Origin of the sequence: Spirillospora sp. NPDC047418 (assembly GCF_040643275.1) — a bacterium.
Taxonomy (GTDB): domain Bacteria; phylum Actinomycetota; class Actinomycetes; order Streptosporangiales; family Streptosporangiaceae; genus Spirillospora.
Genome location: NZ_JBEYTW010000002.1, coordinates 115,344 through 173,014 on the forward strand (window position 1 = coordinate 115,344; position 57,671 = coordinate 173,014).

Genomic DNA, 57,671 nt, shown 5'->3' on the forward strand with positions numbered 1-57,671 from the left:
CACGCCGACCAGCGGATGATGCGCGGCTCGGTCGCCGACTCCGTCGCCTGGTTCCGCGCCCACCTCCTGGACGACCCGTCCGGCCTGCGCGAGCAGCCCGTCCGGCTCTACGTCACCGGCGCGGACGAGTGGCGCGAGTTCCCCGACTGGCCGGTGCCCGGGATGCGCGAGGAGCGCTGGCACCTGCACCCGGCCGGCGCCCTGTCCCCCGGCGCGCCGCCCGAGTCCGAGCCCGACGCCTACCGCTACGACCCGAACCACCCGACCCCGTTCCTCGGCGGGCCGACGCTGCTCGGCGAGACCCGCCCGTCCACCGACCAGAAGCGCCTGGAACGCCGCCGGGACGTCCTCACCTACACCTCCGCCGTCCTGGACGAGGACGTGGAGATCATCGGCCCGGTCACCGCCGACCTGCACATCCGCTCGAACCGCGAGCACACCGACTTCGTCGTCCGGCTCTGCGACGTCACCCCGGACGGCGAGTCCCTCAACCTGTGCGAGGGCATGCGCCGCCTGGTCCCCGGCACCGCGGAACCCGACGCCGACGGCGTCCGCCCCGTCGCCGTCGAGCTGTGGCCCGCCGGGCACCGCTTCCGCCGCGGCCACCGCATCCGCGTCCAGGTGGCGAGCGGCGCCTACCCCCGCGTGGCGCGCAACCCCGGCACCGGCGCCCCCATGGGCACCGCCACCGAGATGCTCACCGCCGACCAGGAGATCTTCCACGACCCCGCCCGCCCCTCGACCATCAACCTCCCGATCGTCGCCTGACTCCGGCACCACGCGACGCCCTCGGCGGGCGGAGCAAGTGCGGCGGGCGGGGGCCGCCGTTACTTCCGGAGGGCCGCCAGGGCTTTGTCCGCGTGGGTGTTCATGCGGACTTCGCTCTTGATGACCGCCAGGACGCGTCGGTCGGTGCCGATCACGAACGTCTGGCGTCTGGTGGGGAGGAGGGCCAGGCCGCGTTTGACGCCGAAGCGGGCGCGGACCTCGCCGGACGGGTCGGACAGGAGCGGGTAGCCGAAGGCGTGCTTGTCGGCGAACTCCTTCTGCTTCTCGACGGGATCGGCGCTGATGCCGACCGGGTGGGCGCCCACCTCGGCGAGTTCGGCGACCAGGTCGCGGAAATGGCAGGCCTCGGCGGTGCAGCCGGGGGTCAGCGCCGCCGGGTAGAAGAACAGGACCACCGGGCCCTCCGCCAGGAGGGCGGTGAGGGTGCGGGCCTCGCCCGTCTCGTCGGGCAGTTCGAAGTCGTCCACGATGTCACCGACGTTCATGGGACGAACCTAACGGAGGGGTGCCGGGGGCCGCGATGCCCCTCCCGGATCGCCGATCGGTCCGAACCAGCATCAGTGCAGGTCGGCGGCGGTTTGGTGGGACCGAGCCGGGCCCGGTGGTGTTTCGCCAGGTTTGACGGAGAGCCAGGACGGATATGAAACTGGCCGAGCAGGTGTCTACGACGCAGATACCTCCGAGCTTCCCCTGTGTTGTCCCGGAGGATCCGTCATGCATCGCTCGCTCAATATCGCACTCGTGTCCGCCTCCGACCTCGACGGCGAACACCTGCAGTCAATCCACGTCCGGGATCTCGCTCGTTCGCTCACCCGTCCCCTTGCCTCGGACGGTGAGCCGAACCAGGTCACGGTCTACGCGCGGCGGCAGGACCGTGCCGCCCGCGGACGCGTCCGGCTCGCGCCGGGCGCCGCACTCGTGCATCTCGACGCCGGGCCCGCCCGTCCGCTGTCGGACGAGGAGCTGCTGCAGCACATCCGCGACTTCGCGGACGAGCTGCGCCGCCGCTGGTCGGGTGCCGGGCGTCCCGACATCGTGCACGCGCACGGCTGGATCGGCGGCCTGGCCGCCTGCGCCGTGGCGCGTGAGCTGGGCATTCCGTTCGCGCAGAGCTACCACGGCGTGGCGGCCGCGCAGCGCCGCGCCGGGCGCCGGGTGCACCCGCACCGCGACCGCCTGGAGAAGGCCATCGGACGCGACGCCGACGTGGTGATCGCCGGACACGCCGAGGAGGCCGGCCAGGTCGTGCGGATGGGCGTGCCGCGCCCGTCGGTCGCGGTCGTCCCCTACGGCGTGGACGGCGACCACTTCGCGCAGGTCGGCCCGGCGATGCCGCACGGCGACCGGCGCCGCCTCGTGCTGGTCTGCGACGACCTGGAGACCGGTGACGCCGCGACCGCGCTGCGCGCCCTCGTACACGTCCCGGACGCCGAGCTCGCCGTCGCCGGCGGCCCCGAGCGCGAGGACCTGGAGAGCGACCAGGGCGTGCACCGGCTGCGCCTGCTCGCCAAGGAGCTGCACGTCGCCGACCGGGTGATCTTCCTCGGCCGGCTGCCGCACAAGAACCTGCCCAAACTGCTGCGGACGGCGGACCTGGTGCTCTGCCTGGCCCCGGACGAGCCGTGCCCGTCGGTGCCGCTCGCCGCGATGGCCTGCGGCGTCCCGGTCGTCGCGACCCCGGCCGGCGGGAACGCCGACGAGGTCCTCGACCACATCACCGGGCTGCACGTCCCGGCGGGGCGGCCGGTAGTGATCGGCCGCACGGTCCGGCGGCTGCTGTCGGAGGACACCACGCTGCACGGCTACTCGATCGCCGCCGCCGACCGCGCCCGCTCCCGCTACTCGCTGGAGCGGATCGCCGCCGAGACGCTGCGCGCCTACCTGAAGGTGCTGCCCGTCCCCGAGCCCGAGCCCGAGCCGGCGGACGCGGCCGAGCACCAGCCCGACCGGACCCCGGCCCTGGTCGGCTGACGGCCGGAGGGCGTGCGCGCTCGGGACCGTCCGCCCGGCCCCACCCGCCACCGACCGCCCGCCACCGGCCACCGAGCTCGGCTCATGTCCGGCGGGCCCCGGTTCCTCCCCCCCGCGGAGCCGGGGCCCGTTCATGTCCGGGCCGGTGGGATACTCGGCGGAATGAGCGGGGTGCTGATCGGCCGGGCGGCCGAGCTCGCGGAGCTGACCGCCGCGCTGGGGCGGGCGGCCGAGGGCGCCGCGGGCGTCGTGCTGGTCAGCGGCGACGCGGGCGTCGGGAAATCGCACCTGGTGTCCGCGCTGACGCGGGCCGCGCGCGGCCGGGGGTGCGCGGTGCTCGTCGGGCAGTGCGCGGAGCTGGGCGAGAGCATGCCGTACCTGCCGCTCGCGGACGCGCTGTGGACGGCCGCGCAGGCCGGCACCGCCGAGGGAGACGAGGTCCGCGCCGCGCTCGACGGCCGTCCCGTGCTGCGCGGCCTGCTGCCGGACGGCGACGGCGGCCCCGGCGCGGCATCGGAGCTCGGCCAGCAGCGGCTGTTCGGCGCGGTGCTCGGGCTGCTCGGCGAGCTCGGGCGGGACCGGCCCGTCCTGCTCGTCCTCGAGGACCTGCACTGGGCCGACCGGTCGACCCGGCACCTGCTGACGTTCCTCAGCCGCGTCCTGCAGCGCGAGCGGGTCTGCCTCGTCGGCACCTACCGGTCCGACGACCTGCACCGGCGGCATCCGCTGCGGCCGGTGGTGGCGGAGCTGCTGCGGCTGCCGAACGTGACGGGCGTCGCGGTCCCGCCGTTCGGCCCCGGCGAGACCGCCGAGTACCTGGCGGAGCTGTCGCGCGGCGCCGCGCCCGTGACGGCGGAGGTCGTGGACCGGGTGCACCGGCGCTCGGAGGGCAACCCGTTCTACGCGGGCGAGCTGTACTCGGCCGACCCGCAGGTGCGGGACGGGCCGGCGGAGCTGCCGTCCGGGCTCGCCGACCTGCTGCTGTCGCGGGTGGAGCGGCTGTCGGACGGCGGGCAGCGGGTCGTGCGGGTCGCGGCGGTGGCGGGGCGCCGCATCGACGACGAGCTGGTGCGCCGCGTGTCCGGGCTGGATGAGGCGGCGGTCGGCGAGGCGCTGCGCGAGGTGGTGTCGCACCAGCTGCTCGTCCCGCACGGGACCGGGTACACCTTCCGGCACGCGCTGCTGCGCGAGGCCGTCTACGGCGACCTGCTGCCGGGCGAGCGGACCCGGCTGCACGCCGACTTCGCCCGCCGTCTCGCGGACCTGCCGCCCGGGACGCGGGGGTCGGCGGCGGAGCTGGCCCACCACAGCCTCGCCGCGCACGACCTGCCGGGCGCGTTCGCCGCGTCGGTCCGGGCGGGCCGGGAGGCCGACCGGCTCGGCGCGCCCGCCGAGGCGTTCGAGCACTACGAGCGGGCGCTGGAGCTGTGGGAGGCCGTCCCCGCCCCGCAGGAGGCCGCCGGGACGGGCCGGGCCCGGCTCGCGCTGACGGCGGCGCAGGCGTCCGCGCGGGCCGGTGAGGTGCGGCGGGCCGTGCACCGGCTGCGCCGGCTCGTGGACGTCACCGACCCGGCGGACACCTCCCTCGGCTCGGTGATCCGCGAGCACCTCGCGGCCTACATGCTCGACCTCGACGAGCTGGAGGAGGGCCGGGTCATGGCGCGGGAGGCGGTGACGATGCTGCCCGCGGGCCCGCCGACCGCCGACCTCGCCTGGGCCCGGGCCACCTACGCCCGGACGCTGCTCTACCTGGACCCGGACGGCGAGATGCCCGCGATGGCGGAGCAGGCCGTCGCGGACGCGCGCGCGACCGGGGCGCCCGGCGCCGAGGCGGCCGCGCTGGTCACGCTCGGCATCTACCGGGAGTCGCGCGAGGCCGACAGCGGCGTCGCCGAGCTGTTCGCGCGGGCCCGCGACCTGGCCGACGCCGCCGGCGACAGCTCGCAGGCGGCGCTGCGCGCCCGGTTCCAGTACGCCCGGACGAAGTTCGACCGCGGCGACCTCGCGGGCGCCGCGGCGGCGACCGACGAGGGCGTCCGGTTCGCGCTGGACAACGGCGTCGAATGGAGCATGTTCGGGACCGCGATCCGGACGCTGCGGTACCTCGTCCGCTACACCGACGGGGACTGGGCGGAGGCGGACCGGCTCGCGGCGGGCTTCCCGCTGCAGGTCGTCCGGCCGGCCGAGGCGCAGGTCTCGGCGTACGCGCTGTTCGTCGAGGTCGCCCGGGGGCTGCCGGTCGTCGCCGAGCGGCTGCGCTGGATCTCGCCGCTGTGGCACGAGGACCAGCTGGTCAACTACATCGCGCGGGGCCTGGCGGCCGAGCACGCCCTGTGGCGGGGCGAGCCGGAGGCCGTGCTCGAACACGTGGACAGCATCGCGAACACGCTCTACGGCGAGGACGTGAACGTCATCCGCATCGCCGCGACCGGGCTGTGGGCCCACGCGGAACTGGCGGCGCGGGCCCGCGCCGCCGGTGACGCCGGCGCCGTCCGGCGGGCGGCCGAGGCCGCCGACGAGCTGCTGGGGCGGGCGCGGCACGCCGTCGGCTTCACCTATGAAGGAGAGCCCCGGCGCTGGCTCGGGTACGAGGGGCAGGCGTGGCTGGCCCGCGCCGAGGCCGAGCGCCGCCGGGTGGACGGCGTCCACGACGCGGGGCTGTGGCGCAGGTCGGCCGAGCTGTTCACCTACGGCGACCCGGGCGGCGGGTTCGTCTACGAGGTGGCGCGCTCGCGCTGGCGCCTGGCGGAGGCGCTGGCCGAGAACGGCGACCGGGAGGCCGCCGGGCGGGAGTGGCGCAAGGCCGTCGAGACCGCCGAGCGGCTGGACGCGCGGCCGCTGCTCGCCGCGCTCCGCGACCTCGGCGCCCGCGCCCGCCTGGACGCGGGGCGCCGCGCGTCCGCGCCGTCCGGGCCCTTCGCCGCCCTGACCGCCCGGGAGCGCGAGGTCCTGAAGCTCGTCGCCGAGGGGCGCAACAACCGCGACATCGCCGCGGCCCTGTTCATCTCCCCGAAGACGGCGAGCGTCCACGTCTCCAACATCCTCGCCAAGCTGAACGTGACGAGCCGCACCCAGGCCGCCGCCGTCGCCCACCGCGAGGGAATATGAATGTTGCACCGCGCTGCCCGGTTCACTAATCTTCTCTTCGTGACTGCCGGGTCGGCCTTGGGCCATGAGCGAGTGAGGTTCCCGGCCTCCGAGTGAGGCCGGGGCGGGCACGCGGCCCGCCTTTTCCACTCGCGTTCCCTCTCTTCTCTCCACGCGCATCGCGTGACGTCATCGGGTATGCCCGTGCCTTCCGGCATGCCCTTCATCGCCATTTCCCAAGCCACGGCCGCGCGCCATTTCCGTGGCTTATTCGACATGCCCGAAAACAGCTCAGGAGACTTATGGATTTCAACCGTCAGATCATCGAGGAGTTCCGCGCCAACGGCGGGCGGGTCGGCGGCCCGTTCGAGGGCGGGCGGCTGCTCCTGCTGACCACGACCGGGGCGCGGACGGGCGCCCGGCACACGACGCCGCTCGGCTACCTGCCCGACGGTGAGGGCCGCGTCCTCGTCATCGCCTCGGCCGGGGGCGCGCCGAAGGACCCGGCGTGGTTCCACAACCTGGTCGCGAACCCGCGCGTCACGGTCGAGAGCGGCGACTTCACCTACGAGGCGGACGCCGTCGTCCTGGCGGGCGCCGAGCGCGACGCCGCGTTCGCGCGGGCCGCCGAGGCCGACCCGGGATGGGCCGAGTACGAGGCCGGGTCGGGGCGGACGCTGCCCGTCGTCGCGCTCGTGCAGGTGCTGGCAGGGCCGCCCGGCGGGCCGGGGTCGCCGGGCGCGATGCTCGTCGCGGTGCACGAGGCGTTCCGGCGGGAGCTGCGGCTGATCCGCGCGGAGGTCGCGGCGTCCGGGGCCGGGGTCGGCGCGCAGCTGCGGATCAACTGCCTGACGCTGTGCCAGGGGCTCGGCAACCACCACATGGGCGAGGACCAGCAGATGTTCCCGCTCGTGGAGCGCCGCCATCCGGAGCTCGCGCCGGTACTGGCGCGGCTGCGGGACGAGCACGAGACGGTGAAGCGGCTGCTGGACGAGCTGCGCCGCGTCCTCGGCACCGGTGATCCCGCGTCGCTCCTGGCCGAGGTCGACCGGCTCGCCACCGCGCTGGAAGCGCACCTGGACCGGGAGGAGGAGCAGCTCCTCCCGGTGCTGGACGCGGTCGGCCTCTAGAGCAGGCCGCGGCCGGGGATCAGCGGCAGGTCCAGGGCGGTGAGCAGGCCGGGCGGCGCCTGGACGACGGCGGGAACGGCGTTGACCAGGCGCATCGCGGTGGCCTTCAGCCCGGCCGTGTTGTGGTCGCCGTCCGTGCCGAGGAGCCGCAGGTCGACGGTGTAGTCCGGCTCGCCGCGGACCTCCACCCGGTAGCAGCCGGCGCCGGCGGGCTGCGGCCAGTCGGGGGCGAGGTCGTCGCGGAGCCGGGTGACGTGCTCCAGGACGACGACGGCCTCGCCGCCGCGCATGCCGCGGACCTCGAAGCGCAGCGCGGCGGCGGTGCCCTTCTCGATCGTCCCGGCGGAGACGCCGAACGTGTCGGGGGCGGGCAGCCGCGTGTGCGACTCGGCGATCCCGTCCAGCTCGACGCCGAGGCCGGCGGCGAGCTGCCGGACGACGCTCCCCCACGCCATCGTGAGGACACCGGGCTGCAGCAGCATCGGCGTCTCGTCCATGGGGCGGCCGAAGCCCATGATGTCGAACAGGACCGTGCCCTGGTCGTAGGTCGCGTAGTTGAGGATCTCCATGCAGCGGACCTGGTCGATGCGCTCGCTGATGCCGGTGACGGCGAGCGGCAGCACGTCGTTGGCGAAGCCGGGGTCGATCCCGTTGACGAAGATCGACGCTCCGCCCCGGGCGGCGGCCTCCCGGACGGGGTCCGACATCTCGGGCGGGACGACGCCGTCCGGGAACTGCAGGAACACCGGGCTGCTGGAGACGACGTTCACGCCGGCGCGCAGGATGCGGCACAGGTCGTCGATCGCCTCCATCAGCCGGACGTCCGCCATCGAGGTGTAGACGACGCAGTCGGGGCGGAGCGCGAGCAGCGCGTCGGCGTCGCCGGTGGCGGCGACGCCGAGGTCGCGGCCGAGGCCCGCGAGGTCGCCCGCGTCCCGGCCGGCCTTGGCGGGCGTGGACGTCCAGACGCCGGCGAGTTCCAGGTCGGGGCGGGCGTCGATGCCGGCGATGGCGTGGCGGCCGACGTTGCCGGTGCTCCAGGCGACGACGCGGTAGGTCACAGGTCCTCCAGGTGGAGGTCGAGGTTGGGGGTCTCGATGCCGCCGTCCACCCGCAGCAGGCTGCCGGTGACGTAGGCGGAGGCGGGCGAGGCGAGGTAGAGGACGGCGGCCGCGACGTCCTCGGGGTCGCCGACCCGGCGCAGCGGCGTGCCGGCCTCGATCTCGGCGCGCAGTTCGTCGCTGCTCATGACGATGTCGAGCGCGGACGTCGCGATGGAGCCGACGGCGATCGCGTTGACGCGGATCCGCGGCGCCAGGTCGAACGCGGCGAGCCGGGTGTAGTGAGCGAGCGCGGCCTTGGCGCTGCCGTAGGCGAGGTAGCCGCGGCCGGCGATGCGCCCCACGGCGGAGGAGATGTTGACGACGCTGCCGCCCGCCTCCAGCAGGTGCGGGACGGCGGCGCGGGTCAGCGCGTGCGCGGTGGCGACGTTGAACCGGAACGCCTTCTCCAGGTGCCGGGGCTTGGTGTCCATGAAGGGCGCCGGCATCGCGCCGCCCATGTTGTTCACCACGATGTCGAGGCGGCCGAGGCCCTCGGCGGCGCGTCCGGCCAGCTCGGCGGCGGTGTCGGGATCGCTGAGGTCGGCGGGGACGACCAGCGCCCGCCGCCCGGCGGCCTCGATCTCGGCCGCCACCTTGCGCAGCTGCTCCTCAGTCCGGGCGGAGATCAGCACGTCGGCGCCGGCCTGCGCGAGCGCGACCGCGGCGGCCGCGCCGAGGCCGCGGCCGGCGCCGGTCACGACCGCCACCTTGCCATCGATTCGGAATCGATCCCAGATCACCGGCGTCACCTCCGGGCCGTCGCGTCACCGCCCGCACAGCCTACGCAGAAAGTAGAACGTGTTTCAATGCGCGTGCGGTGCACATCCGGTCACGCCAGGAAGTCGAACTCCGTGCCCGCGCCCGCGTGCCGGGCGGCGCGGTAGGCCGTCCAGCTCAGCGCGAGGTCCTGCCAGGGCAGCCCGACCGGCGCGTACACGGTGACCTCGCCGCGCCGCACCCGGCCGGGCACCTCGCCGCACAGCAGGTCGCGGAGCGTCCCCGCGGCGTGCTTCACGTCGAGGCCCGCGCCGGCGAGCACGCCCATCTCGACCGCGAGCGGGACGTCGTCGACGACGACGCGGGCGCCCTCCAGCAGGTCGGCGCCCAGTTCGGCCTTGCCGGGCTCGTCCGCGCCGAGCGAGGTGAGGTGCGTGCCGGGCGCCACGTCGGCGGCGTGCAGGAGCGGGCGACGCGCCCAGGTCGCCATGACGACGATGCCCGCGTCCCGGACGGCGGCGCGCGGGTCGGCGGTGACGGCGGCCGGGACGCCGAGCCGGGCGGCGTGCCGTTCGGCGAAGGCGGCGGCGCGGCCGGCGTCCAGGTCGCAGACGGTGAGGCCGCGCACCTCCCGCAGCTCCGCCAGGCCCCGCATGACCAGCTCCGCCTGCGCGCCCGCGCCGATCACCGCGACGGTGCCCGCGTCGGGGCGGGCGAGCGCGTGGGTGCCGAGCGCGGCGGCGAGCCCGGTGCGCCACGCGGTCACGGTGGCCGAGTCGAGCTGCGCCAGCAGCTCGCCGGTGCCGAGGTCGTGCAGGCAGACGACGCCGCGCAGCGCCGGGCGGCTGCCCGGGAACTTGGCGTTGACCTTCACCGTGTAGGCCGGTATCTCCGCGACGACGCCGGGCAGCAGCGCGGTCGCGGTGCCCTGGCCCGGCAGCTTCGCGATCACCCGGCGCGCGGCCGTCCCGTCCGCGGCGGCGGTGAAGCCGCGGCGCAGCGCGTCCAGGCAGGTGGCGGGATCGAGCAGCGCCGCAAGGTCGGAACGGTTCAAAAGGAGCGTCACGGGACTATTCTCCCGCAGCGTGGGCGCGCCGGGCGGTGGGCGCGCCGCAGATCATGAGCGCGGCGGTGCGCCCGGCGGCCCGCGGCCCCGACCGGCTAGCGGCGCCACTGGCGCTGCGCGACCAGGCTGTCCCAGTCGTTGAGCCAGTCGCGGCCCTGCTCGTCGATGAAGGAGCCGGGCGGCGGGGTGATCCGGTGGTCGCGCAGCCAGTCGCCGGGGCGCCGCATGGTGGGGCGGAGCCGGCCGTCGCTCGGCATGAGCTGCGGCTGGATCGGCGCCGGCATCGGCGGGGTCTGCGGCTCGGCGGCGATGTCGGCGACGTCCTTCTCCTCCGCCATGCCGATGGGGCCCTGGCGGCGGGCGTTGAAGAACTGGTGGACCGCCGGGTGCGTGCTGGACAGCACCATCTCCCGCGGTCCGAACATCACCAGGCCGCGGCGGAACAGCAGGCCGAGGTTGTCGGGCAGGACGCGGGCGGTGCCGATGTCGTGGGTGACGATGAGGAACGTGGCGCCGAGTTCGGTGTTGAGGTCGACGAACAGCTGGTTGAGGTAGGCGGTGCGGACGGGGTCGAGGCCGGAGTCCGGCTCGTCCGCCAGGATGATCTCGGGGTCGAGGACGAGGGCGCGGGCGAGCCCGGCGCGCTTCTTCATCCCGCCGGAGATCTCGCCCGGCAGCTTGCCCTCCGACCCGGTCAGGCCGACCATGTCCATCTTCTCCAGCACGATGCGCCGGATCTCCGACTCGCCCTTCTTGGTGTGCTCGCGCAGCGGGAAGGCGATGTTGTCGTAGATGTCCATGGAGCCGAACAGGGCGCCGTCCTGGAACAGCACGCCGAACTTGCGGCGCATCTCGTAGAGTTCGCTCTCGCGCAGCCGCGGGACGTCGCCGCCGCCGACGTACACGTGGCCGCGGTCGGGGCGCAGCAGCCCGACCAGGTTCTTCAGGAACACCGACTTGCCGGTGCCCGACGGCCCGAGCAGCGCGGAGATCTCGCCCGCCGGGATCGTGAGCGACACGTCCTCCCAGATGACCTGCCGGCCGAACGACTTGCGCAGCCCTTCCACCCGGATCTCGACGCCCATGGGCACTCCCGTGCCGGGGAACCGGGGGCGGGGGGTTCCGCGTCATAGTGTCCGGTCCCCCGCCGCCTCCGACTGTACGTCGGGAACGGCGCGCCGGGGAGGCCCACATCGGACGCCCGGTCCGGGAGGCCGGAGTCCGGGATGCACCGGCCGCATCCCGAGACATAATCGCGTTCGGTTCACCGGGCCGCACTCCGGCATGCCCGGACTGACCACCTGCGGCCCCGCAGGGTGCCAACGAGGCCGCCCGGAATTGGTCACCTTCTGCGTCTTACGTCCGCATTGACGGTTCTTACACGATGTCCAGGACCTCCGGCGCACCACAAGGGTGCGCCAACCCCCCCGCTGGAGGCACAAGTGAAGAACCGTCACAGGCGCGCCGGCGCCGCCGCCGTCACCGCGGCGGCGGCCGGACTCGTGGCCGCCACCCTCGCGGCCGCTCCCGCCGCGTCCGCCAGCCCCGCCGCGCCGGCAGCTCCCGCCGCGCCCGGCACGCTGGCGAGCTCCCTCGCCCAGCAGCTCGGCGCCCAGACCGCGGGCTCCTACCTGAAGGGCGGCACGCTGGTCGTCACGGTGACCAACGGGCAGGCCGCGCAGGCGGTCCGCGCCGCGGGCGCCGTGCCGAAGACCGTCGCGCGCAGCGGCGCCGACCTGGCGAAGGTCATGAAGGCGCTCGAACGCGACGCGACCGTCCCCGGCACCGCGTGGGCGGTGGACCCGGCCACCAACCAGGTCCTGCTCACCATGGACAGCACGGTGCAGGGCGCCAAGCTCACGAAGGTCAAGGCCGCGGTCGCCGAGCAGGGCGCGGCCGTCCGCACCGAGCGGGTCGCCGGGCACTTCCAGAAGCTCACCCGCGGCGGCGAGGCCATCTACACCGGTGGCGCGCGCTGCTCGCTGGGCTTCAACGTCCGGTCCGGCAGCACGTACTACTTCGTCACCGCAGGGCACTGCACCAACATCGGCACGACCTGGACCGACAGCTCGGGCCGGACGCTCGGCCGCACCGTGGCCAGCAGCTTCCCCGGCAACGACTACGGGGTCGTGCAGTACACCTCGGCGCCCACCGACACGCAGGGCGGCGTCAGCCTCTACTCCGGTACCCGCGACATCACGAGCGCCGGGAACGCGGCGGTCGGGCAGACCGTGTACCGCAGCGGCAGCACCACCGGCCTGCACAGCGGCCGGGTCACCGCGCTCAACCAGCGGGTGAACTACGCGGAGGGCAGCGTCAGCGGCCTCATCCGCACCACGGTGTGCGCCGAGCCCGGCGACAGCGGCGGCTCCCTGTTCGCGGGCTCCACCGCGCTCGGGCTGACCTCCGGCGGCAGCGGCAACTGCTCCTCGGGCGGGACGACGTTCTTCCAGCCCGTCACCGAGCCGCTCTCCCGCTACGGGCTGAGCGTCTACTGATCTCGCGGCTCCACTGAGCAGACGGCACCGTGAGAGGCGGGCCGCCCCCACCCGGACTCCGTGGGGGCGGCCCGTCCGCCGTGCCGGGGCTCAGGCGGGCTCAGGCCGGCTCAGGCACGGCTCACACGGGGACTTCGAGGGTGCGGAGGACCTCGGCGATCACGGCGGGCTGCTGGTCGGCGAGGTAGAAGTGGCCGCCCGGCAGCACCTTCAGCGCGAACCTCCCGTCGGTGACCCGCGCCCAGCCGCGCGCCTGCTCCTGCGACACGTGCGCGTCGGCGTCCCCGATGATCGCGGTGAGCGGGACGGTGAGCCGCGTCCCGTCCCGGTGCGCGTAGTCCTCGATGAGCGCGAAGTCGTTGCGGACGTACGGGAGGACCAGCTCGCGCAGCTCCGGGTCGCGCAGCGCCTCTTCGTCGGTGCCGCCCAGCTTGATCATCTCATCGACGAGGGCGTCGTCGTCCTTGCCGGCCACGCGCTTCCCGCCGCGGTCGTGCGGCGGCCGGGCCCCGGAGGCGAACACGTGCACCGGGGCCGCGCCCCGCTCCTGCAGCAGCCGCGCCACCTCGTAGGCGAGGACGGCGCCCATGCTGTGCCCGAACAGCGCGGCGGGCCGGTCCATCAGCGGCACCATCGCGCCGGCGATCAGGCGGGCGAGCTGGTGGGCGTCGGCGACCAGCGCGTCCGCCATCCGGTCGGCGCGGCCCGGGTACTGGACGGCGTGCACCTCGACGGCCGGGCTGACCTCCTTCGCCCACGGCCGGTAGAACACCGCGGACCCGCCCGCGTGCGGCAGGCAGAACAGCCGCATCGACGCCCAGGGGCGCGTCTCGGCGCAGCGGAACCAGGTCACGTGATCAACTCCTCCTCGTACCGGCGGGAGGCACGGCGCGGGTCGTCCGGCAGCGGCCACGGTGCGATCCGCGGGTCCGGGACGAGCTTGGGCGCGGTGGTCTCCGCCGCCACCTTAAAGCCCCGGCGCCGGTAGTTGGCGATCGCGTTCGGGTGGTCGAGGCTGCTGGTGCGCAGCCACACCCGCGCGGCGGGGCCGGCGGCCGGCGCCCACAGCTCGCCGCGCTGCCAGGCGCGGCGGGTGCACTGCTCCACGAGGTAGCCGCCGTAGCCGCGCCCGACGAACGCCGGGGTGAGGCCGGCCAGGTGGATCTCGGTGTCGCCGGCGGGCTGCGCCTCGATCTCGAAGAAGCCCGCGATGGTGCCCTCGGCCATGGCGATCCAGGTGGACAGCTCGGGGCGCTCCACCCAGGACCGCCACTGCCCGTACGTCCACGGGAAGCGGTCCGTCCAGCAGACGCGGGAGCCGACCGTCGCGTACAGGGCGCGGTTGACGTCGGCGGACGGCAGCGCCGCCAGCGTGAACGTCATCTCGACGCCCGGCAGCGGCGCGGGACGCAGGTCGGCCGCGTCCCGCATCTCCATCGTCCACTCGGTGACCGAGGGGATCTCCAGGTCAGCCACCCATGGCCTCGATGAGGCTGTTCGGCCGCATGTCCGTCCAGTTCTCGTTGATGTAGTCGAGGCACGCCTGCCGGGTGCCGGTGTCCTTGGCCACCGTCCAGCCGGCGGGGACCTCGGCGAAGGACGGCCACAGCGAGTGCTGGCCCTCGTCGTTGACGAGCACCAGGTATGTGCCGTCCGGGTCCTCGAACGGGTTGCTCATCGCTCTCCCTTTCCGTGTGTGCTGTGGAGCTTGTCCAGTTTGGCGGCCAGCACGGCGCCCATCTCGGCGGCCGGGCCCGGGTCCAGGAGCAGGTGGTGCTCGGTGTCGATCGGGTAGTCCTCGATCTCCCCCTCGACGAGCGGGCCCCAGTTGGCGCGCGCGGTCGGCGAGTCCTCGGTGCGGCCGCGCAGCGCGGTGAAGAACACGACGTCGCCGCGGAACCGCCCCGGCCGGTACTCCTCGGCCTGCCGGAGCCCGTTCTCGTAGTTGCGGTAGACGTTGACGAGGTCGTCCTCGGCGAGGGTGGCGAGGGCGTCGTCGCGGTCGGCGAGGATCCCCATGATCTGCTGCATGTCGGGGTTGCCGTCCGGGGCGACGGCCGTCGCGTCGACGCCGATGCCCTGCAGCAGTTCGTGCAGGATCTCCCGCTCGTCCCCGGCGAGGTCCTGGCCGCGGTAGGAGTCGATGAGCGCGAGCAGCCCGACGCTCTCGCCCGCGGCCTGGAGCCGGACGGCCATCTCGTAGGCGACGAGCCCGCCGAGGGACCAGCCGGCGAGGTGGTAGGGCCCGGACGGCCGGACGGCCCGGATCTGCTCCAGGTAGTCGGCGGCCATCTCCCCGACGGACTCCGGCAGCTCCGACCGGGTGAACGCGCGTGCCTGCAGCCCGTAGACCGGCTGGTCGGGACCGAGGTGGCGCTGGAACTGCAGGTAAGGCCAGGCGAGGCCGCCGGCGGGGTGGACGAAGAACACCGGCGGCCGGGACCCGGCCGTGCGGATCGGGAGGAGCACCTCGAACCCGATCCGGTCCTCGGGGTCGCCGACCCTGGCGAGCGCCTCGACCGTCTGGTGGGTGAACACGTCCCGGGGCGTCAGCTCGACCCCGGCCTGCCGGGCGCGGGTGACGAGCTTCAGCGCGGCGATGCTGTCGCCGCCGAGGTCGAAGAAGCTGACGTCCGCGCCGACCCGGTCGAGGCCGAGGACGTCGGCGACGACCCCGCACAGCCGCTCCTCCTCGGGGGTGCGCGGGTCGCGGCCGCCGGCGGCGCCCGCGTAGTCGGGGGCGGGCAGGGCGCGCCGGTCGAGCTTGCCGGTCGGGCCGACGGGGAAGGTGTCCATCCGGACGAACGCGGCGGGCACCATGTACTCCGGCAGCCGCTCCCGGACGAATTCGCGCAGCCCGTCCAACGTGCGCTCTTCGTCGGGGGGTCCAGGGGGGTCGTCCTCCCTGGTAGAGAGGGCGGGTGCGATGACGTAGGCGACGAGGGCCTTGGCGCCGGGCGCCTCCTCGCGGGCGATGACGGCGACGTTGGCGACGCCGGGGTGGGCGGCGATGGCCGCCTCGACCTCGCCCAGCTCGATCCGGAACCCGCGGATCTTCACCTGGAAGTCGGCGCGGTCGACGTACTCCAGGTCGCCGCCGGGCCGCCACCGCATGAGGTCGCCGGTCCGGTACATGCGGTCGCCGGGCGCGCCGAACGGGTCGGCGACGAACCGCTCGGCGGTGAGCGCGGCCCGCCGCAGGTAGCCGCGGGCGACGCCGGACCCGGCGATGTACGCCTCGCCGACGACGCCGGGCGGGACGGGCCGCAGCGCCGGGTCCAGCACGTACACGCGCATGTCGTCGCAGGGGCGGCCGAGCACGGGCGTCCGCTCCGCCGGGTCGGCGAGGGGTGCGCGCTGCGGCGCGGCGGTCGCGTACGTGGTGGCCTCGGTCGGCCCGTACATGTGGACGACCTCGGTGTCCGGGCAGGCGGCGAGGACCTTGCGCATCGCGGCGGGCGACCCCGCCTCACCGCCGGTCAGCACCTCGCGGACGCGGGCGAACGCGTGCGGCCGCTCGTCGGCGACGAGGTTGAACAGGGTGGTGGTGATGAAGACGGCGGTGAGGTCCTCGGCTTCCGCGATCTCTTCGAGGGCGGCGGCGTCCAGGTGGCCCGGGGGCGCGAGGACGGCGGTGCCGCCGTGCAGCAGCGGCGTCCACAGCTCGTAGGTGGACGCGTCGAACGCGTGCGAGGAATGGACGAGGACGCGGTCGTGGGCGCCGCCCCGGAGCCGCCCGTCGGTGGCGAGGCCGACGGCGTCGCGATGCGTGACCACGACGCCCTTCGGCAGGCCGGTGGAGCCGGAGGTGAAGAACACGCAGGCGGCCTGGTCCGGGTGGCACGGCACGCCCGGGTCGGTGCCGGGCGCGGCGGCGGTCTCCGGGTCGTCCATGGCGACGATCCGCGCGGCCGTGCCGAGGGCGGCGGCCCGGTCGCGCATCGGCGCGTTGACGAGCAGGACGGGCGCGCCGACCTCCTCGACCGCCCAGGCGATCCGCTCGGGCGGGTAGCTCTGGTGGATGGGCGCGTAGGCGCCGCCGGCCTTGAGGATCGCCAGCGACGCGACGGCGACGTCCGCGGACCGCTCGAGCAGGACGGCGACGCGGGACTCCGGGCGGACGCCCAGCCCGATCAGCCGGTTGGCGAGCCGGTTCGCGCGGGCGTCCAGCTCGGCGTAGGTGATGGACGCGCCGGCGGCGCGGACGGCGGTCGCCTCCGGGGTCTTCGCGGCCTGCTCGGCGAAGCGGCCGGTGAGGGTGCCGGGGGCGCGGCCGGTCCGCCGGCCCTGCCAGTTCTCCAGGACGTCGGCGCGCTCCTCGCCGTCCAGCACCGCGATGCGGCCGAGCGGCAGGCCGGGCCGGTGCGCGACGGCGTCGAGGATCCGCAGGAGGCGCCGCATCAGCCGCTCGGCGTCGTCGCCGGTGAACAGGTCGGTGCGGTGGTCGATGCGCAGGGACAGGCCGCGGCCGGGGACGGCGGCGAACGTCAGCGGGTAGTGGGTGGCGTCGTAGCCGTCCACGTCGCGGAGGGTGAGCCCGCCGAGGTCGGCGCCGGCGGCGTCCGGGTCGAACGGGTAGTTCTCCAGGACGGTCATCGTGTCGAACAGCGTCCCGGTGCCGGTGAGCCGCTGGATGTCGGCGAGGCCGAGGTGGTGGTGCGGCATGAGCGCGGCCTGCTCGTCCTGGAGGCGGGTGAGGGCCGCGGCGACGGTGTCGGCGGGGTGGACCCGGACGCGGATCGGCAGCGTGTTGATGAACAGCCCGATCATCTGCTCGACGCCGGGGAGTTCGGGCGGGCGGCCGGACACGGCGGCGCCGAACACGACGTCGGCGGACCCGGTGAGGCCGCTGACCAGCGTCCCCCAGGCGAGCTGCAGGACGGTGCCGAGGGTCACGCCCTGGGCGCGGGCGCGCGCGCTGAGCGCGGTGGTGAGCTCCTCGGTGAGCGTCGTCCGGACGCGGCCGGGCGCGTCGGTGCCGGGCTCGGGTGCGCCCGGGGCCACGAGGGTGGGTTCGTCGACACCGCCGAGGGATCGGCGCCAGGCTTCCTCGGCGGCGGGACGGTCCTGGGCGGCGAGCCATGCCAGGTAGTTCTTGTAGGGGGTGACGCGCGGCATGCCGGTGTCGTCGCCCTCGGCGAGGTACAGCGCGAACAGCTCGGTCTGCAGGACGGGCGTCGACCAGCCGTCCAGCAGGATGTGGTGGTTGGTGAACACCATGCGGTGCAGGTCGTCCGCCATCTTGATGAGCATGAACCGCAGCAGCGGCGGCTTGGCCATGTCGAACGGCCGGGCGCGTTCGGCGCCGGCGAGTTCGCGGGCCTTCGCCTCGCGGCCGGGTCCGGGCAGCGCGGACAGGTCCTCGTCCCGCCACGGCAGCCGCACCTCGCGGTGCACGACCTGGACCGGCGAGCCCTCCTTGCGCTGCCGGAACCCGGCCCGCAGGTTCGCGTGCCGGCGCAGCAGCGTCGCGGCGGCGGCCTTCAGCGCGTCCACGTCGAGGGGGCCGCGCAGGTCGAGCACGATCTGCGCGGTGTAGACGTCGTGGCCGGAGTCGTAGAGGGCGTGGAAGAACAGGCCCTGCTGCAACGGGGACAGCGGGAGGATGTCCTCTAGCTGCGACTTGCTCAATCCAGCTCCCATTCACCGTCGAGCTCGGCGGCGAGCTCGTCGATCTCGTCCTGGCTGACGTCCACGAGGGACAGGTCGGACGGGGTGAACCCGCCGACGGGCCCGCCGGAGGCGCCGTCCGTGACGTGCGCGACGAGGCCGCGCAGCGCCGCGTACCAGCGGCCGGCGAGGTCCTCGATCGCGGCGGCGTCGAACAGGTCCCCGGCCCACGTCCACGTCGCGGACAGCTCGGGGCCGCCCGGCAGGTCGCGGGTGTGCGCGTTGACCTCGACGGCGTGGACGAGTCCGAGCGCGGCGTCCTGCCCGCCGCCGAGGGCCTCGTTGTCGGCCGGGCCGGCCGGTCCCCAGTCGGTGGCCTCGGGCGCGGCCGTGCGGCCGAGGTAGTTGAACGCGATCTGCGGCTGGACGGCGAGGCCCGCGCCGGCCGCGGGGGTGAGGTGGCGGAGCAGCCCGTACCCGATGCCGTTGTCGGGGATCTCGCGGAGCTGCTCCTTGACCCGCTTCAGCGCGGTGCCCAGGGCCGGGCCGCCGTCGCGGACGTCGGCGGGGTCGAGGCGGCCCGCGTCCAGCCGGACCGGGTAGATGGAGGTGAACCAGCCGGCGGTGCGGGACAGGTCGACGCCGGGGACGACCTCCTCGCGGCCGTGCCCTTCGAGGTCGATGAGGACGGCCGTCTCGTCGGACGTGCCGCGTTCGCGCCGCCATTCGGCGACGGCGAGGGCGAGGCCGGTGAGCAGGACGTCGTTGACCCGGCCGTGGAACGCGGCCGGGACCTCGGTGAGGAGGGGCTCGGTGACGTCGGCGGGCAGGTCGAGGGTGCGGTGCCGCGCGGTCCCGAACGTGTCGGCGGCCGGGTCGAGCGGGCGGGTGCCGAGGACGGGGTCGGGGGTGGCGAGGACGTCCCGCCACAGCGGCAGCTCGGCCGTGCGGGCGGGGTCGGACGCCTCGGCGGTGAGGCGCTGCGCCCAGCGGCGGAACGAGGTCGGGACGGGGTCGAGGTCTCCCCCGGCCCACGCCGTGACCAGGTCGGGCAGCAGGATCCGCCAGGACACGCCGTCCACGACGAGGTGGTGGAGGGTGAGCAGGAGGCGCCCGGAGGCTTCGGGTCCGGCGTCGAACCAGACGAGCCGGGCCATCGTCCCGGCGGCCGGGTCGAGCCCGTCGCGGGCGGCCTCCGCCTCGGCGGCGAGGACGGCCCGGAGCGCTGCGGTGTCCAGGCCCGCCACGTCCACGCGGCGGACGAGCGGCCCGGCGTCGACCGTGCCGGGCTCGGCGACCTCGAACTCCTCGCCGCGCATCTGGAGGCGGAGCATGTCGTGGTGGTCGAGGACGGTCTGGAGCGCCCTGGTCAGCGCGTCGACGCCGAGGTTCGGCGGGACTTGGAGCAGCATCCGCTGGCTGTAGCCGTCGACGGGGCCGTTCAGGTCCTGGAACCAGCGCATGATCGGGGTGGCCGGGACGCGGCCGGTGCCCGTGCCGGGCGGTTCCGCTTCGGCGCGCTCGCCCTCGCCGACCGGCGTCGCGGTCGCGGCGAGTTCCTCGACGGTCTGGTGCTGGAAGACGTCGCGGGGCGTGATGACCAGGCCGGACTGGCGGGCGCGGGACACCAGCTGGATCGCGATGATCGAGTCGCCGCCCAGGTCGAAGAACCCGTCGTCGATGCCGACCCGCTCCAGCCCGAGGACCTCGGCGAACAGGGCGGAGAGCGTCTCCTCCCCGGCGGTGCGCGGGGTACGGGACGACACCTTGGCGGCGTAGTCCGGGGCGGGCAGCGCCTTGCGGTCGAGCTTGCCGTTGGCGGTCAGCGGCAGCGCGTCCAGTTCGACGACGGCCGCCGGGACCATGTAGTCGGGCAGCGACCTCCCGGCGAACCGGCGCAGGTCGGCGGTGTCGACGCCGGCCGCGACCACGTAGGCGACCAGGCGGTCGTCGCGGACGATCACCGCGGCGTCCTCGACCGCGTCATGCCTGGTCAGGACGGCCTGGATCTCGCCCAGCTCGATCCGGAAGCCGCGCAGCTGGACCTGCTGGTCGGCGCGTCCCAGGTATTCGAGGGTGCCGTCGCGGCGCCAGCGGCCGAGGTCGCCGGTCCGGTACATGCGCGTACCGGGCTTGCCGTGCGGGTCGGCGACGAACCGTTCGGCGGACAGGGCGGGCCGGTTCAGGTAGCCGCGCGCCAGGCCGGCGCCAGCGACGTACATCTCGCCGGGCACGCCGGCCGGGACGGGCTGGAGACGCTCGTCCAGGACGTAGACGCGCAGGTCGGGAATGCCGACACCGATGACGCTGCCGGGCGCGGTCGCGGCGTGGACCTGGTCAAGCGCGATGTACGAGACGTGGACGGTCGTCTCGGTAATGCCGTACATGTTGACGAGTGTCGGGGCGTTGTCGGCGTGGCGCGAGTACCAGTCTTCGAGGCGGCCCAGATCGAGGGCTTCGCCGCCGAACACGATGTAGCGCAGCGCCAGATCGGTGCCGGGGTCGGCCTTGTCGGCGGCCATGAGCTGGTAGAACGCCGACGGAGTCTGGTTGAGGACGGTGACCTTCTCCGCGTCCAGCAGCTTGAGGAAGTCCTCCGGCGAACGCGACGTCAAATACGGAACGACGACCAGACGTCCGCCGTACAGCAGCGGACCCCACAGCTCCCAGACCGAGAAGTCGAACGCGTAGGAGTGGAACAACGTCCACACGTCCTCCGGACCGAACTCGAACCACTCCTCGGTAGAGCGCAGCAGACGCACCACGTTCTGGTGCGGGATCACCACACCCTTGGGACGACCCGTCGAACCCGACGTGTAGATCACGTAGGCGGGATGATCCGGTGAGACAACGACACGCGGATTGGTGTCGGGTCCATCGGTGACGTTCAGGTCGTCCGGGCCGAGCGTGAGGACGGGCTTCGCGTCCTCGACCATGTACGCGATGCGGTCTTCCGGATAATCCGGATCGATCGGCACATACGCGGCGCCCGTCTTCAGCACCGCCAGGATCGCCACAACCAGATCGGCCGAACGCGGCAGAGCGAGCGCCACGAACTGCTCAGGCCCGACACCCTCCCCGATCAACCGGTGCGCCAGACGGTTCGCCCTCGCGTTCACCTCGGCATACGTCCACGACACACCCTCGAACGACACCGCGACCGCATCCGGACGCGCCGCGACCTGCGCCTCGAACAGCGCCGGAATCGTCGCCCGCTCGACATCGCCGGCGCCCTTGCCGCCCGCCCAGCGGCGCAGCAGCGTGCGGCGCTCGGTCCGGTCGAGGATCTCGGCGGTGGTGATGGGCGCGTCAGGGGCGGCGACCAGTTCGCGGACGAGGCGCTCGAAGCGCTCCGCGATCGTCACGGCGGTGTCGCCGTCGAACAGGTCGAGGGCGTATTCGAGACCGGCCTCGATGCCGTCGGGCGCTCCGCCGCCGTCGTGCCGTTCCTCCAGGTAGAGGGACAGGTCGTACTTGGCGGTGCCCGCCGTCAGGGGTTCGGCGCCGCCGGTGAGGCCGTTGAGTTCGAGCCGTGCCTCCGGGTTGTTCTGGAACGACAGGGCGACCTGGAACAGCGGGTGGCGGGCCATCGACCGCGCCGGGTTCAGCACTTCGACGAGCCGCTCGAACGGCAGGTCCTGGTGCGCGTAGGCGGCGAGGTCGGTCTCCTTGACACGCGCTATCAGCTCCCGGAACGACGGGTCGCCGGAGGTATCGGTGCGCAGGACGAGCATGTTCACGAACATGCCGACGAGGTCGTCCAGGGCCTCGTCCGTCCGGCCCGCGATGGGCGAGCCGATCGGCACGTCCGTGCCCGCGCCGAGCCTGGTCAGCAGCGCGGCGTAGGCGGCCTGCATGACCATGAACAGGCTCGCGCCGTTCTCGCGGGCGAGTGCGAGGAGCCCGGCGTGCAGGTCGGCGTCCAGCTGGAACGTGTGCGTCCCGCCCCGGTAGGACGCCTCGGCCGGGCGCGGCCGGTCGGCGGGGAGCCGCAGCTCCTCGGGCAGGCCGGCGAGGGCGTCCCGCCAGTACCCGATCTGCCGCGAGATCAGGCTCTCGGGGTCGTCCTCGGAGCCGAACAGCTCGCGCTGCCAGAGCGTGTAGTCGGCGTATTGGACGGGCAGCGGCGCCCACTGCGGCGCGCGTCCCTCCGCGCGGGACGCGTAGGCGAGGATCACGTCGCGGGCGAGCGGCGCCATCGACCAGCCGTCCGCCGCGATGTGGTGCAGGACCAGCATCAGGACGTGGGTGTCGTCCCCAAGGGCGAACAGGCGGGCGCGCAGCGGCGGCTCGACCGACAGGTCGAAGCCGCGTCCGACCTCGGCGGCCAGCGCGATCGGCAGGCCCGCCTCGCCAGTCTCGGCGACGTCAAGCCGGGGCCGCGCGGCGGCCGGTTCGAGGACGAGCTGGCGGGCGGTGCCGGACCCGTCCGGGAAGATCGTGCGGAGCGACTCGTGCCGCGCGGCCACGTCGGCGAGCGCCTCCCGCAGCGCGTCCAGGTCGAGCACGCCGTTGAGGCGCAGCGCGACCGGCATGTTGAACGTGGCCGACGCGCCCTCGAAGCGGTTGAGGAACCAGAGCCGCTGCTGCGCGTACGACAGCGGCACCACGCCGGGACGCTCGGCCCGCACGAGGGGCGGGCGCACGTCACCGGCCGCGTCGGCGAGCCGTTCGGCGAGGCCCGCGACGGTCGGTGCCTCGAACAGCGCCCGGACGGGCAGTTCGGCGCCCAGTGCGGACCTGACCTTGCTGACGAGCCGCGTCGCGGTGAGCGAGTCGCCGCCGAGGTCGAAGAACCCGTCGTCGACGCCCACCCTCGGCACACCGAGGATCTCCGCGAACAGCCCGCAGAGGATCTCCTCCTGCGGGGTGCGCGGGGCGCGGCCCGCGGCGGCGCCGGCGTCGGCGTCGGGCGCGGGCAGCGCGGCCCGGTCGAGCTTGCCGTTCACGGTGAGCGGCAGCGCGTCCAGGACGGTGAACGCCGGGACCATGTAGTCGGGCAGCCGCTCGGCGGCGTACCGGCGGACGGCGGCGACGTCGACGTCCGGGCCGACCAGGTAGGCGGCGAGGCGCCTGTCGCCGGGCCGGTCCTCGCGGACGACGACGGCGGCCTGCGCGACGCCCGCGCAGCCGGCCAGGACGTTCTCGATCTCGCCCGGCTCCACCCGGAAGCCGCGGATCTTCACCTGGTCGTCGGCGCGGCCGAGGTACTCGATCGTGCCGTCCGGGCGCCACCGGGCCAGGTCGCCGGTGCGGTACATGCGGTCGCCGGGGGCGCCGAACGGGTCGGCGACGAACCGCTCGGCGGTGAGCGCGGCCCGCCGCAGATAGCCGCGCGCGAGCTGCGCGCCGGCCAGGTACAGCTCGCCGGGGACGCCGGCGGGCACGGGCTGGAGCGCGGTGTCGAGCACGTACGAGCGGGTGTTGCGGTGGGGTGCGCCGACCGACGGGTGCTCGCTGCGCGCGACCACCTGGTTCATCGTGTCGATGGTCGATTCGGTGGGCCCGTAGAAGTTGCGCGCGGCGAGCCCGGGGACCGCGCGGAGTTCGACCCACAGGCTCTCGCCGACGGCCTCGCCGCCGAGGAGCAGATGCTCCGGCAGGTGCCGCCCGTCATCGTCCAGCAGGCCCGCTTCGCGGAGCGAGGCGAAGTGCGACGGGGTCGTGTTCACCAGGTCGATCCGTGCGCGTGCCACGTACTCGGTGTACGCCTCAACGTCGCGGCGCGTGTCGTCGTCGATGAGGTGCAGCTCGTGGCCGTACATCATCCACAGCAGGCCCATCCAGGACGTGTCGAACGAGAACGACGCCAGGTGGGCGAACCGCATCCGCCGTCCGCCGGCGGCTTCGACCGCCGGGTCGATGAACGCGCCCCGGTGGGCCTCGAAGTAGTTGAGCACGCCGGCGTGCGGGACGGTCACGCCCTTGGGCCGCCCGGTGGACCCGGACGTGTAGATGACGTACGCCGCGTTCTCCGCCCGCAGTGTCCGCGCCGGATCGTGCGCGGGCCTCCCGGTGGTGTCCGGGAAGTCTCCGGCGGTGATGGTGAGCGCGGGCCGGGCGTCCGCCAGCATGTAGGCGATGCGGTCGGCCGGGTACTCCGGGTCGATCGGGACGTAGGCCGCGCCCGCCTTGAGGACGCCGAGGATCGCCACGACGATCTCGGGGGTGCGCGGCAGGACGAGGGCCACGCGGTCCTCGGGGCCGATCCCCCGGGCGATCAGCTCGTGGGCGAGGCGGTTGGCGCGCTCGTTCAGCTCCGCGTAGGTCAGCCGGGTGCCGCCGCAGACGAGGGCCGCGTCGGACGGAGTCCGGGCGGCCTGGGACTCGAAGAGGGCCGGGAGGGCGCCGGCCGGGGTCTCGGCGGCGGTGTCGTTCCAGGCGGCCAGGGCCGCCCGCTCGGCGTCGCCGGCGAGGTCGACCGCACCGATGAGGCGGCCGGAGTCCTCGGCGATCGCCTCCAGGAAGCGCCGGACGCGGGCGAGGAGCGCTTCGACGACCGCGTGCTCGTAGACATCGGGCCGGTAGTGCAGGCGCAGCGACAGCTTCTCGCCGGGCAGCGCGACGAACGACAGGGGGAAGTGGGTCGCGTCGTAGGAGTCGGCCCCGGCGATGCGGACGCCGTTGAGCGAGCCGTCCATCGAGTCCGGGTCGAACGGGTAGTTCTCCAGCACCGTCATCGTGTCGAAGAGGGCGCCGGTGCGGCCCGCCGCGCGCTGGATGTCGGTGAGGCCCAGGTGGTGGTGGGCGAGGAGTTCGGTCTGCTCCTCCTGGAGGCGCTCCAGCAGGGACCCGAGCGACTCGTCCGGCCGGTGGCGGACGCGGATCGGCAGCGTGTTGATGAACAGCCCGATCATCTGCTCGATGCCGGGCAGTTCGGGCGGGCGGCCGGACACGGTCGCGCCGAACACCACGTCGTTCGTGCCGAGGAGCCGGCCGAGGACGAGGCCCCACGCGCCCTGCAGCACGGTGCTGAGCGTGACGCCGTGGCGGCGGGCGGCCCGGGACAGGCGCCGGGTGGTCTTCTCGTCGAGTTCGGTGATGGTCCGCTTCGGGGGCTCCGGGGCGCGGGCGGCGGCCTCGGGGGCGACGAGGCTCGGCTCGTCCACGCCGTCGAGGGCGCGGCGCCACGCCTCCTCGGCGGCGGCGCGGTCCTGCCCGGCCAGCCAGGCCAGGTAGTTCTTGTACGGGGTGACGCGCGGCATCCCCGCGTCGTGGCCGCCCTGCATGTAGAGCAGGAACAGCTCGGTCACCAGGATCGGCGTGGACCAGCCGTCCAGCAGGATGTGGTGGTTGGTGAGGATCAGCCGGAACCGCTCGGGCCCCATCCGGACGAGGACGAACCGCAGCAGCGGCGGCGCGGTCATGTCGAAGCCGCGCGCCCGCTCCCGCGCGACGACGGCGTCGGCCTCCGCCCCGGACGCGGTGACCTCCTCCCACGGCACCTCGACGGTGCGCGGGATCACCTGCACGGGACGCGACAGGTCCTCGTGCCAGAACGCGGCGCGCAGGTTCGCGTGCCGGCGCAGCAGCGTCCCCGCGGCGGTGCGCAGCGCGGCGGCGTCCAGCGGCCCTTCCAGGTCGAGGACGACCTGGGCCGTGTAGACGTCGCCGTCGCCCGCGTCGAAGAGGGCGTGGAAGAAGAAACCCTGCTGCAGCGGCGACAGCGGCAGGATGTCCTCAAGGTCCCCCCGGTTCACGATTTCTGCCTCCAGGCGGTCTGCAGCTTGTCGATCTCGGTCTGGTCCAGGTCGACCAGCAGGTCGGACGGGGTGAAGCCGGCGGCGTCCCCGGCGGCGGCGTCGGCGGCGAGGGCGCGCAGCGCGGTGAACCAGCCGTCCGCCAGTTCGCGGACGTCGGCGGGTTCCAGCAGGCCGCCCGGCCACGTCCAGGTCGCCGACAGCACCGGCCCGCCGGGCAGGTCGCGGGTGACGGCGTTGATCTCCAGGACGTGCGCCAGGGGCATCGCCGGGTCCTCGCCGGCGGGGAGGTCCTCGGCGGCGAGCGTCCAGTCGCCGCCCTCGTCCCCGGCCGCGACGCGGCCGAGGTAGTTGAAGGCGATCTGCGCGGGCGCGGCGTCTGCCAGCTCCTCGGCGGCGTCGCCGCCGCCGTGGCGCAGCAGGCCGTAGCCGATGCCGCCGTCCGGGACCGCCCGGAGCTGCTCCTTCACCGTCTTGAGCGCCGCGCCGCCGGTCGCGCCGCCCGCGTCCAGCCGGACCGGGTGGATCGTGGTGAACCAGCCGGCGGTGCGGGACACGTCGGCGCCGGGCACGACGTCCTCGCGGCCGTGGCCCTCGAGGTCGATGAGGACACCGGTGCCGCGCCCGCCCCGGTGTCGGCGCCACTGGGCGACGGCGAGGGCGAGGCCCGTGAGCAGCACGTCGTTGACCCGGCCGTGGAACGAGGCCGGGACGTCGGTGAGCAGCGGCCCGGTGACGTCGGCGGGCAGGTCGACGGTGACCGAGCGGGCGCGGGCCGCGATGTCCACGCGCGTGTCGAGCGGCCGCTTCGCGAGGTTCTGCGGCGGGCCGTCGACGATGTCGAGCCAGTCCTCCAGCTCGTCCTCGTCCCGCTCGGACGCGGTGAGCTTCTGCGCCCAGCGGCGGAACGAGGTCGGGACGGGGTCGAGGGTCCCGCCGGCCCAGGCGGTGACGAGGTCGGGCAGCAGGATCCGCCAGGACACGCCGTCCACGACGAGGTGGTGCAGGACGAGGAGGAGCCGGCCCTGCTCCTCGCCCGCGTCGAACCAGACGAGCTGCGCGACCGTACCGGCGGACGGGTCGAGGCGGTCGCGGGCGGCGGTGGCCTGCTCGGTGATGACGGCCTGGAGCTTGTCGGCGTCCAGCCCGGCGGTGTCCACGCGGGTGACGAGGTCGGCCGCGTCGCACGACCCGGGCGGCCGGACGACGGGCTGCCAGCCGTCCAGGCGGAGCCGGAGCATGTCGTGGTGGTCCAGGAGGGTCTGGAACGCGCCGGTCAGCCGCTCGATGCCGAGGTCGGGCGGCGTGCGCAGCAGCGTCGACTGGTGGAAGCCGCGGATGAGCGCGGCGTCGCCGGCGACCCGGTCGCGCAGCCACGCGACGATCGGGGTGACCGGGACGGGGCCGACCCCGGCGCCGGGCGCCTCGGTCTCGACCTCCTCGCCCTCCCCGACCGGCGTCGCGGTGGCGGCCAGTTCCTCGACGGTCTGGTGCTGGAACACGTCGCGGGGCGTGATGACCAGGCCGGACTGGCGGGCCCGGGACACCAACTGGATCGCGATGATCGAGTCGCCGCCCAGGTCGAAGAACCCGTCGTCGATCCCGACCCGCTCCAGCCCGAGGACCTCGGCGAACAGGGCGGAAAGGGTCTCCTCCCCGGCGGTGCGCGGAGTACGGGACGACACGTTCGCCGCGAAGTCGGGGGCGGGCAGCGCCTTGCGGTCGAGCTTGCCGTTGGCGGTCAGCGGCAGCACGTCCAGCTCGACGACCACGGCCGGGACCATGTAGTCGGGCAGGTCCTTGCCGGCGAACCGGCGCAGCTCGGACGAGTCGACGTCCGATCCGGCGACGTAGGCGATGAGGCGGTCGTCGCGGACGATCACCGCGACATCGGAGACCGCGTCGTGGCGGGCGAGGGCCGACTCGATCTCGCCCAGCTCGATGCGGAAGCCGCGCAACTGCACCTGCTGGTCGCTGCGGCCGAGGTACTCCAGGCGGCCGTCGTGCAGCCACCGCCCGATGTCGCCGGTCCGGTACATGCGCGTACCGGGCTTGCCGTACGGGTCGGCGACGAACCGCTCGGCGGACAGGGCCGGGCGGTTGAGATAGCCGCGTGCCAGGCCGGCGCCGGAGACGTACAGCTCACCGACGACGCCGGGCGCGACGGGCTGGAGGCGGTCGTCCAGGACGTAGACGCGCAGGTCGGGGATGCCGACACCGATGACGCTGCCCGGCGCCGTCGCCGCGTAGGCGCGGTCCAGGGCGACGTACGAGACGTGCACCGTGGTTTCGGTGATGCCGTACATGTTGACGAGCGTCGGGGCGTCGTCGGCGTGGCGCGAGTACCAGTCTTCGAGGCGACCGAGTTCGAGGGCTTCGCCGCCGAACACGATGTAGCGCAACGCCAGATCGGTACCGGGGTTGGCCTTGTCGGCGGCCATGAGCTGGTAGAACGCCGACGGGGTCTGGTTGAGGACGGTGACCTGCTCGGCGACCAGCAGCTTGAGGAAGTCCTCCGGCGAACGCGACGTCAGATACGGGACGACGACGAGTCGGCCGCCGTACAGGAGTGGGCCCCACAGCTCCCAGACGGAGAAGTCGAACGCGTAGGAGTGGAACAACGTCCAGACATCGTCCGGACCGAACTCGAACCACTCCTCGGTCGAGCGCAGCAGACGCACCACGTTCTGGTGCGGAATCACCACACCCTTGGGACGGCCCGTCGAACCCGACGTGTAGATCACGTACGCCGGGTGGTCCGGGTCGATGGTCACGCCGGGGTTGGTGTCGTCGTAACCCTCGGCACCCAGGTCGTCCGGGCCGAGCGTGAGGACCGGCTTCGCGTCCTCGACCATGTACGCGATGCGGTCTTCGGGGTAGTCCGGATCGATCGGCACGTACGCCGCACCGGTCTTCAGCACCGCCAGGATCGCCACAACAAGGTCGGCCGAACGCGGCAGCGCCAGCGCCACGAACTGCTCAGGCCCGACACCCTCCCCGATCAACCGGTGCGCCAGACGATTCGCCCTCGCGTTCACCTCCGCATACGTCCACGACACACCCTCGAACGACACCGCGACCGCATCCGGACGCGCCGCGACCTGCGCCTCGAACAGCGCCGGAATCGTCGCCCGCTCCGCGGGGGCGGCGTCGCCGCCGGCCCACTCGCCGAGGATGCGGGTCCGCTCGTCCGCCGAGAGGACGTCCGCGCCGCTGATGGGCGCGTCCGGGTCGGCGAGCAGTGCGGTCAGGTACCGCTCGAACCGCTCGACGAGCCGCCGCGCGGTGGCCGGGTCGTAGAGGTCGAGCGCGTACTCCAGTTCGCCCTCGAACCCGTCCTCCCGCTCGGTGAGGATCATGAGCAGGTCGAACCGGGACGCGCCGGCGGTGAGGGGTTCGGGCTCGGCGCTGAAGCCGGGCATCTCCAGCCGCGCCTCCGGGTTGTTCTGGAAGGTCAGGCCGATCTGGAACAGCGGGTGGCGGGCCAGGTGGCGCGGCGGGTTCAGCACCTCGACGAGCCGCTCGAACGGGACGTCCTGGTGCGCGTAGGCGGCGAGGTCGGTCTCCCGCACCCGTCCGACCAGGTCCCGGAACGACGGGTCGCCGGAGGTGTCGGTGCGGAAGACGAGCATGTTCACGAACATGCCGACGAGGTCGTCCAGGGCCTCGTCCATGCGGCCCGCGATGGGCGAGCCGATCGGCACGTCCGTGCCCGCGCCGAGCCTGGTCAGCAGTGCCGCGAACGCGGCCTGGGCGACCATGAACGGGCTGGCGCCGGTCTCCCGGGCGATCCGCATGAGGGACGCGTGGACGCCGGCGCCGAGCCGGAACCGCTCGGTCCCGCCGCGGTAGGACGCCTCCGCCGGGCGCGGCCGGTCGGCCGGGAGCGGCAGCTCCTCGGGCAGGCCGGCGAGGGCGTCCCGCCAGTGGGCGATCTGCCGCGAGATCACGCTCTCGGGGTCGTCCTCGGAGCCGAGCAGCTCGCGCTGCCAGAGCGTGTAGTCGGCGTACTGGACGGGCAGCGGCGCCCAGCCGGGTGCGGTGCCGCCGGTCCGCGCCAGGTAGGCGGTGACGAGGTCGCGGGCGAGCGGCGCCATCGACCAGCCGTCGCCGCCGACGTGGTGCAGGAGCAGCAGCACGACGTGCTCGTCCGGGCCGATCCGGAACAGGTGGGTGCGCAGCGGCGGCTCGGCGGTGATGTCGAACGCGTACCCGGCGGCCGTCGCGAGCCGCATCGGCAGCTCCGCCTCGGTGGTGCCGGCGACCTCCAGTTCGGGGCGGGCGGCGGCCGGGTCCAGGACGAGCTGGCGCGGCGCTCCCCCGGCGTCCGGCAGGACCGTGCGGAGCGTCTCGTGCCGGTCCACCAGGTCGCCGATGGCGGCGCGGAGCGCGTCCGCGTCCAGGGGGCCGCGGATGCGCAGCGCCACCGGCATGTTGTAGGTCGCCGACGGCCCCTCGAAGCGGTTCAGGAACCACTGCCGCTGCTGGGCGTAGGACGGCGGGACCACGGCGGGCCGGTCGCGGGGCTCCAGTGCCGGGCGGCCGGTGCCCGCGTCCCCCTCCAGGGCGGCGGCGCGGGCGGCGAGGCCGGCGATCGTCGGCGCCTCGAACAGGGCGCGGACGGGCAGTTCGACCCCGAGCGCGCGGCGGATCCGGGTCGCGACCCGCATGGCGACGAGCGAGTCGCCGCCGAGTTCGAAGAAGTCGTCGTCGATACCGGGCGCGTCGATGCCGAGGAGGTCGCCGACGATGGCGGCGACGGCGGTCTCGCGGGCGTCGCGCGGCGCCCGGTAGGCGGTGGCGGGGCGGGTCGGCTCGGGTTCGGGCAGCGCCTTGGTGTCGACCTTCCCGTTCGGGGTGAGCGGCAGTTCGTCGAGGACGACCACGGCGGCGGGCACCATCGACTCGGGGAGGCTCTCCCGGACGTGGGCGCGCAGCGCCTCGGGGTCGACGGACTCGCCGGGGGCGGCGACGACGTAGGCGACGAGCCGGCTGCCGCCGGGCGCCGCGCTCCGCCGGGGCGCGGGGGCCTCGGCGCCGCCGAGCCCGGCGAGCACGGCCCGCACCTCGTCCGCGCCGGGCAGCGCGATGTCGCCGACCGGGCGCCGCGGGTCGGCGACGAGGGTGCGGACGAGGCCGTCCAGCAGCGCGGTCAGCCGCTCCGCGGTGGCGCGGTCGAAGACGTCGGGCCGGTACTCCAGGCGGAGCCGGAGCCGTTCGCCGGGGACGGCGAGCAGGGTCAGCGGGTAGTGGGTGGCGTCGACCAGGTCGGCGTCCGCCAGCCGGACCCCGTCGAACGCGGCGTCGAGCAGCGCGGCGTCGAACGGGTAGTTCTCGAACACCGTCATGGTGTCGAAGAGCGGGCCGGTCCCCGCCGCGCGCTGGATCTCGCCCAGCCCGAGGTGGTGGTGGGCGAACAGCGCGGACTGCTCGTCCTGGAGGCGGCCGAGGCTCTCCGCGAGGGTCTCGGCGTCGCGCAGCCGCACCCGGACCGGCAGCGTGTTGATGAACAGGCCGACCATCTGGTCGGCGCCGGCCAGCTCGGGGGGCCGGCCGGAGACGGTGGCGCCGAACACCACGTCGGCACGGCCGGTGAGGCGGGCCAGCAGCAGCCCCCACAGCCCCTGCACGACGGTGTTGGGGGTCAGGCCGTGGCTCCGCGCCCGGGCGGTCAGCCCGTCCGACAGCTCCCGGCTCAGGTCGAGGACGACCGCTTCGGGGAGCACCGGCGGCCTGTCGGCGGCGGAGGGGGCCAGCAGCGTCGGCCCGCCGATGCCGTCGAGCGCCGCCCGCCACGCGTCGCGGGCGGCGTCGCCGTCCTGGGCATCCAGCCAGGCCAGGTGCTCCTTGTAGGGCGCGGTGCGGGCGGGGGTCCCGCCCGAGTACAGGGTCAGCAGCTCCCCGGCCAGCACCGGGACGGACCAGCCGTCCAGGACGATGTGGTGCGCGGTGAGCAGGAGGCGGTGCCGCCCGGGGCCCAGCCGGAGCAGCGCGAAGCGCAGCAGCGGCGGGCGTTCGAGGTCGAAGGGGCGGGCCCGCTCGCCGGTCATGACGCGCTGGACCTCGCCGGCGGTGGCGCCGTCCAGGTCGACCTCCCGCCAGGGCGCCTCGGCCGCGCCGAGGACGAGCTGCACGGGGGTGCCGTCGCCGGTCTGCGCGAACGCGGCCCGCAGGCCCGGGTGCAGGCCGGTCAGCGCCAGCCCGGCCGCGCGCAGGGCGGGGACGTCCAGGGGGCCGTCGAAGTCCAGGACGAGCTGGGCGGTGTAGACGTCGGAGCCGGAGTCGAGCAGCGCGTGGAAGAAGAAGCCCTGCTGGAGCGGGGACAGCGGCCAGATGTCGGCCAGCCCCGGGTGCGCCGCCTCGACCTCGGCGACCTCCGGGCGGGTCAGCGCGATCAGCGGGAAGTCGGAGGGCGTGCACCCGCCGCCGCCCGCCGCCGCGTGCGCGGCGATGCCGCGCAGGGCCTCGAACCAGGCGGCGGCCAGTTCGCGGACGTCCGCGCCGTCCAGGATCCGGCCCGCCCACGTCCAGGTGGCCGACAGGCGCGGTCCGGCGGCGGAGTCGCGGGCGATCGCGTCGATCTCCACGGTGTGGGCGAGCGGCATGGCGGCGTCGCCGCCGCCGTCCAGGGCGCCCGCCTCGGCGGCGATGCTCCAGTCGCCGTCCCCGGCCTCGACCCGGCCGAGGTAGTTGACGACGATCTGCGGTGCGGGCAGCGCGGCCAGTTCCGGGCCGGTCGCCTCGTTCAGGTGGCGGAGGAGGCCGTAGCCGATGCCGTTGTCCGGCAGGGACCGGAGCCGCTCCTTGACGTTCCGGACGGCCTCGCCGGCCGCCGGGCCGCCGGCGCGGACCTCGTCCCAGACCGCGTCGCCCGCGCCACCCGCGTCGAGCCGGACGGGAAACATGCTGGTGAACCAGCCGACCGTGCGGGACAGGTCCAGTTCGGCGCCGTGCCCCAGTTCCTCGCGGCCGTGGCCTTCGACGTCCACCAGGACGGCGGAGCCGCGCGTGGAGACGCCCCGGCGGCGGCGCCACTCGGTCACGGCGAGGGCGAGCCCGGCGAGCAGGACGTCGTTGACCCGGCCGTGGAAGGCGGCGGGCACGCCGGTCAGCAGCGCCGACGTGGTGGCCTCGTCCAGTTCCAGGGTGAGGCTCCCGGCCGTGTCGCGGGTGTCCCGCGCGGGGTCGAGGGCGCGTGCGCCGAGCAGCGGGTCCTCGGCCCGCAGCATCCCGGTCCACAGGCCGAGTTCGGCGGCCCGGTCCCCGGTGACGGCCTCGTCGGCGAGCCGCCGCGCCCAGGTGCGGAACGATGTCGGGACGGGTTCGAGCTCTCCCCCGGCCCAGGCGGTGACGAGGTCGGGCAGCAGGATCCGCCACGACACGCCGTCGACGACCAGGTGGTGCAGCACGATCAGCAGCCGGCCCAGCGCGTGCTCGCCGGCGTCCAGCCACACGAGCTGCGCCATCGTCCCGGACGCGGGGTCGAGGCGCCCGCGCGCGAGCTCGGCCTGCTCCGCGGCGGCCTCCGCGAGGGCCGCGTCGCCGGCCCCGGCGACGTCGACGCGGTGGACGCAGGCGGCGGCGTCGACGGTTCCCGGCGGGGCGATCCGCGGTTCGCCGCCTTCGGGGACGCTGATCCGGAGGGCGTCGTGGTGGTCCAGCACCGCCTGCAGCGCGCGGGTCAGGTCGCCCTCGCCGAGCGCCGGCGGGGTGCGCAGCAGGATGCTCTGGCTGAACCCGCCGGACGGCCCGCCGAGGTCGCGCAGCCACCGCATGATCGGGGTCGCGGGGAACGCGCCGACGCCCGCGCCGGGCTTCTCGGCCGCGCCGTCGCCGGCCCCGTCCACGCCCGCGTCCGCCTGCCGCACGACCTGGGCGAGCGCCTCCACGGTCGGGTGGCGGAACACCTCGCGCGGGGACAGCACGAGGCCGGACCGGCGGGCCAGCGACACCAGCCGCATCGCGATGATCGAGTCGCCGCCGAGGTCGAAGAAGCCGTCGTCGATCCCGACCCGGGCGACGCCCAGCACCTCGGCGAACAGGTCGGCGAGGAGCTTCTCGGCGGGGGTGCGCGGCTCCCGGCCCGACGCCCGCGCCGCGAAGTCGGGGGCGGGCAGCGCCGCGCGGTCGAGCTTGCCGCTGGGGTTCAGCGGGAGCGCCGCCAGCGGCACCACCGCCGCCGGGACCATGTACGCCGGCAGCGTCTCGCCGGCGAAGTCCCGCAGCGCGTCCGGGTCGGCCTCCGCCCCGGGTTCGGGGACCACGTAGGCGATCAGCCGCGGGTTGCCCGGCTGGTCCTCCCGGTGGATCACGACGGCCTGGGCGACCGCCGGGTGCCGGGCGAGCGCGGTCTCGATCTCGCCCGGCTCGATGCGGAAGCCGCGGATCTTCACCTGGTGGTCGAGCCGGCCGAGGTACTCGATCTGCCCCGCGCCGTTCCAGCGGGCGAGGTCGCCGGTGCGGTACATGCGCTCGCCGGGCGGCCCGAACGGGCAGGCGACGAACCGCTCGGCGGTGAGAGCGGACCGGTCCAGGTAGCCGCGGGCCAGGCCCGCGCCCGCCAGGTACAGCTCACCGGGCACGCCCACCGGGACGGGGCGCAGCGACGCGTCCAGCACGTAGACGCGGGTGTTGGCGATCGGGCCGCCGATCGGGGCGCGGCCGGCGAGGTTGCCGTCGTCGAACCAGGCCGTCGCGTAGACGGTCGCCTCGGTGGGGCCGTAGATGTTGGCGATGCGGGCCTTCGGCATGAGGGCCCGCAGGTCCTGGACGAGCCTCGCGGGCAGCGCCTCCCCGGCCAGGACGACGTCGCCCGCGTCCAGCCCCGCCGCGCCCGCCGCGAGCAGCGCGGACATCGCCGACGGGACGCCGCTGACCAGCGTCCCGGACCAGCCGCCGCGCTCGGCGACCTCCAGCAGGTCCCGGACGACCTCGATGTGCCCGCCCATCGTGAGCGGCGTCAGCCATTCGAACACCGACACGTCGAAGTTCAGCGACGTGGAGAACAGCACGCGGGCGAGGCGGCCGGGGCCGAAGTCCTCGCGCGCCCAGGCGCACAGGTCGACGGCGCCGGCGTGCGAGACGACGACGCCCTTCGGACGTCCCGTCGACCCGGACGTGTAGATGACGTAGGCCGCGTTGCCGGGGCGGAGGGGCCGCACGCGGTCGGCGTCGGTGGGGGCGGCGGGCGAGTACGCGGTGAGGTCGAGGCCGTCCAGGACGACGCGGGGCGTCGTGCCGGGCAGGTCGGCGTCCGCGGTGGTGACGACGCAGGCCGGGGACGCGTCGTCCAGCATGAACGCGATGCGGTCGGCCGGGTAGGCCGGGTCGACCGGCTGGTAGGCGGCGCCCGCCTTCAGCACGGCGAGCGCGGCGACGATCAGGTTCTCGTCGCGCGGCAGGGCGAGGGCGACGAAGTCCCCGGCGCCGACGCCGCGGCCGATGAGGTGGCGGGCGAGGCGGCCGGCGCGCTCGTCCAGCTCCCGGTAGGTGAGGGTCGTACCGGCGTGCGTGACGGCGGGCGCGTCCGGGGTGCGGGCGGCCTGCGCCTCGAACAGCTCCGGGACGACGGCGGGCGCCACGGGCAGCGCCGTGTCGTTCCACTCGTCCAGTACGCGGGAGCGCTCGGCGCCGTCCAGCAGCTCGACGTCGCGGAGCGGCGTGGCCGGGTCCACCGCGCCCAGCGCGCGCATGAACCGGATGTAGCGGCCCAGGTGCGCGGAGACCTCGCCCTCGGTGTACAGGTCGGGGTGCGCCTCGAAGTCGACGCGCATCCCGGCGCCGTCGAAGTTGTCGTAGATGTTGATCGACAGGTCGTCGACCGGCCCGGTGGTGAGGGCGTGCATCCGCGCCGGCAGGCCCGCGAAGTCCAGCCGGTAGTCGAAGGCCATGATGTTGATGACCGGCCCGTACAGCCGGTGCGGCTCGCCGACCAGCTTCAGGTCGCGCAGCAGGTCGTCGCGCCGGTACCGCTGGTGCCGCAGCGCCCGCGCCGTCGCCCGCGTCGTGGCGCGGACCAGGTCGTCCACCGTCATGTCCGGGCGGACGTGTACCCGCAGCGGCAGGATCGTCGACAGCATCGACGGCGTCTCCAGCGCCAGCCCGGACGTGCGGCCGGTGACGGCGAGCCCGAGGATGACGTCCTCGGCGCCCGTCATCCGCGCCACGTACCCGGCGGTCGCGGCGATCGCGAGGGCCGGCGCGGCCGTGCGCAGCCGGCGCGCCCCGGCCGCGAGCGCGGCGGCCTCGTCCGGCGGGACGAGGCCGGTCAGGCTCCGGTAGTCGGCGGTGGGCTCGGCCATCTCCGCCGACAGCGACACCGCCACCGGCCGGTCGGCGAACCGCTCGGTCCAGTAGGCGCGGTCGCGCTCGAACCGCTCCGACTCCCGGTACTCCTCCTCCGCGGCGAGCAGCGCCCGGTAGTCGCCGAGTTCCGCCGGGACGTACTCGCCGCCGCCGGCCAGCGACGTGTAGACCTCGGCGGCGCGGCGGCTGATCAGCGAGCCGCTGTAGCCGTCCTGGATGACGTGGTGGGCGCGGATGAACCAGCGGTGCAGGTCCGGCGCGAGCCGCAGCAGGGCCGTGCCGAAGAGCCGGGCTCCGTCCAGCGGCAGCGGCTCGGCCATCCGCGCCCGCATCCACGCGCGCGCGCACGCGTCGGGGTCGGCCTCACCGGACAGGTCCACCAGCGGGATCGACACGGAGGCGTCCGGGTCGAGGACCTGGTGGACGGCCCCGTCCCGCTCCGCCAGCCGCGCGTTCATCGCGAGCACCTCGTGGGCGCCGATCCGCGCGACGCGGTCGAACAGTTCGTGGTCGAGCGGTCCCTCGATCTCGATGTACTGCGCGATGTGGATCGGCGTTTCCGGCGCCAACTGCTGCGCGTACCAGACGCTCTGCTGAGCGGCCGAAAGAGGAGCGAACTCGATGGACATCAAGCGGCACTTTCCGGGTCGGAGGGGGTTTCCTTTGCGCCCGGAACCGGCTGGGCACCGGCGGGCAGAAAATCAACTGAGAGAATGACCACAGAACTGATCGGGCTTTCCCCGTCCCCTTTCACCCGAGCCGCTTCCGGGAACGCGATCGGCCCGCGTTTTCCCGGAGTCAACGCCCTGTGTTCCCGCCAATACAGAGCGCCGTCGCTTTCCGCGCCTGAGGCGGAACCGCCCTCGACCCACGTTCTACTCAGGAGTAGCGGAGTCACAGTCAACCAGCCTGTCACATGCCTCGCAATCCCCTCAAAAGTAGAACTTGGCCGGTCCCGTTGCTAACAGGAGTGACAAAACGGCCGGGCCGCGCCCCGCGCCGAGAGGCCGGGGACGCTCATCGGATGACAAAGGTTGACAACCGGATCGACCTGGTCGGGTCACTCAGCGTGATGATCAGCGGGCCGGGTACTCGTGCACGACCACCACCGCGGCGCCCACCGCCGGGTGCCGCTGCAGGACGGCCTCGATCTCGCCCAGCTCCATCCGCACCCCGGCGATCTTCACCTGCCGGTCGACGCGGCCCAGGTACTGCAGGGTGGGCCGGTCCTCGCCGCCCGCGCCCGCGGGCAGCAGCTTCACCGCGTCGCCCGTCCGGTAGAGGCGGCCGGTGGGCGACGCGGCGTCGAAGGGGTCGCGGTAGAACGCCTCGCGGGTGCGCTCGTCGTTGCCGAGGTAGCCGCGGCCGACGACGACGCCGCCGACGAACAGCTCGCCCGTCTCGCCGATGTCGCAGGCCCCCCAGGTGCCGTCGTCCTCCTCGCGCAGCACGTACAGGCGCGTGTTGACGATCGGGGTGCCGATGGGGAGGCGGAGCAGGTCCAGGTCGCCGGCGGTCACGGTGTGGTGGGTGACGTCGTCGGAGCACTCGGTCGGGCCGTAGGCGTTGAGCAGCCGGGCGTGCGGCATCGCCTCCAGCCAGCGGCGGGACAGCTCGGCGGGCAGCTCCTCGCCGGTGGCGATCATCCAGCGCAGGGTGGCCAACGAGCCTTTCCGGGGGGCCTGGGGGGTCGTCCCCCCGGACTGAGGCGATCCGGGGGCCAGGTCGTCCAGCAGGTGCCTGACCATGGTGGGGACGAGTTCCACGATCGTGATGCCGCGGTCGTCCACCGCGCGGGCGAACGCCTCCGGGTCGTGCGCGACGTCGTCGCCGATGACGTCGATGCGGCCGCCGAGCAGCAGCGGGCACAGCATCTGCCAGATCGAGATGTCGAAGCCGAGCGGCGCGGTGAACGCGACCACGTCGGCGCCGGTCAGCTCCAGGTCGATGATCTTCGCCCAGAGGTGGTTGAGCATGCCCTGGTGCTCGACCACCGCGCCCTTGGGGCGGCCCGTCGAACCCGAGGTGAACAGGACGTACCGGGGCCGGTCGAGGGCGTCCAGGCGGGGCTGCCCGGCCCACGGCGCGAGCCCGCCGGCGGCGGCCGCGCGGACGACCCGGCAGCCGGCCGCCGCGGCGCCCTCCAGCAGGGCGGGGGCGGTCCCGGCGGCGTCCGCGGCGACCAGCACGGACGCGCCCGCCTGGTCGAGGACGTCGCGGACGCGCCCGGCGGGCCAGGTGTCGTCGGCCGGGACGTACAGCGCGCCGACCAGCTCGATCGCGAGGAAGGCGGCGATGACGGTCGCGGAGCGCTCGCCGCCGACGCCGACGACCGTGCCGGGCTCGACGCCCTCCGCCTCCAGCAGCGCGGCGATGCGGCGGGCCTCGGCGGCCAGCCCGGCGTAGGACAGCGTGCGGTGCCGGTCGGCGACCGCCGGGCGGTCGCGCTCGGCGGCGAACCGCTCGACCCGGGTGATGACGGGGTCGGCGAGGTCGACGCCGCGCTCGCGGAGCATGCCGTGCCGGACGGCCAGCTCCCGGGCCCGGTCCGCCTGCGCCGCCGGCACGTCCAGGGCGGGCAGGCCGGCCGCCGGGAGCAGCCGGTCCACGGCGGGTCCACGAGCACTCATCATTACTCTCCGTGTTGTAGAACCACTCCGCTGTAACAGCAATACGCGCCGGGGCCATAGCTTATGTCCGGCGTTCAGCAGAAGCACCTCGCATTGCACCCTACCGACCGGTAAGCAGAGGGTTGCGACGGGAAGATGCACGAAGGTACGGTGATGCTCCGCATGGCTCTGGCGTGAGGCCCGGCGGCGAACTCGGGGGAAGATGAGGGAATTGTTTCTTCATTTGAGGGTGGACGCGTGCCGATAATCACCTCGCCGCAGGATTTCAATGTCGACGACCTTTACGTCGATCTGCGGCATGTCATAGACAGGCCGCTCTACCTCAAATGCGAGGGCTTCAATTTCGCCGGGTCGGTCAAGCTGAAGGCGGCCGCGGCGATGGTGGAGGCGGCCGAGCGCGAGGGCGTGCTCACCGCCGATTCGATCATCGTCGAGTCCTCGTCGGGCAACCTCGGGATCGCGCTCAGCCTGATCGCCGCGAGCCGCGGCCTGAAGTTCGTGTGCATCACCGACCCGCGCTGCAACCCCGCGTCGATGCGGGTCATGCGGGCGCTCGGCGCCGAGGTCAGGGTCGTGTCCGACAAGGACGCCAACGGCGGCTACCTCGGGGGGCGGATCGCGTTCGTCCGGGGCCTGTGCGAGTCGGACCGGCGGTACGTCTGGCTGAACCAGTACGCCAACCGCAACAACTGGCTGGCGCACTACCGCGGGACCGCGCCGGCGATCGACCGCGAGTTCCCCGACCTGGAGGTTCTCTTCGTCGGCGCCGGGACGACCGGGACGCTGATGGGCTGCGCCCGCTACTTCCGCGAGCACCGGCGGCCCGTCACGATCGTGGCGATCGACGCGGTCGGGTCGGTCACGTTCGGCGGCATCCCGGAGCGGCGGATGGTGCCGGGCCTCGGCACGAGCAGCCGGCCCGCGCTGGTGGACGAGTCGTTCATCGACGACGTGGTGCACGTCCCCGAGCCCGACACGATCCGGACCGTCCACGCGCTCGCGTCCCGCGGGTTCCTGTTCGGCGGATCCACCGGCACCGTCGTGTCCGGCGCGTCCCGCTGGCTGGACGAGAAGTACCCCGGCGAGGACCCGGTCGCGGTCGCCATCGCCCCCGACCTCGGCGAGCGCTACCTCGACTCGATCTACGAGGAGGGCTGGGTGCGCGAGCACTTCGGCGACGTGCTCTGCGACCCGGCCGGTATCCTCGGCGACTGATCATCGACAAAAGACGGAGTTTCCCCCCATGACGCAGGTCCCAGCATTCGCCGTGATCTCCGGCGCCCAGGTCCACGAGGCGGTCTCCGGGCACGAGGAGCAGGTCACCCGGATGGTCGAGGCGGCCTACCGGCTGCACGGCGAGGGCCGGACGGTCAACCCGGACTCCTACTTCCTGCGGTTCCCGGACCGCCCGTCCGACCGGATCATCGCCCTCCCGGCCTCGGTCAAGGGCGACGTCGGGGTGCACGGCATCAAGTGGATCTCCAGCTTCCCCGGCAACGTCGCACGCGGCGTCCCGCGCGCGTCGGCGGTGCTGATCCTGAACGACGCGGAGACCGGCTACCCGTTCGCGTGCCTGGAGAGCTCGATCATCTCCGCCGCGCGCACCGCCGCGTCCGCCGCGCTGGCCGCCGCCGTCCTCGCCGACGCCCGCGGCTCCCGCCCCCGCCGGGTCGGCTTCGTCGGGGTCGGCCTCATCGCCCGCTACATCCACACCTACCTGGCGGGCAACGGCTTCACGTTCGACGAGCTGGGCGTCCACGACCTCTCCCGCGAGCACGCCGAGGGGTTCACCGAGTACCTGGCGCGCTCGGAGAAGGGCGACATCACGATCCACGACTCGGCGGAGTCGCTGATCCGCTCGTCCGACCTGATCGTCTTCGCGACCGTCGCCGGCGAGCCGCACGTGCACGACCCGGCCTGGTTCGAGCACAACCCCCTCGTGCTGCACGTATCCCTGCGGGACCTCTCCCCCGAGATCATCCTCGCGTCCTACAACGTGGTGGACGACGTCGAGCACTGCATGAAGGCCAACACGTCCCCGCACCTGGCCGAGCAGAAGGTCGGCGACCGCGACTTCGTGGCCGGCACCCTCTACGACGTCCTGACGGGGAAGACGGCACCGCCCGCCGGCAAGCCGGTGGTCTTCTCCCCCTTCGGCCTGGGCGTCCTGGACCTGGCCGTGGCCAAGTACGTCTACGACCAGGTCTCCGCCGCGGGCACCCTGCACACCGTCCCCGACTTCTTCCACGAACTGAAGCGCTACGGCTGACCGCCCGCCCCTACCCACCCCACACCGCGGCCCTGAGGACGTCCTCGCCCCACTGGCGGAGGTCTGAGACGACGGCGGCGATGTCCCGCGTGGCGCCGAACCTGCGCATCGCCTCCGCCACGGACGCGGTGAAGTCGACTCGTTCTCGTCGGCCACTCCTACAAGCGGCAGCGTGGCCAGCAACGCCGCCACGGGACTCGCGAACGTCAAGGCGCGTCTACACGAACGCCTTCGCACCGGACGAGGGCGAGTCCACGACGCTCGCGGGCCGGAGCGCCGCTCCCTCTGGAAGGTCCATGCGTCTCGTCAATCGTTGGCATGGCCAACGAGTGTGTTATCGTTGGCGATGCCAATGTTGGGCGCCCCCACGATCACGGGGCGCGTGATTCCGCTGGAGTTGAGACGATGATCAAGCCGTTCCGCATCGACGTCCCGCAGGCCGACCTCGACGACCTGGCCGACCGGCTCGCCCGCACCCGGTGGCCCAACGAGGTCGACGGCGCCGGCTGGGACTACGGGTTTCCGCTCGCCCGGGCCCGGGAGCTGGCCGAGTACTGGCGCACCGGGTACGACTGGCGGAAGCACGAGGCCGAGCTCAACGAGCTGCCGCACTTCACCACCGAGATCGACGGCCAGAACATCCACTTCGTGCACGTCCGGTCGGCGAAGCCGGACGCGCTCGCGCTGATCCTCACGCACGGGTGGCCCGGGTCGTTCCTGGAGTTCCTCGACGTGATCGAGCCGCTGTCGCGCGACTTCCACCTGGTGATCCCGTCGATTCCGGGCTACGGGTTCTCCGGGCCGACCCGCGAGCGCGGCTGGGGCACCCCCCGGATCGCGCGGGCCTGGGCCGAGCTCATGCGCCGGCTCGGGTACGAGCGCTACGGCGCGCAGGGCGGCGACTTCGGCTCGGGCATCTCGCTGGCGCTCGGCGCGGCGGCACCTGAGCAGGTCGTCGGGGTGCACATCAACTACCTGCCGACCCCGCCGGACCCCGAGGTCGAGGTGTCGGAGGCGGACGAGGCCCGGCTGGGCAAGATCAGGAAGCTCATGGCGAACCGTCCGCCCTACCAGGCCCTGCAGGCCCTCACCCCGCAGACCATCGGCTACGCGCTGACCGACTCGCCGGTCGGCCAGCTGGTCTGGATCGCCGAGCGCTTCGCGCAGTGGACCGACCCGGGCACGCCGGTCGACGACGACCGGATGCTGACCGACATCTCGCTCTACTGGCTGACCGCCACCGCCGCCTCCTCGGCGCGGCTGCACCACGACGCGCCGCGTGGGCAGATCGCGCAGTGCCGGGCGCCGGTCGGCGTGGCGGTGTTCCCCCGCGACATCACCCAGTCGGTGCGTCCGCTGGCCGAGCGCCGGTTCGACATCAGGCACTGGTCGGAGTTCGACCGGGGCGGCCACTTCGCCGCGATGGAGGTGCCGGACCTGCTCGCCGGGGACGTCCGGGACTTCTTCCGCGGCCTGGCCGAGGCCGGCTGAGCATCAGACCTCGATGACGACCTTGCCGGGGACGCCCGTGTGCTTGGCCTCGAACGCCGCGCGCGTCTCGGCCAGCGGGTACACGGCGCCGATATGGGCGCGGAGCCGGCCGTCCCCGGCGCGTCCGCCGCGCGGGCCCGGCCGGTGGCGATGACGTGCGCGCCGGCGTCGCGGGCCAGCCGGACGGCGAGGCTGCCGACGCCGCCTCCCCCGCCGTGGACGACGACCGTCCGGCCGGGCTCCAGCCCGCCGTGCACGAACAGGCCCTGCCAGCATGTCAGGCCGGCGAGCGGCAGCGCGGCCGCTTCGGTGAACCCCACCGAGCCGGGCAGATGGGCGAGGTTGCGGGCCTCCACCGCGACGTACTCGGCCGCCGCGCCGTCGCGGTGCCAGTCGGTCAGGCCGAACACGCGGTCGCCCACCGCGAACCCGGCGGTGCCGTAGGCGACCTCGGCGACCACGCCGGCGACGTCGTGGGCGGGGATCGACGGTGTCCGGTCGCGCCCGGCCCGGTCGACCCAGGTGCCGGGCCAGTCGAGTTCATCGGGGACGAACCCCGCCGCGTGCATCCGCACGACCACGTCCCCGGTGGCCGGACGCGGTTCCGGCGCGTCCTCCAGGACCAGACCCTCACTACCGCCGCGCTCATGGACGCGCACAGCTCTCATGATCCCCCTCGCCACCGCCGACACAGGCGGCCGCCGACCAGGCTCAGGCGAAGCCCGAGGTGTCCAGTTCGATCTCGAACGGCTCCGGCAGCGGAAGCGGCTTGCCGAAGGGCACCTGGTCCGTATGCCGGTAGTCCGTGCCGTCCGTGCCGCTGAACAGCGTCACCGTTCGCTCGTCCCGGTCCACCAGCAGATAGAACGGAATGCCCGCGCGCGCGTACCCGGTTCGCTTGCCGCTTCGGTCATGTTCCGGCCTGGAGGAGGTGACCTCGACGACCATGGAGATCCCTTCGGGCTCGACCTCCATCCACTCGCGAGCCCCTCGGAAGAGCCGTAGCTCCGCAGGTGCTATGACCATGTCCGGGAGCACGCGCATCGCCCGGCCGTCGTCATCGCCAGGGATGATCAGGCCCTTCCGACCGGCCCAGTGGAACCGCTGAGGCGACTCCCGGACGATCTGCAGGGAGACTTCAGCGATCCAGTCCTCGTGGTCGCCCAGGGGGGGGTGGTGTCACGACGATTTCTCCGTCGATCAGTTCGGCTCGGAAGCCCTCCGGGGTGTCGAGGGCGAGGAAACCTTCGAGGAGACCATCGTCGTCTCCATACGAGAGAGGCTCATGAACCATCGCAGTCATGCTCTGCTCCTTTCCTCGCAAGCGAGTATATGAGCAGAGCGCCACCTTTCGGATACAGATCGTAGCAACGAAGCCGTACATGCTCACCCTACGGCGCCCCTCCCCCGACGGGCAGATAGAACGGGTGCGAGTGGGCACGGTTTGTCTATGGATGAGTGGAATGTCGGGCGTGGCGACGTCCAGGAGCTGTCGGACTTCGAGCTGGCCGTGTACGAGACCGTCGCGGAGATCGACAAGGACGGCGGGGCCGCGGACTTCGAGACGATCGGGCGGCTCGTCGGCGGTCCCGAGGAGGAGGTGTGGGCGGCGCTCGGGCACCTGGTGCTGATCAACCACCTGCACTCGACCACGCGGGGGTACGTGCTCGGGCCGCACGACTGGGCGCCCTGACCGTCCCGCTGGCCGGGACGGCGGAGGGCCGCGCGGCGGGCGCGCGCGGCAGGATGGGCGTGCAAGCGTCGGGTCGTGCGCGGGAGGCCGCAGGGATGAAGCTCGTCGTCACCGAGGAACAGCGGGAGCTGCGGGACGCGCTGCGGCGCTTCTTCGCCGACCGGTCCCCCGCCGCGGAGGTGCGGCGGCTGATGGAGACGGCCGAGGGCCACGACCCGAAGGTGTGGGCGCAGATGGCCGACCAGCTCGGCCTGCAGGGCCTCGCGATCGCCGAGGAGCACGGCGGCGCCGGGTTCGGGGTGCGGGAGCTCGCGGTCGTGTTCGAGGAGATGGGCCGGGCGGTCGTGTGCGCCCCCTTCCTCGCGACGATCACCGCAGCGGCGGCGCTGGAGGCCGGCGAGGGCGGGCACGACCTGCTGCCCGGCATCGCCGACGGGTCGGTGATCGCGACGCTGGCCGTGGCCGAGGACGGCGGGTCCTGGGACCTCGCCGACGTGGCGGCCCGGTTCGAGGACGGCCTGCTGCGGGGGAGCAAGAACTTCGTCCTGGACGGGCACATCGCCGGCCTGGTCCTCGTCGCGGCCCGGGGCGAGGACGGCGTCGGCCTCTACGCGGTCGAGGACGTGTCGCGGCTCGTCCGGACCCCCGCGGTGACGCTCGACCAGACGCGGAAGCTGGCGCGGATCGAGTTCGACGGCGTCCCCGCGCGCAGGGTCGGCGGCGAGGACGCGCTCAGGCGGGCGCTCGACGTCGCGGCCGTGGCGCTGGCCGCCGAGCAGCTCGGCGGCGCGCAGAAGACCCTGGACATGACCGTCGAGTACGCGAAGGTGCGGTACCAGTTCGGCCGCCCGATCGGGTCGTTCCAGGCGATCAAGCACCGGTGCGCGGACATGTTCGTGCTGGTGGAGTCGGCCCGGTCGGCCGTGCTGAACGCCGCCGCCGCGGCGGACGAGAGCCCGGCGGAGCTGCCGGCCGCCGCCGCGCTGGCGAAGGCGTACTGCTCGGACGCCTACTTCCACACGGCGGGCGAGGCCATCCAGCTGCACGGCGGCATCGGGTTCACCTGGGAGCACGACGCGCACCTGTACTTCAAGCGCGCGCAGGGCTCCCGGCAGCTGTTCGGCGCGCCCGACCGGCACCGGGAGCGGCTGGCCGCGCTCGCCGGCCTCACGGGTGCAGCCGCAACCCCTTGAGGACCTTGTCCACGCCGTTCTTCGGGCCGTGGACGGCGAACCCGACCAGGGGCATCTCCTCGGCCGTGACCGCGCGGACCGTCTCGCGGTTGGCCTCGTCGTGGCCGGTCTTGAACATGTCCTCGATGTAGACGGCGACGTCCATGCCGCGGGCGAGGGCGCGGCCGTGCGCCGTCAGGACCGCCGCCGCGCCGGCCTCGTAGACCAGCACCGGCTGCCGGAACATCGCCAGGTACCGGTTCCCCGACGCGTCCTCGTAGGGCTCGCCGATGACGCCGGGCACACCGGCGGCGACGGCGCTCGCCAGGAACGCGGTGACGTTGAGCCGCTGCCAGGCGGCCAGATCGTCGCGGACCACGATCCCGATCTTGGTGTCGAAGCGCATGCGACACAGGGTTCCGCACCGGACGGCGGTTCGTCTTGAACGCTCGTGCGCCAGAATCGGACGCGTGGACTGGAGCCGGTACTGGCGGTCGTCCGACCGCCCCCTGGAGGCGATGCACGCCCACTTCGAGCGGCACGTGTACCACCGGCACAGCCACGAGACGTACTCGTTCGGCGTGACCGAGGACGGCTACCAGGCGTTCCGCTGCCGGGGCGGCGCCCACACCAGCGCGGCCGGGATGGTCATCGCCTTCAATCCCGACGATCCGCACGACGGCCACGCCGCCGACGAGCTGGGCTTCACCTACCGCATGGTGCACATCGGCCCGGGACTGGTGTCGGGCGTGCTGGCCGACATGGCGGGCCGGACGGCCGGGCTGCCGCTGTTCACCTCCCCCGTCGTGGGCGATCCCGTCCTCGCGCGGAACCTGCGCGGGCTGCACGCGGCACTGCTCGGCGGCGCGCCGGCCCTGCGGCGGGACGAGCTGCTGACCGCGACGGTCGGGGCGATGGTCGACCGGGCGGCCACGCGGCGCCTCGGCACCAGCCCCGCCGGCGGCTTCGTCGAGCGGGCCAGGCGGCGCCTGGAGGAGGCGTACCTGGACGACATCGGCGCCGACGAACTGGCCCGAGCGGCCGGATGCAGCCGGTTCGCGCTCTACCGGGGCTTCCGCCGGGCCTACGGGATGGGGCCGAGCGACTACCAGCGCCAGCTCCGGCTCCGCGCCGCCCGGCGCCTGCTCGCCGGGGGCGGCGCGATCGGGGACGTCGCGGCCCGCACCGGATTCGCCGACCAGAGCCATCTGACGCGCTGGTTCGTCCGCTGCTACGGCATGACGCCCGGCCGCTTCCAGCGCGCCGGTTGAGGGAGAATGCCCGGTATGAAACGGGCGAGCGGGGCGATGTTCGGGCTGGCGTACGGCGACTCCCTGGGGGCGCCGACCGAGTTCCTCACGATGAAGCAGATCCGCAAGCGGTTCGGCGACCACGGGCCCGCGCGGCTCGACGGCGACCCGGCGCTGGTCACCGACGACACGCAGATGGCGATCGCGGTCGGCCTCGCCCTCCTGGACGCGCTCGCGAACCCGCCATTCACCCCCGAGCTGGTCACGCCGATGTGGCGGCGGCGCTTCATCGACTGGCTCAACAGCCCCGACAACAACCGGGCGCCCGGCAACACGTGCCTGCGCGCGTGCCGGAACCTGGAGGCGGGGCGGCCCTGGGTGGAGGCGACCGTGGCGGGGTCCAAGGGCTGCGGCGCCAACATGCGCGTCGCGCCGGTCGGCCTCGCCCCCGGCCTGACGGACGAGACGCGCGCCGGCGCGTCCCAGCTCCAGGCGGCCCTCACCCACGGGCATCCGACCGGGCTCGCCGCCAGTGAGCTGACCGCGTTCGCCGTCCGGTGGCTGGCCGACGGCATGGACCCGTCCGACCTGCCCGGGGCGCTCCGCGCCCGCTGCCACGACCAGCGCACCGCCTACCACGGGCGCTGGCTCGGCGACCTGTGGCAGCAGCCCGGCATGGACGCACCGGAGACGTTCATCGCGCGCGGCTGGGACGAGTGCCTGGCCGTCCTCGACCGCTTGGACGAGGCCCTCGCGCGCACCGACCGCTCGTCCGACCCCTGCGAGATCACCGGCGCGGGGTGGATCGCCGAGGAGGCCCTCGCCACGGGCCTGCTGTGCTTCCTGCTGTTCCCCGGCGAGCCGGTCGAGGCGATCCGGCGCGGCGCCGCCAGCTCCGGCGACTCCGACTCGATCGCCTGCCTGGCCGGCGCGTTCGCGGGCGCGCACCTCGGCATGGACGCCTGGCCGGACGAGTGGTCCGCCCGCATCGAGTACGCCGATGACCTGGCGAAGCTGGGCGCAGCCTGGGACTGATGCCGCTAGGACGCCGACCAGCCCGTCCAGGTGTCGATGGTGATCGCGATGACCGGCCCTTCGGGCGGACGGTCGCGGTACTGGGCGTACCGGTCCGCGAGCAGGCGGACGGGCCCGGCCATCCGCGCGGCCTCCTCGACGACCTGGGCGCGGCCGTCCACGCGGACCCACCACAGGCGGGTCCAGTCGTCCTCGTAGTGGTCGGCCAGGAGGGCGACGCGGGGGTTGGCGCGGACGTTCGCCAGCCGCCGCAGGTCACGGGTGCTCTTCGGCTTGTGGTCGACGGCCGTGTAGACGCTGCCCCGGTGGACGGCGAACGTCACGGGCACGAGGTGCGGCCGCCCGTCCTCCCCCACGGTCGCCAGGCGCACGACCGGGACGGCCGCCAGGAGGCGGCGCGCGTCGTCCGGTGAGAGCTTCGGCACGCCCTCAGCCTGCCACGGTTCAGTCCTGGAAGTCCGGCGGGCGGTGCTGCTTGCGCGCCCTGATCGCCTCTTCGAAGTTCTGGGTGGTGAGGCGGACGTAGAGCTGGGCGAGGCCCTCCTGGCCCATGTGCGCGTCGAGGCTCGCGGCGTCCAGGCTGGACCACAGCATCCGCTTCGTCAGCTCGACGCCTGGGCGGCTGAAACCGGCGATCCGCTCGGCGAGGTCGTAGCAGGAGTCGAGGAGCTTGTCGCCGGGGACGACCCGGGAGAGCAGGCCGATGCGCTCGGCCTCGGCGGCGTCCACGTCCCGGCCGGACAGCATCAGCTCGAAGGCGCGGGACGCGCCGATCGCGCGCGGCAGCAGGTAGCTGAGGCCGAGCTCGCTCGCGGTGAGGCCGTTGTTGATCCCGGCGGCGCGGAACAGCGCGGTGTCGGAGCCGAGCCTGATGTCGGCGGCCAGGGACAGGCAGAGCCCGCCGCCGATCGCCGGGCCGTTGACCGCCGCGATGACCGGCTGGTGGACGCGGCGCATCGCGCGGATCACGTCGTCGAGCAGTTCCATCGAGCGCAGCGCGATGGTCGGGAGCGTCAGCCCGTCGATGCCGGGGATGTCGCCGGGGTTCTCCAGGTCCGCGCCGGAGCAGAAGCCGCGCCCGGCGCCGGTGATGACGACGGCGCGGGTGTCGTTGTCGAGGCTCACCCGTTCGAGCGCCTCGCGGAACGGGACCATCACGTCGAAGGCCATCGCGTTCATGCGCTCGGGCCGGTTGAGCGTGATGAGGGTGAGGTGCGGGCGCGGCTTGTCGATCAGGACGAAGGGCAAAGCGGGCCTCCCGGAGTCAACCTAACAAGCGTTAGGTTACACACGCGGGAACTCCGGCGGCGTGAGGCCGCGCTCCACCACCTCCGCCAGTTCGCCGTCCGTCAGGACGCGCGGCTCGCCGATCGTCCTGGCGCGGACGTACACGCCGCAGAGCCATTCGAGCAGGCGCGCGTTCTCGAACGCCTCGTCCAGGTCGCGCCCGATCGCGACGCCGCCGTGATTGGCCATCAGCGCGGCGCGCTTGCCGCCGTCCATCGCCCTCCGGACGTTCTCCGCCAGTTCGGGCGTCCCGTACGTGGCGTACTCGGCGACCTTCACCACGCCGCCGAGGAGCAGGGTGTTGTAGTGGATCGGCGGCAGCTCGGTCATGGTCGTGGCCACGACGGCGCCGTAGGTCGAGTGCGTGTGCACGATCGCCGCGGCCGGGGTCGCGTCGTAGAGCGCCAGGTGCATGGGCGTCTCCGACGACGGCGCCCGCTCGCCCTCGACGAGCCGCGCGGAGAGGTTCACGACCGGGCAGTCGGCGGGCTCCATCCGGTCGAGCATCATGCCGCCGGGCGTGACCGCGACCAGGTCGCCCAGCCGGACGCTGATGTTGCCCGACGCGCCGGTCACGAGACCGGTCCCGGCCAGCCGCCGCCCGATGGCGCACAGCTCCTGCCGTTCATCCTTCAACAACATGCGAATACCTCTCACGTTCCGCCGTCTCCACCGCGTACGCTACGGCCCTGACGATCATTAAGGGGCCCGTCATGACCGTTGTCACTCTCGGCGCGCACATCCTGGACGTGCTCGCCCGGCCCGTCGAGGGCATCCCCGCCGGGCAGGACACCGTCGTCGTGGAGCAGATCCGGGTGACCGCCGCGGGCGCCGCCGCCGGGACCGCGGTGGCGCTCGCCAGGCTCGGCAACGACGTCATCTCGGTCGGCGCGATCGGCGACGACGACCTCGGCGACCTGCTCGTCACGATCATGACCCGCAACGGCGTGGACGCGACCGGCCTCGTCCGCCGGACCGCCGACCAGACGAGCGCCTCGATCCTGCCGATCCGGCCGGACGGCGGGCGGCCGAGCTTCCACGTCCCGGGCGCCAACCTGACCCTCACCGCGGGCGCGGTCGGGCCCGGCCTGCTCAGCGCGGCGGGCGTCGTCCACCTCGGCGGGCCCGACGTCACGTTCGGGCTCAACGACCCGGCGTTCTTCGAGATGCTCGCCGCCGCCCGCCGGACGGGCACGGTCGTCACGATGGACCTGCTGTCCAACCTGCCCGACCTGCTGGCCGGCGCCGCCGCCTTCCTGCCGCACGTCGACCACTTCCTGCCGAACGAGGAGCAGGCCGCGGCGATGACCGGGGAGAGCGACCCGGAGAAGGCCGCGCGGGCGCTGCTCGACCGGGGCCCGCGCACCGTGGTCGTCACGCTCGGCGCGGAGGGCAGCCTCGTCGCGACGGCCGGGGACGTGCGCAGGCTGCCCGTCCTGCCGGTCGAGGTCGTCGACACGACGGGCTGCGGCGACGCGTACTGCGCCGGGTTCATCACCGGGCTCGTGCACGGGCGGGACGTCCTGGAGGCGGCGCGCTGGGGCACCGCGGCGGCGGCGACCGTCGCGCAGGGCCTCGGGTCCGACGCGTGCCTGACCGACCTGGACGCCGTCCTCGCGCTGCTGGCGTGAGTCAGATCTTCTGCTTCTGCCCCTCCCAGTAGGGGTCGCGCAGGAGTCGCTTGTAGAGCTTGCCGGTCGGCGTCCGCGGCATCCGCTCGACGAAGTCGACCGAGCGCGGGGCCTTGTACCCGGCGAGCGACGCGCGGACGTGCTCGATCAGCTCGCCGGCGACGGCGTCGGACGGCTCGGCGCCGTCGGCGAGTTCGACGGCGGCCTTCACCTGCTCGCCGAACTCCTCGTCCGGGACGCCGAACACCGCCACGTCCCGGACGGCCGGATGGGTGATCAGCACGCCCTCGATCTCCGCCGGGTAGATGTTCACCCCGCCGCTGATGATCATGTCGATGACGCGGTCGGACAGGAACAGGTAGCCGTCCTCGTCCAGGTGGCCGACGTCGCCGGTGGTGAACAGGCCCTCCGCGCGGTGCACCGAGCGGGTCTTCTCCTCGTCGCCCCAGTAGACGACGTCGTCGCCGCTGGTGTACCGGAAGAAGATCTGGCCGCGCTCGCCGGGCGCGGCCGGCTCGCCGTCCTCGCGCAGGATGTGGACCTCGGTGGTGGGCAGCGGCACGCCGACGCTGCCGGGCTTCTTCAGCCACTCCTCGGCGGTGATGACGCTGTTCACCGACGCCTCGGTGGAGCCGTAGTACTCGTGGACGACCGGCCCGAACCAGTCGATCATCCGCCGCTTGACCTCGGGCGGGCAGGGCGCGGCGCCGTGCCACACGGCCGCGAGGCTGGAGCCTCCGAACGCGGCGCGCGTCGCCTCGTCCAGCCGCAGCAGCCGGACGAACTGGGTCGGGACGAGGTGGACGTTCGTGATGGCGTGCTCGTCGATGAGCCGCAGCGTCCCGGCCGGGTCGAAGTCGCGCCGCATCACCACCGACCGCCCCCGGAGCAGGAACACCAGCGACCACAGCCACTGCGCCGAGTGGTAGACGGGGCCGACGAGCAGCGACCGGCCGTCCACCGGGATCCTGAGCACCTCGGCGAACACGTCGCCGACGAGGCCCGCCGTCTCGATCGGCGCGCCCGCGCCCAGCTGCTTGCGGCTGACGCCCTTCGGCCGGCCGGTGGTGCCCGAGGTGTAGAACATCGGGAAGCCCATCACCGGGTCGGCGATCTCCTCCCCCGCGCCCGTCGCGAGGAACTCCTCGTACGGGGCGAAGCCCTCGACGGCGTCGCCGAACGCCACCCGGGCGTCCAGGTCGAGGCCCTCGGACGCCTCGCGCGCGACGTCGCCGAACGCGTCCTCGGAGAACAGGGCCCGCGCGCCCGCGTCGGTCAGGACGTAGCGCAGCTCGTCGGCCGTCCAGTGCCAGTTGACCATGACGTAGCGGAGCCCGATGTGCCCGGCGGCGCACATCAGCTCGAAGTACTCGCGCCGGTTGCCGGAGTGGATCGCGATCGCGTCGCCGGAGCCGAGGCCCAGCCCGCGCAGCGCGTTCGCCAGCCGGCCGGTCCGCGCGTCCAGGTCCCGCCACGAGGTACTGCCGCGTTCGTCGGTGATGGCGGGTTCGTCCGGCTTGGCGTCGGCGTACGGGCGGAGCAGTGCGGCCATCGGCCACCTCCTGGAACGCGGCAGAGTCCTGGAATGCGACTCTAGGACGCGTTCGCCGGGAAGACCAGGTCAGAACCCGGTCCGGGCGGCCGGCGCACCGTACAGCACGGCGTCGGCGGCGCCCGCGAGCTGCTCCAGGCGGAAGACCTCGGTGCGGTGGAACGGCGGCGCGCCCGTCCGGGCGGCGACCAGCGCGACGGCGCCCAGGGCGAGCGGGCAGACCGCGTACTGGGTGCCGTCCGGCGCGGTGAACGCGCGGGGCCGCAGCGGCTCCAGGCCCGGCAGGTCCGCGCCCGACACGCCGCCGACGCTGGCGTGCACGAGGACCGCGGCGTTCTCCCCCGCCGGTTCGGCCAGGCCCGCCCAGTCGGCGCTCAGCAGCGCCGGGACGGCGTCGGCGAGGATCTCCATGCCGCGCTCCGGGACGGCCCCGACCTGCCCGATCACGGCCGCGTCCGGGAAGGCCCCCGGCGGCTCCTGGGTCGGCCAGACGCCGACGACGTCCACGCCCTGGACAGATCCGAGGCCCGCCATCAGCCGCCCGATGCCCGCCCCGGCGGGCCACGCGACCGTGAAGTCGTCCAGCGCGCGGCCGTTGCCGCGCTCCAGCACCGCCATCTGGACGACGTCGGCGCCCGCCGCGCCGAGGGTGCGGGCCACCCGCCCGAGCGACCCGGGGCGGTCCGGCAGCCGGACCCGTATCCGCAGCAACATCGGCACCTCCAGTTTCCCGCCGGACGGTCCGGGCGAGGCCCCCAGCCTCGGCGACGCCGGTTTCCCCGGTGTTACCCCTCCGTGTCGTTCCGAGAAATCGGAGGCACATGTCGGTGCTGGAATGACGGGTACGGGTCAAACTAGAGTCCAGGCAAGGTCATCAGCAGGGCCTGTCGTCCGCATGCCGTCCAGCATTAAGGTAACCGCACGTGTCGAGGGACGGGGAACCCCCAGTCAACGAGGACTCCGGAGCAGCGCCGGAGCCGGCCTCCGCCGGGGACGAGGCGGACGCCGCGGCGTTCCGCGCGGGCGTCCGGGAGGCCCTCGCCGGGCTGGCGGCGCGGCTGGACCGCGAGCACGAGCGGGCGGCGCACCGCGAGGCCGTCATCGACCGGCTGCACGAGGAGAACCAGCGGCTGCGGCGCGGCGAGCTGCAGGGGATGCTCGAACCCGTCCGCACCGCGCTGTACCGGCTGCACGACCAGGCGCGCCGCGAGTCCGGCCGGCTCGGCGCGGCCGGGCTCGGCGACCCGCCCGACCCCGGGCAGACCGCGCTGCTGCTGGCGGCGCTCGCCGACGACGTCGCCGACGCGCTGGCGCGGCTCGGCATCGAGCGCTTCACGGTCGAGCCCGGCGCGCCCTACGACGCGTCCCGGCACCGCCCGGTCGCGGTCACGCCCGTCGCCGACCCGCTGGCGGACGGCACCGTCACCGCCGTCCAGTCCGACGGGTTCGAGCAGAGCGGGAAGGTGCTGCGCAAGGCGGCGGTGAGCGTCGGCAGGCTCGACGAGAGCGCGCACGGTGAGAGCGCGCAGGACGAGAACTCGAAGGAATGCGGGGCCGCGGTCAACGCCGCCCCAAGTCGCCACGGCGGGGCCGGACGTGGCGAGACGATGAACTCTGGACTCGGGACCGACAGGTGAGAGGGACATGGCTGTCTACGGGATCGACCTCGGAACCACGTACTCCTGCATTGCCTCCATCGACGATGTGGGGCGGCCCGCGGTCCTGCGCAACCTGGAGGGCACCGACACCACGCCGTCCGTCGTCTTCTTCGAGAGCGGCGAGAACGTCGTCGTCGGCGCCACCGCGAAGGACACCGCGGTGCTGGAGCCCGACAACGTCGTCAGCCTGATCAAGCGCGACATGGGCCGGGACGTGGCGCGGCCCATCCACGGGATCGACTTCACGCCGGAGGAGATCTCGGCGTTCGTGCTGCTGAAGCTCGCGACGGACGCGCGCACCACGACCGGCGAGGACGCCCGCGACGTCGTCATCACCGTCCCGGCCTACTTCGGCGCCGCCGAGCGCGACGCGACGCGCAAGGCGGGGCGGATCGCCGGGCTGAACGTCATCGACATCGTGTCCGAGCCGATCGCCGCCGCGATCACCTACGGCGTGCTGAACCCCGAGAGCGACCGCACGATCCTGGTGTACGACCTCGGCGGCGGGACGTTCGACACCACCGTCATCGCGCTGCGCGAGGGCCACATCGAGGTCGTGTGCACCGACGGAGACCACGAGCTCGGCGGCGCCGACTGGGACGCGCGGCTCGTGGAGTACCTCGCCGAGCGGTTCCGCGAGGAGCACCCCGGCGCGGGCGACCCGCTCGACGACAAGCAGACCGAGCAGCAGCTCCGCCGCGACGCCGAGGACGCCAAGAAGGCGCTCACCACGCGCACCGGCCACACCGTGCGGGTGATGCACGCCGGCCGGGTCGCGGCGGTCGAGGTGACGCGGGAGAAGCTGGAGGAGCTGACCAAGGACCTCCTCGACCGCACCGTGGAGATCACCGGCCGGACGCTGTCGACCGCCGCCGAGAAGGGCGTGGACGACTACGACGACCTCGTCCTCGTCGGCGGGTCCACGAAGATGCCGGTGGTCGCGGCGCGGCTGGCCACCGAGCTGGGGCTCGCGCCCCGCCTCCAGGACCCCGACCTCGCGGTCGCGAAGGGCGCGGCGCTGTACGCGTTCGAGGAGACCTACCGGCGGCTCGTCCGGGAGGGCGCGGCCGAGCGCGCCGAGGAGATGGCGACCCGCGCGGGCCTGTCCGCCGAGCAGCAGAAGCAGATCGCCGGGCGGCAGATCAAGACGGTCGCCTCGCACGCGTTCGGGATCGTCGTGGTCGACCGGGAGACCGGCGCGGAGAACGTCGCGCACCTCGTGCACGCCAACGACGCGCTGCCCGCCGCGAAGACCGAGGACTTCTTCACCGTCTACGACGACCAGGCGTCGGCCGACATCCGGGTCATGGAGCAGGCCGGGGTCGTGGAGTCCGGCGACCTGATCGACAACACCGAGATCGCGACCGGGGAGATCCGCGTCCCGCCGGGCAAGAAGGCGGGCTGGCCGATCGGCGTCACGTTCGCGCTCGACGCGTCGGGGCTGCTGAACGTCACGGCCGTGGAGAAGGAGACCGGCGAGAAGCTGGAGCTGAAGGTGGACGTCGGCGGGATGTCCGAGGAAGAGGTCGAACGCTCCCGCAAGGCCCTGTCCCGCGTCCAGGTGAGCTGAGCGCCCCGCCGATCCCCTGGAGGCGCCCGTGGCGTTCGACGACGACTACCGGCGGGAGGTGCTGGAGCCCGCCCGGGCGGCGGGCGACCAGCCTCCCGAGGACCTGCGCGCCCGCTACGCGCTCGGCCCGCGCACGGCCGCGCTGGACGGGGCGGCCGTGACCGCGCGGGTGAAGGAGGTCCGGCAGTGCTGGCGGCGGGCCCGCGGGCAGCTGAAGTACCGCAAGCTGATCGACCGGCTGGAGGCCGAGCACCGCGAGCTGGCCCCGCTGTTCGCCGCCGCCGAGCGCGGCGACCCGCGCCCGCTGGAGGCGCGGCTGCGCGGCGGCGCGGAGCGCACCGAGCGGCGCCGCGGGCAGGCCCGCGCCCGCCTGGCCGACGCCGCCGGGACGCTGCGGACGGCCGCGCCCGCCGAGGTCGAGGCCATCGCCCGCACCGGCGGCGTGACCCGCGCCGAGCTGGCCGGGCTGGCCGCCGCCGACGGCATCGAGATCCGCGAACCGGACCCGCTGCCGTCCGCGCCGCCCTACCCCGCGTACCGGAAGGTGCGCGAGTCGCTGGACGTCCTCGGCAAGCGGCACCTCGCCGACTTCCTGTTCGGGCCGCGGCTCACCGGCCCGATCCGCGTGCTCGGCGGCTTCGCCGCGCCCGCCGCCGACCTGCAACTGGACGCCGCCGCGGTGGCCGCCGCGGGGGCGGAGTGGGCGCGGCGCGGCCGCGACACCAGCACCACCCACGCCGACACGGTCCTCGCCGCGCTCCGCTCGGACGCCGACCCGCACGCCCTGCTGCTGTTCGACGTGGCCGACCGCCTGCGCGAGCGCTTCCGGCAGCGCGCGTCCGAGCGCGCCCTGCTCAGGCACGCGATCGAGGACCTCGGCATCGAGCGGGACGACGCCCGCCGGCTCGTCTTCGCGATCGTCCGGGAGACGGGGCCGGGCGGCGGCGGGCTCGCCGGCCGGCTGCGCGCCCTGCTGGACGCGGGCGACGTGTACGCCGCCGCCGAACTCGCCGACGCCGCGAAGATCCCGCACCCGTCCCCCCGGCCGCCCTCCCAGCACGGGGAGCCGCCGGAGGAGGAGATCCTCGCGGCCGAGGCCCGGCACCGGCTCGACACCGCCCTCCGCCTCCGCGAGACCGCCGCCGCCGAACGCGACCCGGACCGCGCCTTCCGCCTCCTCGCCGACGCGCTCCGCCTCGTCCGCGACCTGCCCGGCGCCGAAGCCCACCAGCGCCGCCTGCCCCCGCGTCCCGTCCCGTCCCTGCGGGTGGACGTCGACGCCGGCGGCGCACCCGGCCATCACGCGGCGCACGGCCGCGCGGAAGAGCACGGAACGGTGGTGCGGTTGTCGTGGGAGGGGTCGCCCTCCACCGCGGGCGAGATCGGCTACCACGCCGTGCGGCGGGTCGGGCGGGCACCGCGGGATGTGCGGGACGGCGAGCCGCTCGCGGGCGCGGTGGACGAGCGCCCGCCCGTGAACGTGCCGGTGTACTACGGGGTGTTCGCGGTCCGGGGCGAGGGTGCGGCGGCGCCCGCCGTGGCGGGGCCGGTCGTGGTGCGGCCGGAGCCCTCGGACGTCGAGCTCGCCGCCGGGGACGGGCAGGTGACCGGGCGGTGGCGGTGCCCGGACGAAGCGGCGCGGGTCGTCGTCGTGCGGGACGGGCGGGCCGTTCCGGCGGGCCGCGACGGCTTCCGGGAGCGGGTGCCCAACGGGCGGACCCACCACTACCTGGTCTCGGCCGTCTACCTCGACGCGTCCGGGCGGGAGGCCATGACGGACGGGGTGCGGGTGTCGGCCACCCCCGGCGCGCCGCCCGAGCCCGTCTACGAGGTGCGCGCGGAGACCGACGCGTCCGATCCGGAGCTGGTGCGGGTCCGGTTCGAGCCGCCCGGGAACGGGGCCGTGGAACTGGTGCTGTCGGACGGCCCGCCGCCGTGGCCGCGCAGCGCGGTCGTCCCGCTGGAGGAGGTGCGGCGGGAGACCCGGCGGCTGGCGTGCGCACCGGTGCCGGGCGGGCTCGAGGTGCGGCCGGGGGCCGGCGGGTGGCTGCTCGCGGTGACGGTCGCGGAGGGCACCGCCGCGATCGGCGCCTACCACCGGCACGTGAACCTGCCGCCGCCGCGCCGGCTGGTCGCCGAACGGCGCGGCGACCACGTCCACGTCGGGTTCGACTGGCCCGCGGACGTCGCCGAGGTCGACCTCGGCTACCGGGTCGGCGGCGAGCCGAGGGCCGGGACCGCGCCCCTGCGGGAGGGCGACCCCCCGCACTCCCCGGTTCGCCTCGCCCAGACCGTGACCCGCGCCTCCTACGACACCCAGGGCGGGGTACGGCTGCCCGTCCCCGAGGACGCGCCCGTGGAGGTCACGGTCGCCGCGGCCGGGACCGTGGGCGGCGCGCGGGTGACCGGGCCGCCGGTGACCGCCGTCGTCGCGGCGCGCACGATCGTCCGGTACGA

Annotated in this window: 35 protein-coding genes and 1 pseudogene (2 of these 36 cut by a window edge); 16 read left to right on the forward strand and 20 right to left on the reverse strand. The window is 74.2% G+C overall.

The features are described 5' to 3' along the window. Window positions 1–768: the end of a CocE/NonD family hydrolase gene (locus tag ABZ806_RS01665; RefSeq protein ID WP_500214777.1), read on the forward strand. The gene continues 858 nt to the left of window position 1, outside the view; the window shows 768 of its 1,626 coding nt (coding positions 859–1,626); its start codon lies beyond the left edge, outside the window; its stop codon occupies window positions 766–768. 59 nt (window positions 769–827) lie between these two features. Here the strand turns inward: ABZ806_RS01665 and ABZ806_RS01670 are convergent, their stop codons facing one another. Further along, window positions 828–1,274: a peroxiredoxin gene (locus tag ABZ806_RS01670; protein WP_500214627.1), complete on the reverse strand. Its 447-nt coding sequence runs from the start codon at window positions 1,272–1,274 to the stop codon at window positions 828–830. Window positions 1,275–1,503: 229 nt separating this feature from the next. Here ABZ806_RS01670 and ABZ806_RS01675 point away from each other — a divergent pair, with 229 nt between their 5' ends. From ABZ806_RS01675 to ABZ806_RS01685, 3 genes are all read left to right on the forward strand, one after another. Next, complete coding sequence (locus ABZ806_RS01675) at window positions 1,504–2,760, forward strand: glycosyltransferase (protein ID WP_500214629.1); 1,257 nt, start codon at window positions 1,504–1,506, stop codon at window positions 2,758–2,760. 162 nt (window positions 2,761–2,922) lie between these two features. Then, window positions 2,923–5,868 (forward strand): helix-turn-helix transcriptional regulator, encoded by a 2,946-nt coding sequence (locus tag ABZ806_RS01680; protein ID WP_500214631.1) that lies wholly within the window; start codon window positions 2,923–2,925, stop codon window positions 5,866–5,868. A gap of 281 nt (window positions 5,869–6,149) precedes the next feature. Then, the gene (locus ABZ806_RS01685; RefSeq protein WP_500214633.1) at window positions 6,150–6,977 is read left to right on the forward strand and encodes a nitroreductase/quinone reductase family protein; all 828 of its coding nucleotides are present in this window, start codon (window positions 6,150–6,152) and stop codon (window positions 6,975–6,977) included. Here ABZ806_RS01685 and ABZ806_RS01690 read toward each other — a convergent pair. The 4 genes from ABZ806_RS01690 to ABZ806_RS01705 form a co-directional block, all read right to left on the reverse strand. Then, a complete protein-coding gene (locus tag ABZ806_RS01690) occupies window positions 6,974–8,038 on the reverse strand; it encodes an NAD(P)H-dependent amine dehydrogenase family protein (protein ID WP_500214635.1) in 1,065 nt (354 codons plus the stop codon). The two genes, ABZ806_RS01685 and ABZ806_RS01690, sit on opposite strands and share 4 nt — an antisense overlap. After that, on the reverse strand, window positions 8,035–8,829 hold the full coding sequence (locus ABZ806_RS01695) for an SDR family oxidoreductase (RefSeq protein WP_500214637.1): 795 nt from the start codon (window positions 8,827–8,829) through the stop codon (window positions 8,035–8,037). Before ABZ806_RS01695 ends, ABZ806_RS01690 begins: the two co-directional genes overlap by 4 nt. 80 nt (window positions 8,830–8,909) lie before the next feature. After that, window positions 8,910–9,863, reverse strand: coding sequence for an ornithine cyclodeaminase family protein (locus ABZ806_RS01700; protein WP_500214639.1), 954 nt, complete (start codon window positions 9,861–9,863; stop codon window positions 8,910–8,912). 95 nt (window positions 9,864–9,958) lie between these two features. Further along, entirely contained in the window at window positions 9,959–10,948 is a 990-nt protein-coding gene (locus ABZ806_RS01705) for an ABC transporter ATP-binding protein (RefSeq protein WP_500214641.1), read from the reverse strand. Between the two features lie 357 nt (window positions 10,949–11,305). Here ABZ806_RS01705 and ABZ806_RS01710 point away from each other — a divergent pair, with 357 nt between their 5' ends. Beyond that, window positions 11,306–12,361, forward strand: a complete 1,056-nt coding sequence (locus ABZ806_RS01710) for a S1 family peptidase (RefSeq protein WP_500214642.1) — start codon at window positions 11,306–11,308, stop codon at window positions 12,359–12,361. Between the two features lie 121 nt (window positions 12,362–12,482). Here the strand turns inward: ABZ806_RS01710 and ABZ806_RS01715 are convergent, their stop codons facing one another. The 7 genes from ABZ806_RS01715 to ABZ806_RS01745 form a co-directional block, all read right to left on the reverse strand. Continuing rightward, window positions 12,483–13,214 (reverse strand): thioesterase II family protein, encoded by a 732-nt coding sequence (locus ABZ806_RS01715; RefSeq protein ID WP_500214644.1) that lies wholly within the window; start codon window positions 13,212–13,214, stop codon window positions 12,483–12,485. Further along, on the reverse strand, window positions 13,211–13,837 hold the full coding sequence (locus tag ABZ806_RS01720; protein WP_500214646.1) for a GNAT family N-acetyltransferase: 627 nt from the start codon (window positions 13,835–13,837) through the stop codon (window positions 13,211–13,213). The genes ABZ806_RS01715 and ABZ806_RS01720 overlap by 4 nt, the downstream gene beginning before the upstream one ends. Next, window positions 13,830–14,039 carry an MbtH family protein gene (locus ABZ806_RS01725; RefSeq protein WP_500214648.1) on the reverse strand — a complete coding sequence of 70 codons (210 nt, stop codon included), beginning with the start codon at window positions 14,037–14,039 and terminating at the stop codon, window positions 13,830–13,832. Before ABZ806_RS01725 ends, ABZ806_RS01720 begins: the two co-directional genes overlap by 8 nt. Beyond that, complete coding sequence (locus tag ABZ806_RS01730; RefSeq protein WP_500214650.1) at window positions 14,036–17,992, reverse strand: amino acid adenylation domain-containing protein; 3,957 nt, start codon at window positions 17,990–17,992, stop codon at window positions 14,036–14,038. Before ABZ806_RS01730 ends, ABZ806_RS01725 begins: the two co-directional genes overlap by 4 nt. Further along, the gene (locus ABZ806_RS01735; RefSeq protein WP_500214652.1) at window positions 17,989–25,671 is read right to left on the reverse strand and encodes an amino acid adenylation domain-containing protein; all 7,683 of its coding nucleotides are present in this window, start codon (window positions 25,669–25,671) and stop codon (window positions 17,989–17,991) included. Before ABZ806_RS01735 ends, ABZ806_RS01730 begins: the two co-directional genes overlap by 4 nt. Beyond that, the gene (locus ABZ806_RS01740; RefSeq protein ID WP_500214654.1) at window positions 25,668–36,605 is read right to left on the reverse strand and encodes an amino acid adenylation domain-containing protein; all 10,938 of its coding nucleotides are present in this window, start codon (window positions 36,603–36,605) and stop codon (window positions 25,668–25,670) included. The genes ABZ806_RS01735 and ABZ806_RS01740 overlap by 4 nt, the downstream gene beginning before the upstream one ends. A 447-nt stretch (window positions 36,606–37,052) precedes the next feature. Next, window positions 37,053–38,606: an amino acid adenylation domain-containing protein gene (locus ABZ806_RS01745; protein ID WP_500214655.1), complete on the reverse strand. Its 1,554-nt coding sequence runs from the start codon at window positions 38,604–38,606 to the stop codon at window positions 37,053–37,055. A 237-nt stretch (window positions 38,607–38,843) separates the two neighbouring features. Here ABZ806_RS01745 and sbnA point away from each other — a divergent pair, with 237 nt between their 5' ends. From sbnA to ABZ806_RS01760, 3 genes are all read left to right on the forward strand, one after another. Further along, the gene (gene sbnA, locus ABZ806_RS01750; protein WP_500214657.1) at window positions 38,844–39,821 is read left to right on the forward strand and encodes a 2,3-diaminopropionate biosynthesis protein SbnA; all 978 of its coding nucleotides are present in this window, start codon (window positions 38,844–38,846) and stop codon (window positions 39,819–39,821) included. Window positions 39,822–39,849: 28 nt separating this feature from the next. Beyond that, the gene (gene sbnB / locus ABZ806_RS01755; protein ID WP_500214658.1) at window positions 39,850–40,875 is read left to right on the forward strand and encodes a 2,3-diaminopropionate biosynthesis protein SbnB; all 1,026 of its coding nucleotides are present in this window, start codon (window positions 39,850–39,852) and stop codon (window positions 40,873–40,875) included. Window positions 40,876–41,280: 405 nt separating this feature from the next. Then, window positions 41,281–42,366: an epoxide hydrolase family protein gene (locus tag ABZ806_RS01760; protein ID WP_500214659.1), complete on the forward strand. Its 1,086-nt coding sequence runs from the start codon at window positions 41,281–41,283 to the stop codon at window positions 42,364–42,366. 338 nt (window positions 42,367–42,704) lie between these two features. Here ABZ806_RS01760 and ABZ806_RS01765 read toward each other — a convergent pair. Continuing rightward, window positions 42,705–43,034 (reverse strand): annotated as a pseudogene (locus ABZ806_RS01765) (alcohol dehydrogenase catalytic domain-containing protein); the annotation flags it as partial. Window positions 43,035–43,077: 43 nt separating this feature from the next. Further along, the gene (locus ABZ806_RS01770; protein WP_500214778.1) at window positions 43,078–43,533 is read right to left on the reverse strand and encodes a Uma2 family endonuclease; all 456 of its coding nucleotides are present in this window, start codon (window positions 43,531–43,533) and stop codon (window positions 43,078–43,080) included. A 283-nt stretch (window positions 43,534–43,816) separates the two neighbouring features. On the opposite strand from ABZ806_RS01770, the gene ABZ806_RS01775 reads away from it, so the two are divergent. Next, complete coding sequence (locus tag ABZ806_RS01775) at window positions 43,817–44,059, forward strand: hypothetical protein (protein WP_500214660.1); 243 nt, start codon at window positions 43,817–43,819, stop codon at window positions 44,057–44,059. A gap of 95 nt (window positions 44,060–44,154) precedes the next feature. Continuing rightward, window positions 44,155–45,252 carry an acyl-CoA dehydrogenase family protein gene (locus ABZ806_RS01780; protein ID WP_500214662.1) on the forward strand — a complete coding sequence of 366 codons (1,098 nt, stop codon included), beginning with the start codon at window positions 44,155–44,157 and terminating at the stop codon, window positions 45,250–45,252. On the opposite strand, the gene ABZ806_RS01785 is transcribed toward ABZ806_RS01780, so the two are convergent. Then, window positions 45,227–45,637, reverse strand: coding sequence for a DUF2000 family protein (locus ABZ806_RS01785; RefSeq protein ID WP_500214664.1), 411 nt, complete (start codon window positions 45,635–45,637; stop codon window positions 45,227–45,229). The genes ABZ806_RS01780 and ABZ806_RS01785 overlap by 26 nt on opposite strands. Before the next feature lie 64 nt (window positions 45,638–45,701). On the opposite strand from ABZ806_RS01785, the gene ABZ806_RS01790 reads away from it, so the two are divergent. Both ABZ806_RS01790 and ABZ806_RS01795 read left to right on the forward strand, forming a co-directional pair. Beyond that, window positions 45,702–46,502 (forward strand): AraC family transcriptional regulator, encoded by an 801-nt coding sequence (locus tag ABZ806_RS01790; protein WP_500214666.1) that lies wholly within the window; start codon window positions 45,702–45,704, stop codon window positions 46,500–46,502. Window positions 46,503–46,517: 15 nt separating this feature from the next. Further along, entirely contained in the window at window positions 46,518–47,516 is a 999-nt protein-coding gene (locus tag ABZ806_RS01795) for an ADP-ribosylglycohydrolase family protein (protein ID WP_500214668.1), read from the forward strand. Window positions 47,517–47,521: 5 nt separating this feature from the next. Here ABZ806_RS01795 and ABZ806_RS01800 read toward each other — a convergent pair whose 3' ends face one another. The 3 genes from ABZ806_RS01800 to ABZ806_RS01810 are packed head-to-tail and all read right to left on the reverse strand — an operon-like array spanning window position 47,522 to window position 49,445. After that, a complete protein-coding gene (locus ABZ806_RS01800; RefSeq protein WP_500214670.1) occupies window positions 47,522–47,941 on the reverse strand; it encodes a TIGR03668 family PPOX class F420-dependent oxidoreductase in 420 nt (139 codons plus the stop codon). A gap of 19 nt (window positions 47,942–47,960) precedes the next feature. Then, the gene (locus ABZ806_RS01805) at window positions 47,961–48,764 is read right to left on the reverse strand and encodes an enoyl-CoA hydratase (RefSeq protein ID WP_500214671.1); all 804 of its coding nucleotides are present in this window, start codon (window positions 48,762–48,764) and stop codon (window positions 47,961–47,963) included. A gap of 36 nt (window positions 48,765–48,800) precedes the next feature. After that, window positions 48,801–49,445 (reverse strand): class II aldolase/adducin family protein, encoded by a 645-nt coding sequence (locus ABZ806_RS01810; RefSeq protein ID WP_500214673.1) that lies wholly within the window; start codon window positions 49,443–49,445, stop codon window positions 48,801–48,803. 71 nt (window positions 49,446–49,516) lie between these two features. On the opposite strand from ABZ806_RS01810, the gene ABZ806_RS01815 reads away from it, so the two are divergent. Next, window positions 49,517–50,434, forward strand: coding sequence for a carbohydrate kinase family protein (locus tag ABZ806_RS01815; protein ID WP_500214675.1), 918 nt, complete (start codon window positions 49,517–49,519; stop codon window positions 50,432–50,434). A gap of 1 nt (window position 50,435) precedes the next feature. Here the strand turns inward: ABZ806_RS01815 and ABZ806_RS01820 are convergent, their stop codons facing one another. Both ABZ806_RS01820 and ABZ806_RS01825 read right to left on the reverse strand, forming a co-directional pair. Beyond that, window positions 50,436–51,986: an AMP-binding protein gene (locus ABZ806_RS01820; RefSeq protein ID WP_500214677.1), complete on the reverse strand. Its 1,551-nt coding sequence runs from the start codon at window positions 51,984–51,986 to the stop codon at window positions 50,436–50,438. A 69-nt stretch (window positions 51,987–52,055) separates the two neighbouring features. Then, on the reverse strand, window positions 52,056–52,700 hold the full coding sequence (locus tag ABZ806_RS01825; protein ID WP_500214679.1) for an ACT domain-containing protein: 645 nt from the start codon (window positions 52,698–52,700) through the stop codon (window positions 52,056–52,058). Between the two features lie 209 nt (window positions 52,701–52,909). Here ABZ806_RS01825 and grpE point away from each other — a divergent pair, with 209 nt between their 5' ends. The 3 genes in view from grpE to ABZ806_RS01840 are tightly spaced (at most 28 nt apart) and all read left to right on the forward strand, a layout consistent with a single transcriptional unit that may run on beyond the window. Next, a complete protein-coding gene (grpE, locus tag ABZ806_RS01830; protein WP_500214680.1) occupies window positions 52,910–53,623 on the forward strand; it encodes a nucleotide exchange factor GrpE in 714 nt (237 codons plus the stop codon). A gap of 7 nt (window positions 53,624–53,630) precedes the next feature. Continuing rightward, window positions 53,631–55,214 carry an Hsp70 family protein gene (locus ABZ806_RS01835; RefSeq protein WP_500214682.1) on the forward strand — a complete coding sequence of 528 codons (1,584 nt, stop codon included), beginning with the start codon at window positions 53,631–53,633 and terminating at the stop codon, window positions 55,212–55,214. 28 nt (window positions 55,215–55,242) lie between these two features. After that, window positions 55,243–57,671, forward strand: partial view of a SaeA-related protein gene (locus ABZ806_RS01840; RefSeq protein ID WP_500214684.1) — the 5' portion only. 289 nt of this gene lie beyond the right edge of the window; only the first 2,429 of its 2,718 coding nucleotides appear in the window; its start codon is at window positions 55,243–55,245; its stop codon lies beyond the right edge, outside the window.

Coding starts and splice junctions, on each gene's coding strand:
- ABZ806_RS01670 (WP_500214627.1), bottom strand. CDS start 1,274: ATGAACGTCGGTGACATCGTGGACGACTTCGAACTGCCCGACGAGACG.
- ABZ806_RS01675 (WP_500214629.1), top strand. CDS start 1,504: ATGCATCGCTCGCTCAATATCGCACTCGTGTCCGCCTCCGACCTCGAC.
- ABZ806_RS01680 (WP_500214631.1), top strand. CDS start 2,923: ATGAGCGGGGTGCTGATCGGCCGGGCGGCCGAGCTCGCGGAGCTGACC.
- ABZ806_RS01685 (WP_500214633.1), top strand. CDS start 6,150: ATGGATTTCAACCGTCAGATCATCGAGGAGTTCCGCGCCAACGGCGGG.
- ABZ806_RS01705 (WP_500214641.1), bottom strand. CDS start 10,948: ATGGGCGTCGAGATCCGGGTGGAAGGGCTGCGCAAGTCGTTCGGCCGG.
- ABZ806_RS01725 (WP_500214648.1), bottom strand. CDS start 14,039: ATGAGCAACCCGTTCGAGGACCCGGACGGCACATACCTGGTGCTCGTC.
- ABZ806_RS01740 (WP_500214654.1), bottom strand. CDS start 36,605: ATGTCCATCGAGTTCGCTCCTCTTTCGGCCGCTCAGCAGAGCGTCTGG.
- ABZ806_RS01745 (WP_500214655.1), bottom strand. CDS start 38,606: ATGAGTGCTCGTGGACCCGCCGTGGACCGGCTGCTCCCGGCGGCCGGC.
- sbnB (WP_500214658.1), top strand. CDS start 39,850: ATGACGCAGGTCCCAGCATTCGCCGTGATCTCCGGCGCCCAGGTCCAC.
- ABZ806_RS01760 (WP_500214659.1), top strand. CDS start 41,281: ATGATCAAGCCGTTCCGCATCGACGTCCCGCAGGCCGACCTCGACGAC.
- ABZ806_RS01775 (WP_500214660.1), top strand. CDS start 43,817: ATGGATGAGTGGAATGTCGGGCGTGGCGACGTCCAGGAGCTGTCGGAC.
- ABZ806_RS01780 (WP_500214662.1), top strand. CDS start 44,155: ATGAAGCTCGTCGTCACCGAGGAACAGCGGGAGCTGCGGGACGCGCTG.
- ABZ806_RS01785 (WP_500214664.1), bottom strand. CDS start 45,637: ATGCGCTTCGACACCAAGATCGGGATCGTGGTCCGCGACGATCTGGCC.
- ABZ806_RS01795 (WP_500214668.1), top strand. CDS start 46,518: ATGAAACGGGCGAGCGGGGCGATGTTCGGGCTGGCGTACGGCGACTCC.
- ABZ806_RS01810 (WP_500214673.1), bottom strand. CDS start 49,445: ATGTTGTTGAAGGATGAACGGCAGGAGCTGTGCGCCATCGGGCGGCGG.
- ABZ806_RS01815 (WP_500214675.1), top strand. CDS start 49,517: ATGACCGTTGTCACTCTCGGCGCGCACATCCTGGACGTGCTCGCCCGG.
- ABZ806_RS01820 (WP_500214677.1), bottom strand. CDS start 51,986: ATGGCCGCACTGCTCCGCCCGTACGCCGACGCCAAGCCGGACGAACCC.
- ABZ806_RS01825 (WP_500214679.1), bottom strand. CDS start 52,700: ATGTTGCTGCGGATACGGGTCCGGCTGCCGGACCGCCCCGGGTCGCTC.
- ABZ806_RS01835 (WP_500214682.1), top strand. CDS start 53,631: ATGGCTGTCTACGGGATCGACCTCGGAACCACGTACTCCTGCATTGCC.